Origin of the sequence: Kitasatospora purpeofusca, from assembly GCF_000718025.1 — a bacterium.
Lineage (GTDB): Bacteria > Actinomycetota > Actinomycetes > Streptomycetales > Streptomycetaceae > Kitasatospora > Kitasatospora purpeofusca.
On the sequence record NZ_JODS01000011.1, the window covers coordinates 227,565 to 281,622 of the forward strand.

Below are 54,058 nucleotides of genomic sequence, written 5' to 3' on the forward strand. Positions count from 1 at the left end.
CGGCGCCCGTCCCGTCACGGGCGCGGCGCTCGGCGAGCGTCCGGCTGCTGGTACCCGAGGTCGAGGCCCCGGCAGTGTCCCTCTCAGGGGCGATGAGGCTGGTCCCTTAGGGGGACGCACTGTTCGACGCTACCTGGGTTGGATCATGAAGCCATCCCGCAGCGGGACAGGTCGCGGGCAGGACGGATCCGAGACTGGAGGTGATCCCAGAGACCGAGTTCCTTTCAGGAGGCGGCATGACGCTGCGAGTTGTACGAACGACTTCCGTGATGACGGCGATGACGGCGGGTGCGACCGCGCTGGCGGTGCTCACACCGGCGACGGCGCTCGCGGCGGAAGAACCGCTCCAGGGGTACGGGCAGCAGCGCCTGCGCTGGGAGCGGTGTGCCGCGGACCGGCCGGCTTCGTTGGAATGCACGACGGTGAAGGTGCCGCTGGACTACGGCGACCCGGGCGGCCGGGCCATCGGGATCGCGGTCTCCCGGATCAAGGCGGGCAGCGCGGCGAAGCGGCACGGCGTGCTGCTGCTCAACCCCGGTGGCCCGGGCGCGCCGGGGCTGACCATGCCGGCCGAGATGGAACCCCTGCTGCCGGCCGAGGTGCGCGAGCGCTTCGACCTGGTCGGCTTCGACCCGCGCGGGGGCGGGCGGAGCTCACCCGTCAACTGTGGCCTGACGGCGGACGAGCAGGTCCTCCAGCACCCCTACTCGGCGGAGACGTTCGGGCAGGACGTGGCCCGGGCCAGGAACGTGGCGGACAAGTGCTGGTCCAAGGCCGGGGACCTGCTGCCGCACATCACCACCCGGAACACGGCACGCGACATGGACGCCGTCCGGGCCGCACTGGGCGAACGGACGATCTCCTACCTGGGCCACTCGTTCGGCACTTACCTGGGCGCGGTCTACACCCAGATGTTCCCCCGGCGCGCGGACCGCTTCGTGCTCGACAGCGCGCTCGACCCGGCCCTGGTCTGGCGCGGCGTACTCCGCGGCACGACCGAGGCCGCCGAACTCGCCTTCACCCGTTGGACGCGGTGGGCCGCCGCACGCGACGCGACCTACCGGCTGGGCGCCACGCCCGAAGCCGTCCGCACCACGTTCTGGGACCTGATCGCCCGCGCCGACCGCACGCCGATCCCCCTGGAGGGCCAGCTGTTCGACGGCAACGCCGTCCGGGCTCAGTACCAGGCATTCGTGCAGGTCGAGGCCGTCACCGCCTTCGTCGTCGCGTTGAAGGCCGCAGCGGCCGGAACACCGGCCGGGCCGAGTCCCGAGGTCTCCGCCGCAGCCGACGCACCGGCCGACGCACCGGACTTGGACAACGTCGTCTCCGCCGCCTGGGCCGTCCTCTGCGGTGACGCCGGCTGGCCGCGCGACCCCGAGCAGTACCGCCAGGAGGCGATCCGGGACCGGGCCGCCCGCCCGCTGGCCGGCGACCTGGGGGCGAACATCCAGCCCTGCGCCTTCTGGAAGTCCGGCCCGCGCGAGCCCGCCACCACGGTGGACAACAACGTCAATGCCCTGATCGTGCAGAACGAATGGGACCCGCAGACACCGCTGGCCATGGCCAAGGGCATGCGGCGCGCCCTGCACGGTTCCCGCATCGTCACCGTGACCGGCGGAGAGGGCCACGGCGTGCTGGTGACCGGCCGACCGTCCTGCGCGGACGGGTACACCGCCCGCTACCTGACGACGGGCCGCCTCCCCGCGACGGACCGCACCTGCGGCTGACAGCGCGGGCGGGGCCGACCTGCGGCTCCGCAGCGTCGGCACGTGCCTCCCGGTGGCTCGTACCGGCGGCACGAGCCACCGTCCCTGGTTACTGGAGGCTCCAGCGGAGCGGATGGTCGGGATCGGTCGGGCAGACGAAGACGTTGAGTTCGCCGCACCGCCCCACGGTGACCTCGGTGGGGGTCGCGTACAGGTGGGTGGGCAGGTCCCGCTCCTCCAGTGGCTTCCAGCTTCCGCTGCCGCCGTCCCACTCCGAGCTGTCGACGGTCAGCAGGAGGCGCATCGGCGCCCTGCAGGTGTAACAGTCCATGGGGTAGGGATCGGTGGCGTGCCAGGAGGCGAAGCCGCCGGCGCGCCAGCCGGGCGGGATGGAGAGGTCGTACTGGTAGCCGATCGGCCCGGCGGCGTTCTCGTCCCCCGATCGCCCGGCCTCTTCCGCCCGGGCGGCGTCCCAGGCGTCGATGCGGGCGCACAGGTCCTCGGGCAGGAGGCCGGCGAACGGGTAGGTGGCCACCTGCTCCGGGTGCAGGACGCAGGGCTCGGGAACCAACGCGTCCGATCCGACGACCGAGGGTCGGGGCTGGGGGGCGAGCACCTCGCCGACCTCCGACGACCGCCGCCAGCGCAGGTGCAGCTCCAGGTCGTACCGGCCCGGACCGTGGGCTTCGAAGGGGCACCAGAACACCTGGAGCAGGTCGCAGCCGCCCGGCTCGGCCGGGAGGTCGGGAACGTCCCGCCGGTACAGCTGGACCAGGCCGATCATCGGCAGCGGATCGGTCTCCGACGCCCCGGGGATCCGGTGCTCCCGCTGCAGCTCCGTCAGCAGCTCCCGTTCCTCGTCCGTAGGGCCGGGGGCCTCGCTCCGGGCCCACGCGGTGGCCAGCACCTGCCGGTAGCGGTGGATGTCGACGGGGCGTCGGCCCAGCCCGCGGCCGTGCGCCTCACCGCACACCGGCCACGGTTCGTCCGCCGGCCACAGCATCGGACCGCCCATCGAGCTGTCCGAGGCCCGCGGTGTGCCGGGCCTCGGGTGGAGCCGCGTCGTCGTGCCCCGGTGGGCGGCCAGTTCGGGGAAGAGCGCTTCGACATCGATCGGGCGGGCGGGCGTGGTCCTCGTCATGGAAGGCACGTTAGCCCCGGGCACTGACTGTCAGGGTGGGCGAGGGCGCGGTCAGGAGCTGCTGACGCGCCGGCCGGCATCAGGGGCGGGTACCGGAGTGCGGGGTGGACGGGGCCGCCGGGTGTCGGCGGGGTGGGAGCGGGAAGAAGCCGCTGGTGCGGGCGACGTACTCGGCCCAGCCGGGCCGTTGCGTGCCGAGGTGGCGTTCGAGCATCGGTTTTCCGCTGCCGAAGGCGAGCAGGTAGGTCATCAGGAGCGGGCTGAGGACGAAGGCCCAGCCGATGGGGCTGTCCGCGGCGAGCAGGAACAGACCCCACCAGACGCAGGCGTCGCCGAAGTAGTTGGGGTGGCGGGTCCAGCGCCACAGTCCGCGGTCCATGATCCGGCCGCGGTTGGCGGGGTCGGCCTTGAAACGGGCGAGCTGTCGGTCCCCCACCGCCTCGAAGAACAGGCCGACCGCCCACAGTGCGGTGCCCGCCCACGCGAGCAAGCCGGGCGGGTGGGGAAGGTACTGGGCGGCCTGGACGGGCAGGGAGACGAACCAGACGAGGGCGGCCTGGAGCAGGTAGACGATCCGCAGGGCGTAGCGGGTTCGGGCCGGGCCCTCGGGGGCGCGGGAGAGCATCCGGGCGTAGCGCGGGTCCTCGGGGGCACCGCGGGAGCGCCACCACAGGTGGGCGGACAGCCTCAGGCCCCAGACGGTGACGAGCAGGGTGGCCAGCAGGCGGCGCCCCGGGTCCCCGTGGTGGTCCGAGAGCGCGAAGCCGGTCAGCGCGACGGCGGTGAACGCCAGCCCCCAGGCCGTGTCGACGCCCCGGTGGCGGCCGGAGCGCACTCCGACGGCGAAGGCGACGAGGAGGACGGCGAGGGCGACGGCGGCGGTGACGGCGAGGTTGAGCCCGAAGGCGGCGGCGTTCACGACCGGTCCTCGTCGCGGGTGAGGAGGAGTTGGTGGAGGTCGAGGTAGCCGGTGCGGAAGCCGGCCTCGGAGTGGGCGAGGTAGAGCTCCCACATGCGCCGGAAGACTTCGTCGAAGCCGAGGGCCGCGACCTGCGGCGAGCGTTCGGTGAAGCGTTCGCGCCACAGGCGCAGGGTCTCGGCGTAGTGCGGTCCGTACGCGTCGGCGCGGGTGAGGCGCAGCCGGGTGTGACGGGCGGCGGTCTCCTCGATCGCCCGCACGGACGGGACGAGGCCGCCGGGGAAGATGTACTTCAGGATCCAGGTGTAGGTGCGGCTGCTGGCGAGCATCCGCTCGTGGGGCATGGTGATCGCCTGCAGGGCGACCCGGCCGCCGGGGGCCAGGACCCGGTCGAGGGTGGCGAAGTAGTCCGGCCAGAACGGCCGGCCGACGGCTTCGATCATCTCGACGCTGACGACGGCGTCGTACTGGCCTTCGGCGGCGCGGTAGTCGCAGAGCCGGACCTCCGCCCGGTCCGCCTGCCCGGCGGCGGCGATCCGCTGCCGGGCGAGGGCGAGTTGTTGCTCGGAGAGGGTCAGGCTGACGACGCGGGCGCCGCGGGCGGCGGCGCGCAGGGCCAGTTCGCCCCAGCCGGTGCCGATCTCCAGCAGCCGGGTGCCGGGGCCGACGCGGGCCAGGTCGAGCAGCCGGTCGATCTTGCGGTGCTGGGCGGCGGGCAGGCCGTCGTGGGTGGCGAGCAGCGTTCGGCCGCCGAGCGGCGCGTGGGCGAGGTGCGGTGCGTGGGCGAGGTGCGGAGCGTGGCCGGGGTGCGGAGCGTTGCCGGGGTGCGGTGCGTGGCCGGCAAGGGACGCCTGGCCGGGGAGCGGTGCATCGGCGGACCCGGTCGAGAAAAGGGCCGAGGAGTAGCTCATCGTCGGGTCGAGGAACAGGGCGAACAGGTCGTTCGACAGGTCGTAGTGCCGGCGGACGTTGCGCCGCGCGTTCGCCGCAGTGGACAGTTCCTCCTCCGGCGGCCGTTGCACGTAGAACCGCCGCAGCCACCGTGCACCGGCGGGCACGAGGGTCTCGGGGGCGGTGGCGAGCGCGGTGAGCAGCGCGACCAGGTCGGGGCTGTCCCAGTCGCCGGCCTGGTAGGACTCCCCGAAGCCGATCAGGCCGCTCGCACCGACCCGGTGCAGGAAGTCCCGGGGGTGGTTCAGCCGCAGGACCGGTGCCCCGGGCGGGGCCGGTCGCAGGAGGCGGCCGCCGGGCAGTTCGACGCGCAGGCCGCGCTGCGAGGCCGCCCGGCGCAGCAGGCGTGCGGCGGCGGCCGCTCGCAGCGGCACGTCGGGTACTCGGGCGACGTCCGGCCAGCGCGCGGGGTCGACGAAGGGTGTCGGCGTCGCGGTCGGGGAGGCCGTGGTCGTCATGGAGCGGGCACCTCTTCGGTGGGAACGGGCCGGTCGTCGGACCGGGACGGGCCGGCCGGGCTGGCCGGGCAGGTAGCGGCGGCGGCCGCGGGGCGGGTGGCGGCGGCGGCCGGGCGGGGGTGGACCGGCAGACCGCCGAGCCACAGGCGGATGCCCCGGTAGCGGATGTGCAGGCTGACGGCCCAGGTGGCGAACGGGTGGGCGAGCGCGGCGCGCAGGAGAGCGGCCGGACCGGCCGGGCGGGCGGTGCCGCGGACGGTGGCGGTGAAGGCGGGCTCGCCCCGCCGTTCCAGGTGGACCGTCAGCCGCAGCCGCTCCCCCGGTTCCGGCAGCACCATGCGGTAGCGTCCGTCGACGGGGAAGAACGGCGAGACGTAGAAGTCCTTGAGGCACTCGCCGCGGCCCTCGGGATCGGGTGGCAGCAGGTAGCGGTGCCGCCCGCCGTAGGTGTTGTGGACCTCGGCGACCGTGCACAGCGGGCGGCCCTCCCCGTCCCGGCACCAGTACACGGTCAGCGGGTTGAACACGTGCCCGAGCGAGCGGGCCTGGGTCAGCATCAGGACCCTTCCCCGGCCGAGCCGAATGCCGTGGCCGAGGAGGTAGCGCTCCAGGTCGTGACGGATCGTCGGCGGGTCGTCCGGCGGGTCGCCAGCGGCGGCGAGGGCGTGGTCGCGCGGCAGGAACCGGGCCAGTGGCCGCAGCGGTCGCGGGAGCACCGGCAGCTCGTCGAGGTCCACCAGCCACAGGTAGCCGCGGTGGCGGAACGGCGGTCTCCGGGGTGCGGTGCGCACGTGCGTGGTGACGGTCTCGTAGAGGACCGCTCCCCACGGTCCGGGCAGCGCGGTCACGGCACACTCACCCCCAGCAGGGCGTGCGCGGCCTCGATGCCGGAACGGCAGCCGTCCTCGTGGAAGCCCCAGCCGTGGTAGGCGCCCGCGAACACGGTTCGGGCGGTGGCGAGTTGCGGCAGCCGGCGCTGGGCCGCGACCGAGCGCGCGGTGTACACCGGGTGTTCGTAGACGGTGCGGGAGAGCACCAGGTGCTCGGGGATCGGCCGCTGCCGGTCCTCGTTGAGGGTGACCAGGTAGTCGGTCTCGGTGTCCAGGCGCAGCAGCCGGTTGAGGTGGTAGCTGACCCGCACCCGGTCGGAGGGCGCGGTGCAGTTGGGCATCCGGTAGTTCCACGATCCGCGGGCCGACCGCGCGGTGGGAAGGACGGTCGGGTCGCGGTGCAGGACGGTCGGGTTGCGGGAGTAGGAGAAGGCGCCGAGGACCTCGCGCTCGTCGTCGCTCGGGTCGGCGAGCAGCCGCAGCGCCTGGTCGGCGTGGGTGGCGACCACCACCGCGTCGGCTTCGGTGCTGCGGCCGTCCGCGCGGACCACGGTGACCCCGTCGGGATGCCGGCGCACCGCACGCACGGGCGCCGACCTGTGCACGGTGGTGAGCCGCTCCGCGATCCGGTCGACGTAGGTGCGCGAGCCGCCGACGACGGTGCGCCACGTCGGCGAGCCGCCCACGCCGAGCAGGCCGTGGTTGCGGAGGAAGGCGAACAGGTAGCGGGCCGGGTAGTCGCCCGCCAGGTCGGGGGCGCAGGACCACACCGAGGAGACCAGCGGGGTCATGAAGTGGCTCACGAAGTACGGCCCGAACCGCCCCGAGGCGAGGAACTCCCGCAGGCTCGGCTCCCCGGCCCCCGGGTCGGCCAGCAGCCGGCGGGCGAGCCGGTGGAACCGGGGTACCTCGGCCAGCAGGCGCAGGTACCGGCCGCGGACCAGGACGTCGGGGCGGGCGAACAGCCCCACCGGCCCCCGCGCGCCCGCGTACTCGAGGCCGCAGCCGTCGCAGCGCACGGACATGCTCATCTCGCTGTCCCGGGTGCGGACGCCGAGTTCCGCGAACAGGCTCACCAGGTGCGGGTAGGTGCGCTCGTTGTGCACCAGGAATCCGGTGTCCAGCGGCACCGCCCGCCCGTCCCGGTCGAGGGCCTCCTGGGTGTGGGCGTGGCCGCCGAGACGGTCGTCGGCCTCGAAAAGCTCGACCTCCACCCCGGCCCGGGAGAGCCGGTACGCCGCGGTGAGCCCGGCGACGCCGGATCCCACCACCGCCACGGTGCGCGGACGCGCGCCGGGGCGTGGGGCGGCGGGCGCCGTGCCGAGGCGCGGCGCGGCCGGGGCCGCGCCTGCCTGCGGGTCCGGCGGGACCGGCGGATCCGGCGCTGCGGAGACGGTGTCGAACGTGGTCACGGGTTCCCCTCCCGACCGGGCCGCGGCGCGGCCCGCGATGTCGTCGCACCCGTTCTTCGGAACCGCGCCCGAATCGGATTGGCCCACGGCGACGGCCTCTGCGGTGCCGCATCGCTTGTGCGGCGGCGACCGCCCTCGGCGGGCGCTGCCGTGGGCGCTGTCGTGGGCGCTGTCCTGAGCGCTGTCGTGGGCCGGCGGGACGGCCTGTCCAAGGGCGATCCGGGCCGTGGCCACGATGTACAAGTCACGATGTACAAGTAGGGCCGACGGGCGGGACCGGAACGGCGTCCGAGGGCACCGGCGACGCCGTCGTCCTGCGGGGCGGGCCCCCGGTGTCGCACGGCCTCGGGTCCGCGGCCGTCACCCTCGACCGGGTGCCCGCCGACGGATCGGTACTGTGGCCGGACACCCCGTTGAGAGGCGCCCTCCCCCATGGCCAAGAACGCCGCCGAACCACGTCCCGCAGCCCGCAGGCCCCTGCTGCAGCTGACCGGCGTCAGCCGCTCGTACGGCGAGCGCGAGGTGCTGCACCCCGTGAACCTGTCGCTGGCCGCCGGGGAGTGCGTGGCGCTGCTCGGACACAACGGGTCGGGCAAGTCGACCCTGCTCAGGGTCGCGGCCGGACGCGACGCCCCCAGCAAGGGCACCGTGGTCTTCGACGGCATCCCGATGGACGAGAACGACCCCCGGGTCCGGGCCCGGGTCGCGGTGGTCGGCGACACCGTCGCCTGTTACCCCGACCTGACCGTCCGCGAGCACCTGCTGCTGGTCGCGGTCGCGCACGGGGTCGCCGACGCGGCCGACTGGGTCGCCCAGGTGCTGGACGGCCGGATGCTCACGGAACGGGCCGACGCCCTGCCCTCGGCACTCTCGTCCGGACAGATGCAGGCCCTCCTGCTGGCGTGCGCGCTGGTGCGCCCGCGCGACCTCCTGCTGCTGGACGAGCCCGAGCAGCGGCTCGACCCGGACGCCCGGCGGCACCTCGCCGACCTGCTGAAGGCCGAGCTGGCCGACGGCGTCGCGGTGCTGCTGGTCACCCACCACACCGACCTGGCCATGGACGTGGCCGACCGGGTGGTGGTGCTGGAGGACGGCAAGATCCTCAAGCAAGGCGCCACCCGCAAGGTGCTGGCGGCGGATTTCGCGGCCCGCGCCGCCGCAGGCTCGGCGGGTGCCCGGTGAGCGCCGCTCCCTCCCCGAAAGCCGATCCCGCCGCCGAGGCCCGGGCGGACGACGACTGGTCGGACGACCGCACGGACGACGACTCGAACGGCGACGGCGGCTGGGCGGACGACGGCTCGAACGGCGACGGCTCGGGCGACGGCTCGACAGGCGACGGCTGGACGGACACCGACTGGTCCGAGGACTGGACCGACGAGACCCTCGCCCTGCTCCGCACCCTGCGCGCCCCGCACCGGCGCAACCGCGCCAAGTCGGTCGGCTTCGCCGTCTACTGTGTGATCCTCATCCTGATCATCTGGGGCGGCGTGCCCAGCCTCGGCCTGTTCCTGCAGGCATCCATGGGCGCCGACTACACCGGCCACGGCAGCGATCTGCTCGCCGCGATGCCCGCCGGCATCACCGCGATCGGGCTGGTGACCTTCCTCCTGCTGGTCCGGGACGGCCTGTGGCGCGGCCCGGTGGTGCCGCCCCGGGCGGCGGCCGACTGGCTGCTGATCCACCCCGTCCGGCCCCGCCCGGTGCTCCGGCCGTGGTTCTGGCTGTCCTGCGCCGTGGCCGCGTTCCCCGGTCTGGTGGCGGCGGTCGGCGGCATGGTCGCGCTCGGGCTCACCGTCCGGACCGGCCTGCCGGCCGCGCTCGGCTGGTGCCTGCTCGGGGGCCTCTGCGTGCCGCTCCTGGCCACCTGCGCCGCGCTGGTGGTGGAGCGCAGCGACCGCGCCGCCCGCTGGGTGCGCCGACTCACCCCGGGTCTGACACTGCTGATCATCGCGCTGGCGGGGCAGAGCGCTTTGGCCGTCGCCGGTCACCCGGTGCGCTGGCTGGAGCTGGTCGAGATGTGGTCGGGGCCGTGGGGCTGGGCCGCGATCGCCGCCCTTGCGCCGACCTCGGCCGCCGTGGCGGGCGGCTGGGTCGCCGCCGCACTGCTGCTGGTGTCGACCGGTGCCGCCCTGGTGCTCGCCGACCGGGCCGCCGCGACGGTCCCGCTGGCCCGGCTGCGGGAGCGGGCCAGGACCGCTGCCGGGGTGCTGGCCGCGCTCCGGACGGTCGAGCTGCGCAGCGCCCGGCTGGCGGTGAACAGCGCCAACGGCAGCGCCCGGCAACGCCGGCTCCGGCTGCCCGCGCCCCGGCGGGCATGGCTGGTGGTGCCGTGGCGGGACACCCTCGCCCTGCTCCGCTCACCCGCCCGGCTGGGCCGCGCGACGGTGCTCACGGTGCCCGCGCTGCTCTGCGCCGTCCTCGCGCACGGGGCCGCGGGCGCACTGTCCTGGCTGGCCGCCGCCGTCGCGCTGACCTTCGGCTACCTGGCCGTCGCGCAGCTGCTGGAGCCGGCCCGGATCGAGACGGACGATGTCCGGCGGGCCTCCTGGTCGCCGTACCCGTTCGCCGGGCTCATGCTGCGCCATGCCATCGTTCCGACGCTGGCCGGGGTCCTGCTGGGGCTGGCCTGCACCGGGGCGCTGCTGGCGGCGGGCACGGGCCCGACGGCCTGGCTCGCACCGGCCGCCGCGCCGGCGCTGGTCGCGGCGGGGCTGGTCAACGCCTGCCGCGGGGTGCTGCGCAAGGACCTGATGTTCTCCCCCGCCCAGGGCGCCGGCGGTGGGACGGGCCCGATGCTGTTCGCCGCCTGGTACGCGGCCGGGCCTGCCGTGGGCGTGGCCGCGCTGACGCCGATGTTCTCCTCGGCACTGCGCGCCGGGGCGGTCGTGCCGGTCGGCAAGGCTGCGCTGATGGCGGTGGTGGTCGCGGTCCTGCTGCTGCGCTGGGCGCAGGCCAGGGCGGCGAAGATGAGCAGGGCCCGTGCCGGGGAGAGCACTCCCTAGATCCGTACCGCGCGTCCGCGTCCGCCTCCGTTGATCCGGACGCTCCGGCGCACACCGCCGCCCGGGCCCGGTCCGCAACCACGCGGGCCGGGCCCGCGGTCCACCCGGTCGCTACCGCCGCCCTGCGGTGCCCGTCGGCCCCGGTGGGCCCGGTGGCGCCGGCGGGCCCTTTGGACCCCCTGGTCAGCGCCCGGCGCCGTGCTCGGCGAGGAAGGCCAGAACCCTGCGCCAGGAGTCCGCGCACGCCTCGGCGGTCTCCGCCGAGCCCTGCTCGAAGAAGCCGTGCGGAGCTCCGGGGTAGGTGACCGACCGGTACCGGCACCCGGCAGCGTCGAGTGCCTGCTCGAACCCCGCCACCGCGGCCGGCGGAATGGCCTCGTCGGCGCTGCCCCAGAGGGCCAGCAACGGCGCCGTGAAGTCGCCGGCGAGCTGGGTGGGGCCGGGCGAGCCGTTGATCACGTCCGGGAATCCGTAGAAGCCGATCACGCCGGCGAGTCCGAACCGCTCGGCAGCGGCCCGAAAAGCCTGACGACCACCGAAGCAGAAGCCGAGGGCGATCACCGGCCGGCGGCTCGCCCCTCCGTCGGCGCGCAGTTCCGCGGTCGCGGCGGCGATGTCGGCATCCAGGCCGGCCGGGGTGAGCTTCATCAGGTGGGCCAGCAGGTTGCCCGGCTCGGTGAACCCCGCTCCCCGGTCACGGAGGTCGGACCCGGCGGTGCGGCCGAACCAGTCCAGCGCGAGTGCGGGATGCCCTTGCTCCGCCAGCCGTACGGCGAGTGCCTCGTAGAACGGGGACAGGCCGTTGTTGTCGGGCAGCACCAGAACGGCGGCACCGGACAAGCGCTCGGGCCGCGCCACGAAGGCGGCGAACCGGGTCCCGTCACCTGCCGTCAGGACGAGCGGCCCCGTCTCCGCGACGGGGGTGACGGCGGCGCGGTGGACGGGCGGAACAGCGTCGGATTCGTAGCACACAGGGCATTCCTCGTCAGTGCTTCCACGGGGCGACGCCGGAAGGCCGGCGTCGGCGGACGCGGGAACTCTATGCGAGAAATACTTATGTGAAGATCCATCATATCATGAATATGAATTCTTTTCAAGGCATTTTCGTCGGAGATCGGCCGCAATTCGGTCACCCTGGGCCTTCACCGCCCGGAATCGCGCGCCGACGGAAATATCGAGTACCCCGACCCCGGAGCGGTCGCCCCGCTCCGTTCATACCCGTGTCAGTTAGAAGCCCCCGGTATTGCCGGAGGCATCAGGCAGGGCGTGTTGACCCGGAAGAGCAGCAGCCCTCCGGTCGTGGTCTCCACGGTGATCAGGTACCGGCTCGCCGGCTGGGAGGCGTCGAGGACGGTGTCGACCTTGCCGTCCGTGGTCTCCCGGTAACCGTCGATCTTGAAGCCCTGTTGTTCGAGCATCGCCCGGACCTTCCGGACCGCCTCGGGGTGCTGCCCGACCGGCGCGGAGCCGTAGACCGCGTACGACATCTTGTAACGGCCGTCCTGCGCGACCTCGTCGTTCTTGCCGACACAGCCGTTGAAGAACGGCTCGGCGCTTCCGGTGTCGAGGTTGACGCCGGCGCTCTGCGCCATGTCCTCGGCCATGTGCTGGGCCCAGTCCTGAGCGTCCTGGCGGGCCTTGACGGGCAGCGGCTCGGTGGGGCCGGGCGCGGACATGCATCCTCCGAGGATCAGAGGCAGGCAGAGCACCACCGCGGCGATGCCGAGGCGCCGCACTCCGACCGAGTGCGCAGCGCGGGCAGCGGTTCGTGGCAGGGGGAAGGGCACGGTGGACTTCCTTGCGCTTGGAACAGGGTGGGGGGCCGGCCGTCCGGGCCGCGGCCGGCCCAGCAGTCGCAGGGGACGGGGGCTGACGGTCAGCCTCGGAAGCGCTGTCGGTGCCTTCCCGACGAGATGCGGCCCCGATGGTCAGCCTGTGAGCTGACCCGCTCCCGTCCGACTGCCGGCAACGGCCGGCCGGCAGGGCTTCCGGAGACCTTCACCTATGGACGGCGCCACCTCCCCGCGGACATGTCGATCTCCCTTGGATTGACCTTGAGATGACCCACTGCGTTCCCCTCCCGACAGCTCATCAGTCGGCAAGGAGCCTATTGCGGTGACCGGCCGATGCCCATCCGTGCAAGTACTCATCCGATATGAATCGAAATAGGCAAGTAGCTACCCGTCCTTCGGGGAGTGGTCGACGCTCGAGAACGGACCGTTCCGCCGTAGCCGTGTGCCGTCCGCCGGAGCGCCGCCCTCGGGCGCGGCCTCGCACCCCTCCACTCGGCCGACGAGGGCGACCCGGTCGACGCCGAACCGGCGCGCCGAAACCTGGAGGAGCCGGCCCCGGCCGACCGCCCGGCTGCGCCAGCCGGCGGAAGGGTCCCGCGCTTCGACGTGGGCGAGACCGAAGTGCGTGACCTGGCGATCCAGGAACGGCGACTGGGCATCGAGCAGGGAACGCGGACGCCTTGCCACGTCGTTGGTCCACCCGGAGAGGAGCGTCTGTGAAGACACGTCAGAGGGATCGGGGCACCCCCGAACCACAGGCGCCGTGGAACGAAGTCAGTCCGCGACTGTGGATGGGCGGGCACTTCTGGGCCGGCCCGGAAGGCGATGTACAAGCCGCCGTCGTCGGTGCAGAATTCGATCTGGTCATCAGCCTGTTCACCCGACCGGGCCACGGTCCGACTCCCGGAGTCGATCATCTGATCAGTGAGATCCCCGACAGTCCGCTCACGGCCGAACACCTCCACTCGGTCCGACAGTTGGCCGTCACGGCCACCGAGGCCGTACGCAATGAGCGGACCGTGCTCGTGCGCTGCCACTCCGGCTACAACCGCTCCGGCCTCGTTGTCGCACAGACCCTGATCGAGCTGGGCCAGGACCCCGCCACCGCCATCGCCCTCGTCCGACAGAGACGATCGCCCTGGGCTCTGAACAACCGGACCTTCGAGCAGTACCTCACTACCGGACTCGATGTCGCCCACCTCCTGGCCGGGCTCGAAACCGGCACCTGACTGCGCCTCGCAATGGACCGCGACGTTCCGGGTTTGGTACTCCTACTACGAGTACGGGCAGGGGCAGACGGCGGAGGTCTTCGATCCCCCGGAGTCGGTCGCCCACAGGCTCCGCCGCGTGGCCGGACGATGTTGTGGCGGCTCGGTGGACATCGACCGGACGCCGGTGCGGGTAAGTGGCGAACCTGGGGTGCCGACCAGGAGACGTCCCGAAATACAGGGGAGACGATGACAGCCGATCTATCGATGAGCGTCCTGGGACCGGGTGGAGTCGAGGAGACCTGGGAACTGTTCCTGAAGGACGGCGAGGTCCCCGGTATCACCCTCAGGAGCTCCGACGGTACGGCCTGGAGCGCTGACGGCGATGACCTGTTCGATGCGCTGTCAGACATCCGGCTGCAGATCGAGCCCCTGGGCTACCTGCTGCTCTGCAACGGCGCCAGGACCGACGCCTATCCGTCGGGCAGGTGCCGCGACATGGGCCGCGGAAGCATCGTGTACATCCTGAAGCCGGGTCGGGCCGCCCGCCAGCAGGTGTCCGTCTTCGACCGTGCAGCGCCGGCCTCGGTCGGCACCGTCGCCGCCCAACGGGAGTTCTACGAGGCCTGGATCGCCGGCCCCATGCACCGGCCACTGACCGACCGGACGAGGGACGCGCTGGCCGATCTCTGGTTCCGGCTGAGCGGCCGCTCGTACGCCGGCACCCTGAAACGTCGAAGGCCGGAGTGATCGTGGACTCCGGGGATCCTGATCGCCCGGCATCGGATCAAGGTGCTCGCGTCGGGCCGCCCTCGTACCTTCTCGGCTCAGCCCGGCGCGTCCATCAGGGAGGTGAGGTAGGCGTCCAGCCGCTCCTCCACGGCTCGTGTCGTCAGCTCGTACCGTCCTGCCTCCCACCACGGCTGCGCCACCCACTGCACTTCCTCCGAGAATGCCAGGGGCGACCGCACCTGCCAGTACAGCCGCTCGTCCGCCGCTGCGGCCAGCGTCCCGCCGGCGGCCTGGTACGCCTCGGTGAAGCGCAGGCCCCAGGCCGGGCCGTGCAGCAGCGCGAGATTGGTGGCGCAATGCGCCACGTCGAGGTCGGCGGGGCCCCAGGAGGCGGCTGCCCAGTCGACGACGCCGGTGATCCGGGCGACGGCGGCACCGGCACCGGCCGGGTCCTCGGGCGGCAGGTCGAACAGTACGTTGCCGGGCTGGAAGTCCCCGTGAAGGAAGCGTCCTTCGTAGCGGGGCGCGGGCCTGCGGATCACGTCGGTCGCGGCGGCCCAGGTCGCGGCGTCGGCGCCCTCGGGGACCACGACCGTGTCGGCGGTCGACAGCGCCACGTACTCCCGGGGCCGTGCCGCCGGCCGCACCGTGTGGATCGCCGCGAGTTGACGGGCCAGCAATGGCAGGCGCGTCTCCAGCCCCCCGTCGTGGAGGGTTGTCCGGCCCGGGAGGTGGCTCATGAGGAGCGAGGGGTACTCGCAGTGCGCGGCGACCGGATCGAAGGCGACGAGTCCGGGAGCCCGCACGCCGGTGCCGGTGAGCGTGGTCAGGGCGTCGGCCTCCCGGTGCAGGAGGTCCTCGGCCGGCCCCTGCCGGGTCGGGTCGACGAAGGAGCGCAGCACCAGGTGCCGGGTGCCGCCGTCCCGCGTGCCGACGGTCAGCCGCCGCATGTCGGCGGTGGCGCCGCCGTGCAGCGCCTCGGCTCCGACGATCCGCTCGCCGGGCTCCAGGTGCCGGCGGACCCAGGCCAGGGTCAACGGTCGGACGGTCGCCGCCTCGTCATGATTGGTCACCGCGCCACCTCATCATCCGGGCGGCGGCATGCGCGACCCCTTTAGGTCCTGTCCGCGAGTCGGTGTGCGACTCCCCGGCACCCCCGCCTGAATCGGCAAAGCCGTCGGTAGGTGCAGTTCGGTGGTGCGCTCGGCCGGGCGGTCAGAAGCTCCAGCTGTACAGGCGGCCGCCTGTGCTTACCGCAGAGGCCGCGAGCCGGGCGACTTCCCGTAGCACCGTCGGCAGATCGTCGTCGGTCATGTCGTCACCGTCCTCGTCCCTGAGCCTGGTGGTCCAGCGACCGGCGAGCTCCTCCAGTTCCGTGGAGTCGGCGTCGGCCAGCGCCCGGGTCAACCGCCCTGGCAGAGCGAACACCTCGACGCCGTCGTTCACGGGGGCAGTGACCCACCGCGGCCACCGTTTGCCGAGCTGCTCGGGTGTCGGTACCTCGGTCGAGGGCTCCTCGAAGTACATGTCCCAGACGGCGATGGCACTGTCCGGCTCGATGAATTCCGGACCGGGTCGCCGCCCGCGCATCGCACAGACAGCATCGTCGTCGGGCGCGAGGAAGAACACTATGTCGTGAGCCACCACAGCATGATGGCAAACCGCGCAGACGCGAGAACGGTACAGGTCGCGAAAGGTCCTCCCCGCGCAGGCGGGGACGCCGGCGTGCGGCCGAGGTCCCCGCCCGGCGGCCGGAGGTCAGGGGTGGAAGGCCACCTCCGGGTCGGCCGCGTTCGGTCCGTCCAGCAGCGGCTGCGCGATGCCCTTCAGCTGCAGGTCGAAGAAGGCACCGACGTACCGGCGGGTGAGGTCGGCGGCGCGGGCGCTCGCGATGGTGCTGCCGGGCGGGCGGGGCACGCCCAGGCCGTCGATGAGCACCGGGAAGTCGGTGAAGCTGTGGTGGTCGGTGCCTTCGACGGTCAGCCAGCGCTTCCAGCCGTCGAGGTGGAGCCAGCTCGTCTGCCAGCTCTCGTCCTCGGCTCCGCCGCCCAATGGGTGGCCGATCATCAGGAACGGCTTGCCGCCGATCCCGGTGGCGGGCACCAGGACGTCCATGGTTCCGTCCAGGTTCACCCCGGCCCGGATCCGGTCGTCGGTGAGCAGGGCCGGGACGGTGGCCGCGCCACCGGCGGAGTGACCGGCCATGCCGATCCGGTCGCGGTCGATCATCCGGGCGTAGCGCCACGCCGGGTGGGGACGGCTGGTCAGCCGGTCGATGACGAACGACACGTCCTTCGCCCGGCTCTCGTCCACCTGCGACCAGTCCTTGGGAACGCCGCACATCACACAGGGCAGCGTCCGCCCGTCCGGGAAGGTGGTGCCGGTGTTCTCGTAGGTGTGGTCGACCAGCGCGACGACGTAGCCGCGGCTGGCCAGGTCCTCGGCGAGGCCGGTGACGGCGGTCCGCGCGTCGACGAAGCCGGGCGACAGCACCACCAGCGGGTAGTGGCCGCCCTGCGGACGGGCACCGGTCGCCGACCAGGTCCGGACTCCGGTGAGGACCTCGGTCGGGACGGTGTTGCCCGGCAGCCGGTAGTCCAGCATCGCGCGGGCCGCCCCGGCGGTCATGTACGGGGCCGGGCCGCCCGTGCCGGCGTGGGCGGGGTAGTACATCGAGACCATCAGCTGGCGCGGACCCGCGGAGGGCACCCACGGGTCCGGACGGTCCTGGTCGACCAGGTGCAGGATCTCCCGTCCGACCGCGTACTTGCCGGTCGGGCGCGGGAGTTCGATGCGGACGGCGGCCGGGTCGCCCGTCGCGGCGGTGCCGGGTGCGGGTGCGGCGGAAGCCGCCGGGGAGGGCGCGGCCAGGGCCGGAACGGTGGCGGCGACGGACAGGGGCAGCGCGAGCAGCAGGGCTGCCGCGCCGACGGTGGCGCGAAGTCGTCTCATACCGACGACGGTAGGCCGCGGGCAGGGGAACTGACGTCCACTCAGCAGCGTACTCGCCCCCTCCGGGAAGGGCCCTTCGCGTCCCCTAGGGGTGGACCTTCGGACAGCACCGACCGCGCCTGACGGAACGGCAACTTCCGCTGTCCACAGCAGATCCCGGCCTCGGCCGGGCGCCGTGGGCCGCGGTTCGTCAATGCGCCGTTGTGCCAGAAGGCGGGCGCGAAGTGCGCCGGTTCGGCGGGGGCGGGGGTGTGGTTGATCTCTGTTGACTGTCTCCACGCCGCGAGTTGCACACGGACGATCGCGGCCAGGAAACCGTTATTTCCAGGGGGAATTGGCAAGTATGTGCAAGATCGCGAAACGGTCGCGGGGGTAGCGACTGTCATGAACGGAACAACAAAGGACGTCCGCACGGCCGGGCCCGACCTCGTCGGGATCGGCATCGGGCCCGCCAATCTCGGACTGTCCGCCCTCCTAGACCCCCAACCCGCTCTCACCGCACGGTTCTTCGAACGCCGGAGCCGGTTCGCCTGGCACGACGGGGCGATGCTCCCGGCGGCCGCCCTCCAGGTGCCGCCGCTGAAGGACCTGGTCACCCTCGTCGACCCGACGTCCCGCTTCTCCTTCCTCAACTTCCTCGCCGAACAGGGCCGTCTCTACCGGCACTTGATCGCCTCACGCAGCGGAACCCCGCGTGAGGAGTTCGAGCAGTACTACCGCTGGGCCGCCGACCTGATGCCGCAGCTCACGTTCGGCACCGAGATCACCGAAGTCCGCACCGACGGCGACGAGTTGACCGTCCACGACGCCACCGGCGGCGTCACCAGGACCCGCAGCCTCGTGCTCGGCAGCGGCCGCCGGCCGCACGTCCCGGGCTGTGTCACCGCCCGCGGGGCGCGGGTGCTGCACGCCGCGGAGATCATGCACCGGTGCCCCGAGACCCGCGGCAAGCGCGTGGCCGTCATCGGCGGGGGCCAGTCCGGCGCCGAGATCGTGCACTGGCTCCTCGGCGACAAGGACATGCTGCCCTCCTTCCTCGTGTGGTCGACCCGGCGGGACGGCTTCCTGCCCCTGGACGACTCCGCGTTCAGCAACGAGTGGTACTTCCCCGGGTACGTACGGCACTTCGCACGCCTGCCCGCGAAGCGGCGCGCCGCCCTGCTGCGCACACAGCGCATGACGAGCGACGGCGTGTCGGCCGAGCTGCTCGACGCGATCCACGCGCAGCTCTACCGCCTGGACGCCCTGCGCCCCGGACAGTGCGCCCACCGCCTGAGCCCGGGCCAGGAACTGCTCGCCGTCGACGGCGGGGCCGAGGACGCACCGATCGACGTCGTCACCCGGGACGTCGACACCGACAGCGTCCACCGCGAACAGGTGGACGTCGTCGTCCTGGCGACCGGCTACCGCAACACCACCCCCGCCTACCTGGACCCGCTGCGCGAGCTGATCCCGCTCGACGAGGACGGCGCGTTCCGCGTCCGGGAGGACTACTCGGTCGAGTTCGACGGACCGCCCGGCTGCCGGATCTTCGTCCAGGGCGCCGCCGGCCACACCCACGGCGTGGCCGACGCCAACCTCAGCCTGATGGCCTGGCGCAACGCCGTGATCGCCAACGCCGTCGCCGGGCGCGCCCTCTACCGCACGGACCGGGACAGCAGCACCGTCGCCTGGTCCCCCGCCGCGGCCCCGCACACCACCGCCCCCCAGGAGAGGACCGCCCGTGTCTGACGTACCCGCCCACCCCGGCGGCCCCGTGGGCTGCCTGGCGCCGGTTCCCGGGCCGGACGGGATCGTGCTGCGCGAGCACGACCTCGCCGGCATCCCGGCGCCCTTCTCCTCCTCGGTGTTCGTGCTGCCGCCCGGTACCGTGACCGACCCCGACGTGCACGACGTGGTGGAGACCTGGTTCGTCGCGGCCGGCGAGGGACAGGTGGAGTACGACGGAGCCGCCCATCCGGTGGCCACCGGCGACTGCTTCCACTTCGCCGGCCGGCGCCCGCACCGCGTGCGCAACACGGGGACCGCCGAACTGACCGTCTTCTCCGTGTGGTGGTCGGCGTGAGCACCGTCCTGGTCCTGGGCGGAGCCGCCCCCGCCGACGCCGGACACGGCCGCGACCTGAGCCTGCGCGCGCTGACGCAGTTCAAGGCCCGCGGCAGCCGCGTCGTCGTCACCGACACCGCCGCCGCCCTCGCCGCCGCCCCCGAGTACGCCGCGCTCGCGGACGAGACGCACGTCCTCGACTACACCGACCCCGCCGCCTGCGTACGGTGGGCGCTCGCCTACCGGGCGCACCACCCCGTGGACGCGGTGACGGGCTTTCGCGAGTACTCCGTCCTCGCCGTCGCGGAGGTGGCCGCCGCACTCCGGCTGCCCGGCAACCGGCCCGAACTCGTCCGCACCGTGCGCACCAAGGACCTCTGCCGGCGCGCGCTGTCCGACCTCGGATTCCGCCAGCCCGCCACCGCCCTGTGCTCGATCCCGCAGGACGTCGCGGATTTCCTGGCCCGCCACGGCGGCCCCGCCGTGGTCAAGCCGCGCGACGCGGCGGGCAGCGAGGGCGTCGTACGGGTGGACACGCCGGACGGGGCGGCCCGGGCCTTCGCCCGGGCGCGGGCCGGCGCGGGCCCCGGCCCGGTGCTCGTCGAGGAGTTCGTCACCGGCCCCGAGTACAGCGTGGAGGGCCTCTTCACCGAAGGCATCCCGCACGCGCTGGCCGTCACCCGCAAGATCCTCGCCCCCGGCACCTTCGTCGAGGCCGGGCACGTCACGCCCGTCGAGCTCCCCGACGGGCGCCACCGGGACATCGCCCGCGAGGCCGTCCGGGCCCTGGAGGCGCTCGGACTGAGGTACGGGATCTTCCACGTCGAGTGCTGGCTCACCGCCGAGGGCCCCGTCCTCGGCGAGCTGCACGTGCGGCCGGGAGGGGACTGGCTGCACGCGATGGTCGAGTGGGCCCACCCCGGGCTGGAACTCCTCGGCTGCCTCCACGACGACCTGCTCGGACTCCCGGTGGCGCTGCCCACCCGCCCGGCACGCGGCGCGGCCGTGCGTTTCGTCCTGCCCGAGCCGGGCCTCGTCACCGCCGTGGACGGCTGGGACGCGCTCGCGGCCGACGAGCGGCTCATCCACGCCGAGCTGTCGGTGGCACCCGGGGACGTCGTGGCTCCCGCGCACTCCTCCCGCGACCGGGCCGGGACCCTCTGCCTGGGGGCCGACAGCGCCCGGGCCGCGGCCGACGGCGTCGAGGCGCTGCTCGCGGGCCTGAAGGTGCACACCACCCGCCGGCCGGCGGACACCGACGGAGCCGGCCCGAACGGAGCCGGCCCGAACGAAACCGATCCGGACGAAACCGATCCGGCCAGGGACGACATCAACGACAAGGACACCCGATGACCAGCGGAGCAGCCGCGTCCACCCCCGTGGCGCAGATCGCCGAGGAGTGGGACTCCTACCAGGAGATCCCCGCCATCGACGAGGCCTACGCCGAAGCCCTCGGCGACCAGTTCGCGGGCCAGTTCAGCGGCGCCACCCCGGACTACCTGGAGCAACTGGCGGCCCGCCTCGGCTGGAGCGCCCACGCGCGGGTCCTGGACGCCGGCTGCGGCACCGGCGGCCTCACCGCCGCGCTCGCCGCCCGCACCGGCTGCACGGCCGTCGGTCTGGACGCCAGCCCGGCCGCGGTCCGCGTCGCGCGCACCCGCCTGGCGGGCCGCCCCGAGGCCGACCGCGTGAGTTACACCGTCGGCGACATGGGGGACCCGGACCTCCCGCCCGCCTCCTTCGACGCCGTGCTCGCGATCGGCTCCGGATACTGGTCCGACCCCGCCAGCACCGTCGGGCACTGGCGGTCCCTGCTGCGCGGCGACCGGCCCGCGGTGGTCGTCGTGATCAGCCGCATCCTGCGCCCGCAGACCGCCCGCGACATCGAACTGACGCTGCAGGAAGGGCTGTTCGCACCGCACCCGGACTGGGAGGCGGCCCTGCGCACGGCCGGCTTCGACATCGAGGTGCGGGACCTGACCGAACCGGACGCCGAGTGCGTGGAGCGCCTGTACGCGGCGCTCGCCCGCCGGCTGCCCGCGCTGCGCAGCCAGCTGGGCGACGTGCCCGGCGAACGGTACCTGGCCGAGGTGGAGGTCCTGCGGGACGAGCACCGGGCGGGCCGGATGCGGCGCACCGAGATCGTGGCCAGGCTCGGCGGACAGCCATGACACCCCCTGACCCCGCGACACCCAGCCGCGCGGGCGGCGCAGCGGCGGACCTGGCGGTCATCGGAGCGGGGATCGTCGGCGCGGCCGTCGCCTTCGGCGCACTCACCGACCGCCCCGCCAGCCGGATCCTCGTGCTCGACCAGGGGGCGGGGAACACCGCGACCCACTGGTCGCTGGGCGTCCTCGCCCCCTGGGCCGCCACGCCCGGTCAGCGGGACCTGCTCGTACGCGGGACGGCCAGGTTCCGGGACCCCCGCCTCCTCGCGCTCCTGCGCCCGCACCTGCGCCGGGTGCCCGTCCTCGTCGCCGCCGGCGCCCCCACCCTGGAACGGCTCGCCCGCTCCACGGTGGGGGCCGGCATGGAGCCCGCCTCGCCCGGGACGGTGCGGGCCGCCCGGGACGCCGTCGGTGAGCTGCTGCTCCACCCCGGCGACGGCTTCGCGACCGTCCACGGCGGCATCGCGGTCCTCGACACCGCCGCGGCGGCCACCGCCCTGATCGACGCGGTCGTCGACGCCGGCGGCCACCTGCTCACCGGTGTCCGTGTGACCCGGATCGACACCGCGCGACCCGGCGGGCAACGACTGCTGCTGTCGGACGGCTCGGCCGTCACCGCGCGCCGGACCGCGCTGGCGACCGGCCCGTGGCCGGCCCCGGTCATCGGGTCCGGGGCGGCGTACCGGAGCGGGGCGAGCGGGGCGGCGTACCGGAGCGGGGCGGGTGGGGAGGCGCCGTGGCGCACCAAACGGATGGCGGCGCTGCGCATCGACCGGGAACTGCCCGCCGACGCGCCGATGATCTGCTTCCCCGAGGACGACCTGTTCCTCCTGCCCGCCCCCGGCGGCAGCAGCAGCAGCGGCGGCGCCTCGCCGGGCGGGGCGTGGGCGAGCTTCCGCAGCGAGCAGTGGGACGTCGCGCCCGACGGCGGCCCGGACACCTTCGGCCCGCACACCCTCGACGAGGGGCGCCGCGTCCTGGGCCGCCGACTGCCCGAACTGGTGGCGGCGGCGCGCGAGGGTCGGGCGGGCGTCGACGGCTACACGCCCGACCGCACGCCGCTCACCGACCGACCGGCCCCGGGGGTCGCCCGGGCCGCGGCCGCGTCCGGCGCCGGCGCCCGCCTGTGCTGGGGCATGGCGGACCGGGTGCTCGAACTCCTCGCGCCCTGAACGACGCCGGGCCCGGCCGGGCGAACGCCCGCGTGCCTCACTCCCTCCCACCTACCTCACTCCCTCCCGCCTCCGCCCGCCCGCCCGCCCGCCCGACGTACGGAAATCGCATGACCGATCATCTGATCCTTGCCGCCCTGCCCACCCCCAACGGTGAACTGCACCTCGGACACCTCGGCGGCCCCTTCCTGGCCGCCGACGCGCTCGCCCGCCACCTGCGCGCGGAGGGCCACCGCGTCACCACCGTCTCCGCCACCGACGGCCGGGAGTCGTACGTCCTGGACGCCGCCCGCCGCGAGGGCCGCGCCCCCGAGGCCACCGCCCGCGACTACCACGCCCGCATCGAGGCGGCACTGACCGCGACCGACTGCCGCCCCGACGTCTTCCTCGACGTCCACGACGCGACGGCGGAGGCCGACCACCTCGGCTGGCACCACGCCCTGGCCGAACGGCTCTCCGAACGCGGCCGGATCGAGATCCGCCGCGAACGCCTGCTGGCCGACGCCGGCACGGGCGAGGAACTCGTCGCCTGCTGGCTCGCCGGACGCTGCCCCGCGTGCGGGGAGGAGGCGGCCGGATACACCTGCGAGGCGTGCGGCATGTGGTTCCAGCCCACCGACGTGCGCGAACCCCGCCCCCGCCACTCGCGCGAGCGCGTCACCGCGACCGACACCGCCTCGGCGTTCCTGCGCCTGGACGCGCAGGCCCTGCTCGACATGGCGCGCGAACGGCGGGTGCCCGGCGACTACATCGACCTCGTCCGCCGCTACCTCGAACTCGACGGACCGCTCTGGCGACTGACACATCCGCTCGGCTGGGGCGTCCCGTGGAGCACCCCCGCTCCCCTGGCCCCGCTGGCTCCCCGGCAGGTCCACTCGACCTACGCCCTCGGCACCACCGCGATGTTCCTGCTGGCCGGCCGGGAACACGCCCGGGCACACGGCCTGCCCCACAACCCCCTGCTGTCGATCGGGCCGCACCGGCCGCACTTCACCCTGTGCTTCGGCATGGACGGAGCGCTCCCCCTCCTGATGCAACTCGCCGTCCAGGAAGCCACCGGGATGCCGTGCGCCCCGGACGAGTACCGCTTCAACCGGTTCATGACCCTCGACGGGCAGAAGTTCTCCACCAGCCGCGACCACGTCATTCGGGTGCTGGACTACGTGGCGGCCGGGCTGGACACCGACGCGCTCCGCTTCCACCTCGCCCGGCTCAGCCCCGGGGAGAAACCCACCGACTTCTCCCCGGAGGCCTTCGCCGACGACATCACGCGGACCCTGGCCGGCCGGCTCTCGCGGCTGCTGGACGTCTGTGAGGCCACCGGCTCGGCTCCGGACACCGACGCCGCGGCCGCCACGACGGCCGTCCGCCATCGCTTCGAGGAGATCGCGGCGCGGCACCGCGAGGCGCTGCGCACCGGGGACCTCGCCCAGGCGGCCGCCGCCGTGGACGACTGGCTGGCCCTGGCCCCCGGCGCCGTCGAAGCGGCCGGCGCCACCCGCGTGCTCGCCGTCCTCGCGGCTCTCGCCGCCCCTCTGATGCCCCGCTGGGCCGGCCGGCTCTGGGAGCGACTGCGACTGCCCGCCACCCCGGCCCTCGGCACGGCCGCCCGGCTGCTCTCCTCGGACACCTCCCACCTCCCCCCGCCGGCCCCCGGCACCCTGCCGCGCTTCGCCCCCGTGGACGCGGCCGAGGTCCGGGCACTCGTCCGCCGGCCCGGCTGACCGCGGGACGCACCACCTCTTCGCCCCTGTCCCTGTCCCTGTCCATCAGACCCTTCCGGAGTACGCATGCCGTCCGTCCTGTTCGTCAACACCCGCAGGTCCCCGCTGGAGGTCAACGCCACCGCCCTCGCGGCCCACCGACTCGGCTACGAGGTCGTCGTCCTGGCGGACCGTGAACCGCCCTACGCCCGCGAACTCGTCGCCGAGACCCGCATCGTGAACACCTTCGACCTCTCCGCCGCGCGCGAGGCGGCGCTCGACCTCGCCCGGCGCCACGACATCCGGGGCGTGCTCACCTGGGGCGACCGCGACGTCGAATTCGTCGCCGACCTCACCACGGAACTCGGCCTGCCCGGACTGCCGCCGGCGGCCGCCCGGACCGTACGGAACAAGTTCCTGACCCGTGAGGCCCTGACCGCCGCCGGCCGACCGGACCTCATGCCGCGTTACGCCCTCGTCCACGACGAGGACTCGCTGAGCCGTGCCGCGGCCCACGTCGGCTATCCCGCCGTCCTCAAGCCCACCGGAGCCTCCGGCAGTCGCGGCATCCACCGCGTCCACGGGCCGGACGACCTCACCACCGAGTACGGGCTGCTGCGGGCCTTCACCCGCCCGGAGCGCGACCCGATCTTCCGGGCCAGGCCGGGCGAGCTCATCTACGAGGAGCTCCTCGGCGGAACCGAGCACAGCGTCGAAGGGCTCGTCGTCGGCGACGAGATCCGCATCGTCGGCATCACCGACAAGTGGGTCGCGGCCCCCTACTCGATCGAGTACCTGCAGATCCATCCGACCGAGCTCGACCGGGAACAGCAGCAGGCCGTCGAGGACCTGACCACGCGGACCGTGCGCGCCACCGGTATGCGCGACTGCGCCTTCCACCTGGAATGCCGGCTGCTGCCCGACGGCACCGTCCGGCTGCTGGAGATCGCGGGCCGGATCGGCGGCGGCTACATCACCTCCCACCTGATCCCCCTCGCCACCGGAATCGACTTCTACGCCGCCGCGATCGCCGTCGCCACCGGAAACCCGCCCGACCTGGAGCGGCGCAGCAACCTCCACGCGGGCTCCCGGCAGCTCATCAGCCCGCGCGCCGGCACCTTCACCGGCTTCACCGGGCTCAACGCCGTCCTCGAACTGCCCGGGGTCGAGCACGTGGCCCTCGACCAGGCCGTCGGCACCCGGGTGGCGCTGCCGCCCGAGGACTACATGAGCTGCGTCCTCGGTTCCGTCATCGCGCGTCGCGCCGGCCACGGCGCCGTGCACGAGGTCCTCCAGCAGGCGGCGCAGGCCGCCGCCCCTGCCTTCGCCTTCGCCGAGCCGGGCGAGGGGCAGACGGTGCTCGCCGCCCATGCGCGCTGACGACGCAGCCGACGTGGCCGCCGTGGCCGCGTCCCCGCCCCGGGCCGGGGACGCGGCGGCCAGGGCGGCCCTGCTCGCCCAGTGGACGCTGGCCTGCTGCGCCGTCTGGGCCCTGCTCACCGTGCTGCCGCTGCACCTGACCCAGCGGCACCACAGCGCCGGCACGGTGGCGGCCCTGGTGACGGAGGCGGTGGTCAGCCTGCGCCTCATGCGGATCGTGGCGGGGCCCGCCCTGAGCAGGCTCCGCCCGCGCACCGCGATCACCGCCGCGCTGGGCCTCGGCGCCCTCGCGTTCGGCGCGCTCGCCGCGACCGGCGGCCACGCGGTCGTCCTGGCGGCCGTGCTGCCGGTGCTAGGACTGGGGTTCGGCATGAACGCCATGGCGCTGAAACTCGTCGCCGCCGCCGCGCCGGACCGGCGCCGGGCGAGGGGCTTCGCCTCCCAGGCCGTGGCCGTCAACCTCGGCATGGCGCTGGGTCCGCTGGGCGGCGTCGCCCTCCAACAGCGTTTCGGCACCGCCGCCTTCTGCGCCGCCGCGGCCTGCGTGCACGCGGTGGCGCTCGGCCTCGTCCTGCTGGCACGCCCACCCGGGGAATCCGGCGCGACGGCCGCCGATACCCCGCGGGTGCGGTGGCGAGCCGTCCTGCGGGAGCCGGGGCTGCGGATCCCGCTCGCCCTCACCGCCCTCGGCTTCGTCCTGTACACCCAGCTCTTCGCGACACTCCCGCTGTACGCGAAGGAGGTACTCGGCGCGGGGGGTTCCCTCGGGACGGTGTTCCTCGTCAACGGAGTCCTGATCATCGCCCTGCAACTGCCGGTGACGCTGCTCGCCGACCGCCTGGAGGTGCGGCCGAGGACCCTGTGCGCCGTCGGATTCGGCTGCTTCGCCGCGGCGTTCGCCTGCCTCGGCACGGGACGGTCAGTCGCATGGCTGTTCGCCGGCGTCGTCCTGGTCACCTTCGCCGAGATGCTGCTGATGCCCGCCCTCGACGTCCTCGTCGGCTCCGCCGGCCCCGCCCAGCACCATGCCGCCCACTTCTCCCTCGCCGCCCTCGCGACCGGGCTCGGCGAGGCGGTCGGCAGCTTCAGCGGCGTACGCGTGGCCACGGCGGACGGGCTCGGCGCGGCACGCCTGTACGCCGCGCTCGCCGTGGTCACCGCGGTCGTGCTCGTGGTGACCACGGCCGTCCGCCTGCTGCGGGCCGCCCGCCCCTGACCGAGGAAGAGGGTAAGGCGGCCACGATGCCGTCGTTCCCGGTGACGGGTGGGCAGAGGTCTGCACCAGTCATTGACGCCCGCACCGGAAAGCGCTTACCGTCGCAACGCCCGGAGCGTGCGGCGCCGCCCGGGTGTCGCCGCGCCGACCCCCCACGGCGCTCCGGCGGCCGTGCGCCGCACAGTCGCACGGTCGCACCCGGCAAGGAGCCCCCCTTGATCCCCGAGCCGCACTCCCCCGCACACCTCCCGCTCTCCCGTCGCCGACTGCTCCAGGCGTCCGCCGTCGGCCTGGCCGCCGCGGGCACCTGGTCCGCCCTCGGCGTGCAGGCGGCCCACGCCGCCGACGCGTTCGACACGCTCCGCCTCCGCTGGCAGGCGCTGCTCACCGGCACCGGCTTCGACCCGGCCGCCCAGCCGTTCGCCACCGCCCTCACCGCCCTCGGCGACCGCGCCCGGACCCAGCAGGCGGCGATGGCACCGACCGCCGGCTCCCTCTGGCCGGACCTGCCGCTCGGCACCGTGTCCGCCAACATCACCTCCAGCTACCTGCGGCTGCGCACCATGGCGCTGGCCTGGGCCCAGCCGGGCACCGGTTCGACCGCGGACGCGGCGCTCGCCACCGCCGTCACCACCGGCCTCGACCACCTGCACGCGATCGCCTACACCCCCACCGCCAGCAACTACAACAACTGGTGGGACTGGCAGATCGGCACCCCGCAGGCGCTGCTCGACACCTGCGTCCTCGTCCAGCCGCTGCTCGGCGCCACCCGGATCGCCAACTACTGCGCGGCCGTGGACCGTTCGGTCCCCGACTCGAAGGTCGCCGCCTACACCGGCACCTCCACCGGCGCGAACCGGGTCGACCTCTGCCGCGTCCTGGCGCTGCGCGGGGTGCTCGGCCGGAGCTCCGCCAAGCTGGCCCTGGCCTCCTCCGCGCTCTCCCCCGTCTTCCCGTACGTGCTGACCGGCGACGGCCTCTACCCGGACGGCTCGTTCGTGCAGCACACCTGGGTGCCGTACACCGGCTCGTACGGCGAGGTGCTGCTCGGCGGGCTGAGCAAGCTGTTCGGACTGCTCGCCGGCTCGGCCTGGGCGGTGACCGACCCGCAGCGGCAGACCGTGTTCGACGCGGTGGACTCCGCGTACGCGCCGTTCCTCTACAACGGCCTGGTGATGGACTCGGTGAGCGGCAGGGCGACCAGCCGGGGCCTGCAGAGCGCCGACCCGCTGCGCCTGCAGCAGGACGGCCACGGCCGGGGGCACACGATCATCGGGCACATCCTGCGGCTCGCCGACTCGGGTGCGGCGCCGGCCGCGCAGTCGGCAGCCTGGCGGGCGTCGGTCAAGGGCTGGATCGCCCGCGACCAGTACCGCCCGTACCTCACCGACGCCGCCGTGGACATCCCCGAACTCGCCCGCGCCCAGGCGCTGGTGAACGACTCCGCCACCGCCCCGGCCGCCGAGCCGGCCGGCGCCCGGGTCTTCGCGATGGACCGGGCGGTCGTCCGCCGCGCCGGCTGGGCGGCCTCGCTGGCCATGTGCTCGGCCCGCACCACCTTCTACGAGACCGGCAACGGCGAGAACCCGCGCGGCTGGCACACCAACAACGGCCTGCTCTCCTGGTGGGGTTCGACCTTCGGGAACGGCCAGTACTCGGACGCCTTCTGGCCGACCGTGAACCCCTACCGGCTGCCGGGAACCACCGTCTCCACCAAGCCGCTCGCCGACGCGGCGGGCGGCGCCTGGGGAGCGGCCCGCCCGGACAACACCTGGGCGGGCGGCGCCTGCGACGGCACGTACGCGGCCGTCGGGCAGGCCGTGCGCGGCCTCTCCTCGACCCTGAGCGGCGTCAAATCCTGGTTCCTGCTGGACGATTCGATCGTCTGCCTGGGTGCGGGGATCGGCTGCGCGGACGGCGTACCGGTGGAGACCGTGGTCGACAACCGCAACCTCGGCGCGACCGGCCAGCACGCCCTCACCGTGGACGGCACCGCGCAGCCGACCACCCTCGGCTGGTCGCGGCGCTTCACCGGGGCCCGCTGGGCGGCGATCTCCGGATTCGGCGCGTACCTCTTCCCCGGCGGCGCGACGGTCGACGCGTTGCGCGAGGCCCGCACCGGCAGCTGGCACGACATCAACGGCGGCGGCACCACCGAGGCTCTGACCCGCCGCTACCTGACGCTCTGGTTCGACCACGGCACCGACCCCACCGCCGCCGGCTACTCCTATCTGCTGATGCCGGGCGCGGACGCCGCGGCGGCGGAGGCCCGCTCGGCCGCGCCGACCGTCACCGTGCTGGCCAACTCCGCCACCGTGCAAGCGGTTTCCGACAGTGCCTCGGGCGTCACGGCCGCCAACTTCTTCGCCGCCGGCACCGCCGGTCCGATCACCGTGTCGGCGCCGGCCTCGGTACTGGTCCGCGAGTCGGGCGGCACCATGACCGTCGCGGTGGCGGACCCGGGGCGGACCGCCTCCACCGTCCAGGTCACCATCGCCCGGCCGGGCTACCGGACGGCCGATCCGGCCCCGGGCGTCACCGTCCTCGCCACCGGCAGCTCGGTGACCCTGCTGGTCGAGCTGGGCGGCACCCAGGGCGCCAGCCGCACCGTGACCCTGCGCGCCACCGGCACCGCGCCCGCACCGGCCACCGCGACCCGGCTGGCGCCCACCCAGGACGCCTACGTCCGGGACGGCACGTACGGCGACACCAACTACGGGACGGCGACCACGCTGACCGTGAAGAACACCGACTCGACCGGCAGCGGCTTCAGCCGGCGGGCACTGCTGGCCTTCGACACCTCGGGGGTGAGCGGCACGGTCCGCCGGGCGGTGCTCTGGGTGCGGGGCGCCGTGGCCGACTCCGGCGGCAGCGAGACCTCGCTCCAGGCCTTCGCCACCACCGCGGACAGCTGGACGGAGACCGCGGTGACCTGGAACCGCTCCCCCGCGCCGACCACGGCGCTCGGCACGGGCCGGATCTCCACCGCCGCGGACTGGGTCGGCCTGGACGTCACCGCCGCCGTCACCACCGGCGGCACGGTGACCCTCACGGTCTCGCAGCCGCTCGGCGCGGTCGGGCTGGCGGTCAACCTGAACAGCCGGGAGAACGCCGCCTTCCGGCCCCACCTGGAGCTGGTCACCTCCTGAGCGCCCCGGGGGCCAGCGGCTGCGTCGGCGGCGTACGGCGGCCCCGGCCGGGTGAGGCGCAGCAGTGCACCTCGCCCGGCCGAGCGGCCGACCGACTGTCCGTCATTTCCCTGTCGATGAGCAACTCCCGCCCCTACACTGCGAGTCCGACCGGTCGCCGACGATGACGGCCGACCGGTGGAGACGATCGAGGGGCGGTCCGGATGAGCGACGGGCAACTGAGAGTTCCGCACGAGTACCGGGTGGCGACGTCGCGGGTCGGGGGGCTCGCGTTCACCATCCTGCTGCTGTCCTTCGGGGCGATGCTGCCGATCTGGAAGGACAAGGAGTTCGCGCCGTCCACCAAGGCGATCGGCTCGCTGCTGGTGATCGGCTTCTGCCTGCTGGTGGTCGTCGGCGTCTTCCGGGCCGGCACGCTGATCACCGCCGAGGGGATCACCGTCCGCGGGATCGTGCGCCGCCGCCGGCTGCGCTGGGCCGAGATCGCGCGGTTCGGCAAGGCCCCCAACCCGAACGCGCACGCCAAGGGCGCACCCAAGTTCCTCACCTACGCGTTCCGTGCCGACGGCCGCAAGGTCCACCTTCCCTACGTCGACGACAAGCACGTCCTGCTGGACCGTGAGGTGGAGCGGCTGAACGCGCTGCTGGCCGAGCACCGCGGCGAGGCCGGCTGAGCGGGGCGGGCCGCCCGGGGCGCGGCCCGATCAGGCGCTGCGCCCGGAGGTCGGTCGGAAGCGGCGGGGAACCAGGCAACCGCGAAGATACGACCCAAGGAGTACGGCTGGGTCACCCTCTCCAGGGCCCCGTCGAACTGCCGCATCCGCAGTCCTGTGAACGCCTCCACCCACACCGGATCGACCCGGAGCACCCCACCCATACCGGAGAAATGCCCAGCCCCGGACCTTGCGGAACAAGCTTTAGCCCTTTACTGCTCGGCTCATCGATTCGCACACCGGCACACCGCCGCACGGGCCCGGTCCGCACCCACGCGGACCGGGCCCGTGATCGTTCCTGGTTCTGCCGGTGCTCGGTCCCCGGACGGCGCCTTCGAGCGTCGGCATCAGGTGCCGAGCACGTCCAGGGAGAGGCGTCTGGCGCGGTCCAGATCGGTATCGTCGCCGAAGAGTTGGTAGCGGGTGTTGGCAGCGCGCAGGTAGGCGTCGATGCGGAAGGCGTCGTCGGCCGGGAAGCGGCTGCCGGCGGCGGACAGTTCGGACTCCAGCAGGTGCAGCCACTCGCGGACGAGGTCGCGGACCGCGCCGGCGACGGGGCCTTCGCGGCGGCCGTACTCGACCGAGGTCGCGGTGATGAAGCACCCGCCGGGGAAGACCTCGTCGCGCAGGTAGGCGACCCAGTTGTCGAGCAGGGCGCGGAGCCGGGGCCGCCCCGGGGCGGCGGGCCACGACGGCTCGACGACGTGCCGCAGGTACAGGAGGCGGGCCTCGGCGACGGCTGCGATCTGGATGGCTTCCCGGTTGGCGAACACCGTGAGAATGCCGCTCTTGCTGTGCCCGGTCCGAGCGGCGAGCGCGCCGACGGTGATGGCGTCCAGTCCGTGCACGGTCGCGGACATGGCTGCTTCCCGGGCGACTTCGTGCCGTGTCCGGTCGCCGCGGGCGCGGCGGCCGTCGGCGCGCGGCGCGGGGGAATCAGCGGCGGAGTCGGGGGTGTCCGGGGGCATGCGCCGATTCTATGCGATCGATCGGTCGTGTAGTGTGCCGCAATAATTACGACCGATCGATCGCATAGTGGAGGTGCGGATCATGGGTGCAGACGGCGGCGCCGAGCTGGACGGCTTCGCGAAGCGCGTGCTCTCGCTGTCCGGGAGCGAGAAGACCGTCCACGTGGCCGGGAACGGGCCCGCGGTGGTCGTGATGCCTGAAATGCCGGGCATCAGCCCCGACGTGGTGCGCTTCGCCGGGTGGGTGCGCGATGCGGGGTTCACCGTCTACGTGCCCTCGCTCTTCGGTGTCGACGGGGCGTATCCCACCGTCGAGCTCGCCGAGCCGATCCTCAAACGGGCCTGCGTCAGTGCGGAGTTCAGGGCGTTCGCGGGCGGTGGCACGAGTCCGGTGGCGGTGTGGCTGCGCGCGCTGGCCAGGACCGCCCACGACGAGTGCGGCGGACCGGGCGTCGGCGCGGTGGGGATGTGCTTCACCGGCAACTTCGCACTGAGCATGACGCTGGAACCGGCCGTCATCGCCCCGGTCCTCGGCCAGCCCTCGTTGCCACTGGACGACCCAGCCGCCCTGGAGCTGTCTCCCGAGGACGGGGCCACCATCCGCGAGCGGTTCGAGCGCGACGGACTCACCGCACTCGGCCTGCGCTTCGACACCGACAAGTGGTGCACCGGCCAACGCTTCGCCGCCTACGCCCAACTGCTCGGCGACCGCTTCGACGGCCGCGTCCTCCCCGGCGAGTACGCGAACCCCGAACCACCGCCGTTCTTCCGGGACGTCGTCCAGACCCCCCACAGCGTGCTCACCGCGCACCTCGTCGACGAGGAAGGCCACCCCACGGTGCAAGCCCGCGACGAAGTCCTCGCATTCCTGCGCGCCCGCCTGCTTCCCGACCGCACCACGGCCTGACGGCCGGAAGCAGCTTTTGATGTGCGTCCGGCCGAGTACTTCGGGATCACCGGCGACCGACCGCACAGGCGACCGAGGTCTCCGCCGACATGAACGATGCGAAGCGGACCCCGGCACGCGCGGATCTCCTCGGCCGGTAAGTCCTTTGACCAGGTGTTCTTCATTCGTCACCATGCTCTGGTGACAGTTGAGACCACCATCGTCAAGGTTGACGCGGACCTTCGCGCCGGTCGAATACCCGTCGCTCGTCAGCGCCTGCGCGGCCTGGTGGCCTCGTACCCGACGGACCTCACGGCCAGGCAGCGGCTGGCCGAGGTCTACCGGTTGTACGGCGAGCCGGCCGAGGCAGGCCGTTGGGCCTACCTCGACGCGGACCGGGATCCCGGCGAGACGGCGGCTTTCGAGGCCCGTCACTCCGATCCGCTCGACCGGATGACGGCCGTCGCCTGGCGTGGCCCCGAGGAGTCGGCGCCGACGGACATCGCCCGTGCCCGGCTGGCCGAGCTCCGGAAGGCGGCCTCCGTGCAGGCGGGCCGCCCGATCCACTGGAACCACGTGCGTGACCGCGCCGAGCAGACCGACCAGGACGACTCGGCCGGGAACCTGTTCTGTGCCGGACTTGCTCTCTCGGGTCTGGCGTTCCTCGGCTTCGCAGTCCTTGGCGTCGTCACCTTCGTTCGCTGGTGGCTCTGACCCTTCGCCGCCGCCACGGACATGGAGCATGATCGAGTGGACAGGGGTCTCGGAACCGGGGTTGACCGCGATGGACCAGGACGGGCCGGCGAGGTGCCCCCAGGTCGGATCGGCGAGGTCGGCGCCGGGTGACTACCCCGGCAGCGCCGAACACCATTGCCGTCCTGCAGAAGGTGACAACTCTCAGGACGACACTCCGTAGCAGGTGGCGATCGCGGCCGCGCGGTCGCGCAGGGAGTCGCGCAACCACTGCGGAGCCAGGGCCTCCGCGTTCGTGCCGAGCTGCCACACCGCCCATTCGGCGTGTCTCGGATCCTGGAAGGTGACCTCCAGGCGCAGCCGGCCGTCCACGTCGGCTTCCTCGGCAAGGACCGCCAGCGCGGTGCCCACCAGGTCCTCCCGCCGCGCCGGGTCCACCCGCACCAGCACGGTGACTTGGTCGCCGCCGGTCCGGAACTGCCTACCCAGTGCTCGGCGCGTGTGGTGACCTACCGTCCGGTGCGACCACGGAGCCCGAGGGCGGGCCACCTTCCCACCCGCGGGCGGCGCAGCCCGAGTGAGGCCCACGCCGTCCGGCCCGGTCACCACCACGGTGGCCGGGACCGGTCCGCGTCCCGGTCCCGGCCCGGCGGGGTGGCGCGGTCAGAAGCCGTCGGGGTACCTGCTCGGCTCTCCCGTGGCCGGGTTGAGGCCGACCTTCCAGCGGTCGTCCTGCACTTGCCAGTGGACGAAGGACGGTACCGGCTTCATCAGCAGCGGACGTCCGATGCTGAGCGGCCAGCGCTCCCAGCCGGTCGAGTCCTCGCACAGGAGCCGGCGGAGGAACTCGGTCATGCCGAACGGGTGCACCGTGAACATCGGTCGGGTGTGGCGGCCGACGACCAGCACCGGCCAGCGGTCGGGATCCTCGTCCTCGGTCAACCAGCACAGCAGGTCGGGACCGGACGTCGCACCCCAGGCCAGGATGTGGTTCGGGTCCACGTCGAGGGCGGCCGGTCCGCCCTCCGCCTGCCAGAGCCGGCGGGCGTCCGCCGTCTCTTCCGCCATCGACGCGACCAGAGTGGTTCCGACGGGCGCGGGGGCGAGGATGTCCGCCTCGTCGCTGATCGAGCCGCTGCCGTAGACCGCCATGAAGGCCCGATAGTCCTCGGGGAAGGCGACACCCCACCTCGCCCGGGCGGCAACCCAGTCCACCTGCTCGTCGGCGCCGTGCTCCGGCGACATGACCTTGCTGAGTCTCTCGATGCCAGGGTGCACGACCTCGCCCTTCGTCCCGTTCCGCCGACAACCTGGCGGAGACGAAGGACAGCGATCCGCTCGGGGAGTCGGCGGACCCTGCGCCCCTGGTCGGATCTCCCTCCGTCACTCGCCCGGATGCGGTGCGGTTGCGCCGACGATAGTTTGTATACGGGTGATCTACTCAGAGTGCCGGCGAATCGCGGATCGCTCGACCCTTCAGGAAATGAAAGGTGTCGCACATGGCCGAGAAACTGTCGCGGGCCTGGACCGCGGACGAGGCCGCCGAACACCGGCGGTCGCGCGGGCCGGACCGGGTGGGTGAGGCGGTCCCGGTGGATCGGACCGCGGGGGTCTCCAGTGGTGAGGACCATCGTCCCGGTGTGGAGAGCGATCACGCGGGCGACGACGGCCGCGGTGACGACCCCGTGCCGCAGGAGGGATGACCGTGGGACTCTACTTCCAGAACAGCACGTCGAAAACCGTCTGGTTCGCCTATGCCTACGCCGACAGCGGCTGCGCGTCGAAAGGCGACCAGTGGTCGAAGACCGGATGGTTCATGGTCACTCCGCACACCGATCTGAAGGTGCGTTCCGGGCCGGTCAACGGGGCGAAGTACTTCTTCTTCGCGGAGAACCAGGACAGAAGCCTGAGCTGGGGCGGGGAATTCCTCACCCAGATGCCGGACCGGGCGTTCGACTGGTGCTGGACCACGGGGAGCAGCGACTCGCGGCTGCTCGGCATGAAGAAGGTGCTGGTGCCGGTTTCCTCGATCAACCATACGATCAACGTCATCGGGCCCTGACGGCGGATGCCGGTCACCGGTCGCCGCCGGATGCCCGTCACCGCCGGGTGGATCCCGCCGGGTGTTCCGGGAGTGTGCCGCGCGGGCGGGCCGCTCCTATGGTGGAAGAACCCCCGTACGGGCAGGTGGATCGTGAACGGACCCGTCATCGACTACCAGGACGTCTTCCGCGCTCTGCCGGGCGCGGTCGCGCTGCTGACCCGCGACCTGGTGTACGCGGATGCCAACGAGGCGTTCCTGGCCGTGTCCGGACGCACCCGGGAGCAGCTCATCGGCCGCTATCTGTTCGACGTCTTCCCCGACAATCCGAACGATCCCTCGGCGAACGGCGTGCGCAACCTGCACGCCTCGCTGGAGCGCGTGATGGCCACCGGCGAGCGCGACACCATGGCGCTGCAGCGCTACGACGTCGAGGACCCCGAGTGCCCCGGTGTGTGGCACGAGCGGTACTGGAGCCCGGTGAACGCCCCCGTGCTCGCCCCGGACGGCACGGTGGCGCTGCTGCTGCACCGGGTCGAGGAGGTCACGGACTTCATGACGGCCCGCGGCTCCGGCGACGGCGGCCGCGGCCGGGTCCTGGAGGCCGAGCTGTACACCCGTGCCCGGGAGCTGCAGGAGATCAACGAACGCCTGCGTGACGCCCACGCCCGCGAACGCGAGGTCGCGCTGCATCTTCAGGAGGCGATGCTCCCCGCGCCGCGCCCGCTCGGCCACCACCGTGCGGCCGTGCGGTACCGGCCGGCCGCCGGGGCGCTGAACGTCTGCGGCGACTGGTACGACCTCGCCGACCTGCCCGGCACGGACCACACGGCCGTCGCCCTGGCGGTCGGCGACGTCGTCGGCCACGGGCTGCGGGCCGCCGGTGTCATGGGGCAGCTGCGCAGCGCCCTGTCGGCCGCCTCCCGGGTCGCCGACGGGCCCGCCGCGGCCCTGGACGTCCTGGGCCTGTACGCCCGCTTCGTGGACGGTGCGGAGAGCGCCACCGCGGTGTCGGTGTTCGTCGACTGGACCAACCACACCCTCGCCTACAGCAGCGCGGGCCACCCGCCGCCGGCCCTGTGCGGGCCCGACGGCACCGTGGTGCTGCTCGACCGGGCCACCGATCCGCCGCTCGGCGCCCGCCCGGAGCACGTGCCCCGCCCGCAGGCCCGGACCGGCTTCACCGAGGGCTCGGTGCTCGTCCTCTACACCGACGGGCTGGTCGAACGGCGACGCGAGGACATCGACACCGGCCTCGACCGGCTCGCCCGCTCCCTCGCCCGCCACCGCCGTGCCGACCCCGAGACCCTCGCCGACGCGCTCCTGACCGACCTGGTCCCGCCGACCGGCCTGACCGACGACACCGCGCTGATCGTCCTGCGTCTGTGACGGCCGGAGCCCGCGGCCCGAGGGGCCGTGCGACGCCGGAAGGGGGAGGCCGTGACGGGCCTCCCCCTCCCCCGAGCGTCACATCACACGGTCACCGGGTGAGATTGCCGGTGAACTCGTTGGCCGGGTCGTCGCAGTGGACGACCTTGTTCGGCCGGTTGCCCGGCCCGTCGCCGATGATCGGCGCCGGGGCGTCGACCGACCACGGGTTGCCGCCGCTGCCGCGGGTGGCGGCCGAGCAGGTGCTGTAGGCGTTGCCGTTGGGGGCGGTGGCGGGGAAGTTGGAGAAGTTCCGCCAGTCCCCGCCGTTGATCCGCTGGTTCGACGGGCGGCCGAGGTTGTCGGTCAGCCGGTCATCGATGTACAGGTACAGGTCGGGCATGTAGGACTGGAAGACGATGCCGTTGGTCGGGGTGGCGTCGCCGTTGCGCTGGTAGTGCGTCGGCTTCACGGACCCGTCGGCGCAGAAGGCCGCGGCGATGTCCTGCCAGATCGGGGGCGCGTTGCCGATCACGGAGCCGCCCATGTTGTTCCAGGAGCCGGTGTTCTTGAAGAACATCGAGTAGACGTCGCCGGCGAACCGCTTCACCGCGTGGTTGGTCTGCAGGCTCGCGTTGACCTTGTCCACCCACGCCTTGACGTTGTCGTTGATCGACTTGTGGCCGATCATGGCGCGGTAGCCGTGCACTCCGCCGCCGACGGCGCGGAAGTCGACGCACTGCTTGGCGTCGTCGATGCGTGCCCCGCGGAAGTGCGGGAAGTACGCCTGGCCCGGGGTGTCCCCGTCCGTGTAGGGGTGGGAGGTCCGGACGTTGCCGTACTCCAGCGCGTCCTGCGTGGTGTAGTCGATGTCCGGTGCCGGAATCCCGTAGTCGGCCTCGATCGTCTTCATGATCCCGGTGACGAAGTGGGGCAGGTGGGCGTTGCCGACCCGGGCCCGGTAGTTCGACCCGGCGCTGCCGTCGACGATCTTCCCGTCCTCACCGACCACGAAGGTCACGTTCACATCGGACCTGATCTTGTAGCTGTTCGGGTCGCTGTACGCCTGGGAGGCGGGCTTGGACACGTCGGGGCGCAGGTTGGACATGGCCATCCAGACCGGGATCGACATCGCGGGGGCGGAGCCGTCCGCGCGCGGGGCCGAGCCGCCGGCCCTGATGTCCTTGGCCCACCGGTCGGCCGCGTCCCAGGTCTGCTGCCCCGTGCACTCGCCGACGGCCTGCGCCGTCGGGCAGCGCGCCTCGGAGGACAGACCGCGGGCGTCGGCCCCGTCCGGGTTGTTCCACAGCGGCCCCTGGTCGGCCAGGCCCAGCCCCCAGTCGTAGAGGGACTTCATGGACCGCACGGGCGTGTTGAGCTCCGTCACCGCCCAGTTGGAGTTCAGCTCCTGGTTCGGGTCGAAGATCGCGGCCGCGGTCAGGGAGCGCTGGACGAAGGTGCCCCGGATCGGCTTGAAGGCCACGGAGTTCCAGGCGATGTCGCGGTCGGCGGTGCCGGCCTTCGAGTAGTTCGACAGGGTCACCTTCGGCGTGGAGGTGAACCTGTACGCGCCCAGCGAGACCCACTGGCCGTTGTTGGCGTCCTGGTCGACGTACCGCTCGTACGGGCCGCCGACGGCGCCGTCGATGACGTACTTCGCGTCCTTGGTCTGCGCTCCGGTGTCGGGGATGTAGGCGTAGACGGCGGCGAGGTCGTACGACTTGCCCGCCGTCCACTCGCCCACGATCGTCATCCGGTTGCCGTCGCCGCCGTAGTGGTCCTCGTCCCGGGTGTGGGTGTACCAGAAGTGGCCGCCGTGACCGCCGCCGATCGAGTGCAGATCGGCCTTGGCCTCGTAGTGCTGGTCCCAGTCGGCGTGGAAGGTGAACTGGAACGCGCCCGTCGACGCCGCCGCCCCGCAGGCCGACCACGTCGGTGTTCCGGAGGGGATCGAGGTGACGACGTCGGAGCCCGCCGGGGCGCCGGCGCACACCGGAGTGCCGTTCTTCAGCCGGTAGCCGCGGCCGGGCTCGGCCCGCAGGGTCTGGTACTTGATGTTCTCGTGCCCGCAGGTCTGCGCGCAGTCGGACTTCCAGGTCGCGTTCTCCTGGTTCCACCAGAACTGGCGGTAGCAGGCCTCGTCCGGGCAGTCCACCGGGCTGGAGGGGTTGCAGTTGTTCTTCGTGTTGCAGAAGGTGCTGATCGGCGGGCTGACCCGGGAGCGGTCGGCGACGGTGGTCCACCAGGCGGGGTTGAAGCCGGCGGAGTTGAACCCCGACTCGCCCTTCCAGTCCTGGCGTCCGTCCGTGCCGTAGGAGAAGCCGGTGTCGATGGACCAGGCGGACCAGCCCATCACCTTCATCTGGTACGGCCAGTACTGCGGGGTCGCCGCGTCCCGGATGTTGTTCGTGTTGAGGCTCACATCCATGAACGGGTGGTCCCAGGCACCCTTCTTGTACATGGGGTTGGCGGGGTTGTTGTACCAGCCCAGGCCCCAGGCACCGCCGTTCTGGCCGGCCGCCGACTTCGGGTTGAAGCCGAGGTTGTAGTTCCAGGCCGCCGTGAACCAGTTCTCCACCCGGGACGGGTCGTCGTTGTTGACCGTGATCTTCTGCCCGTCGGCGTGCACCTCGTTCCACTTGTCGGAGAGGATCTTCATGGAGGCGGCGATGTTGGTGGCGTAGTCGACGGCGATCGCCTTCTGCAGCGCCGGGTCGAGGCTCGTCTCGCCGGTCTTCTCGTGGCCCTTCAGCCGCATGCCGTCGGTGACCTGGCCGACGCCGTAACCGCAGTCGGACTTGTCCCAGTTGATGCGCCAGTAGCCGAGCAGGGTGTCCTTCGTGCTGTGGCCGTAGTAGCCGTCCACGGCCGCCAGCGGGCTGCCCATCTGGCCGGGCACAGCGCCGGACTCGGCCTGCCACAGGTTGGACTCCTGCGCCAGGATGCCGAGCAGCACATTGGCGGGGATCCGTCCGCCGCCCTTCAGCTCCGGGCGGGGGAACATCCCCTGCGGGTCGATCGTGAGCAGCCCGGCCTGGCCGCGGTAGTCGCCCTGGCGGAGCCAGTTGCTGCGCAGCTCGCCGCGGACGGCCATGTCCACCGCCCACTCGACCTGGTTGGCCGTCGGCTGCAGCGCCTGCACGCTCATGTCGTTGCGGGAGACGGAGCACCAGCGGTCGGTGTCACGGGGGTCGTGGGAGTCGGGCGCGGCCGCGGCCGCACGGGCCGTGGTCCGCGGCTCGGTGTCGCCGGTCAGGGCGGGGGACGGATCGTCGGCGGGGCTCGGCTGTGCCGGGGCGACCGGCTGCCGGACCTCCTTGCCCGTCGCCGTGACGGTCGAGGTGACCGTCGTGGTGCCCGTTGTCGCGGTGCCCGTCGTCGTGGTGCCGTCGGCCGGCGTCCCGGGGGCCGTTCCGACGGGGGCGTTCGCGCCCGAGTCGGGCCCGGCAGCCCCGTCGGAGCCCTTCCCGGCAGCCTTGATCCGGGCCAGTCCGGCGCGGACGCCGGGGGTGAGGACGGGGGCGACGGCGAGGTGCCCCTGGGAGGAGACGTCGGTGCCGGCCGGCGCGTCGAGCCGGGTGACTCCGCTCCCCTCCACCTTGACGTCCCGGGGACGGCCGGTGAGGAAGACCCGGCCCTGCGCGCCGGAGACCAGCTCCAGTTCGCCGGGGTTCCCGGTGGCGACCGTGACCGGCTCACCGCCGCCGGCGCCGTACACCTTCGCCTGCGCCTGCGCCGTCCCGGTGTCCTTGCGGTCCACGAAGCCGACGCGATCGTCCGCCATGGGGCGGATGTCGAAGGGGATGCTGTCGCCCCCGGCGAGCCGGCTGATCGTGCCCTTGCCGTCGATCCGGACGAGATCGCGGCCCAGACCGGCGACCACGCCGTCCTTCACCGGTACCGCCGACGACACCTGCCCCCGCAGCTCCCCCGTCTTCGTGACCGTGGTGCCGGCCGTGTCGACGGTGACCACCTGGGTCTTCACCTGCGCCGCGTCGTTCATGTCGCGGTACTGGGTGAAGGCGGCCGTGTGCGTGGTGGTGTTGCAGGCCGGGTCGAAGTAGGCGAGCGTGGCGGTGAACGGAAGCTTCGTCACCTCGCCCGTCCTGGTGTTCACGATCGCCGTGAACGCGCCGCCCTGCATCAGGTCGGGCTTGTTGGTGAACGCGCGCGGGGCGTAGACGGCGGCCACGTGCGAGTCGTCCATGACGCACTGGTTGCCGATCCAGGAGTCGGCCGGTATTCCGGGCTCCGCCAGCGCGGCGACCGTCTTCCACTCGTACGCCGCCGCTTCGTCGGCGACGAGGATCTTGAAGGCCTCGGCGTCGGCCGCACCGGTCACCGCACGGTCCTCGGAGGCCTTCCAGTCCTTCCCGAGCGTCTGGTCAGGACTGTCCACACGTAAGGAAGCCGCGGGTGGCGGCACGGCCCCGGCGGAGGGGGCCGGTGCGGCGGCCGCGGGAGGGGCCTGGAGCAGGCCCGCGGTCAGGGCCGCGCAGGCAGCCACCGCGGCTGCCGGCATGCATGCCCGTCGAAGGGATCGCAATCGCAAGAGAGAACTCCCCCGAGTCTCGTCGTTCAGTGGGCCGCGCCCGAGCGGGCACGGCCCGGGTCCACCCGCCCCGGCGGGGCCTGGAGTTGCCCGGGTGGGGCGGGTGTCCGCTCAGCCGGTCCGCACATCCGGTGCGGCCGGCAGGTCTCCGATGAACGGACCGTCGGGCCGGCGGCCGGACCGGGTCCCGTCCACCGGGGCGGCGCCGGTCAGTACCGCATCTGCCAGTGCTGCTCCGGCGGGAAGTCCGAGGCACAGGTCCACAGCGTCAGGTAGGTGCCGTTGCCGGACGAACCGCCCTTGTTGGTCAGGCACTTGTCGGAGAACTTGGCGTGCATGAACCAGTCGGAGGACCAGAACTGCTGGCTGCGGTTGTTGCCGCCCTCCTCGCACGGCCACAGGGTGAGCACCGCACCGTTGACGTCGTAACCGTCGCCCTGCGGGGTCAGACACTTCCCGCTCGCCTTGTGGACGATCTGGTAACCGTCGTGGTCCCACTTCTGGAGTTCGTCACCGGTGCAGTTCCACAGGGTGATGATGGTCCCGTTCGCCGTGCTGTTGCCCTTGGGCGTGGCGCACTTCGCGGGGTACCAGGTGCCGGGGCCGACCGGGGTGTAGAGCTCTCCCCAGAAGGGGCCGCCCGCAGCCGAGGCCTGCGGGGCCGCGGCCGCGTGGAAGCCGGCCGCCAGGAGAGCCGTCGCCAGGAACACTATTGGCTTGCGCATGACATGCCTTTCATCAGGAACTTCCGTCTTCTGCAACAGAGATCCGAATCTAGCCGCGCCCGGCCGGACGGACTGTGCGAGGCGTGCAGCGTTTCTGTACCGTCCGCGCAGCTCTCCTCGTGCCCGGGAACGGACTTGATGCCGTGTCACTCGGAAGGGCGGACCCTCCGCGGCCGGCGCCACCGGACGCGGCAGGGTCCGCAGGCGCTCCTACCGGCCCGGCCCCGGGAGCCCCGGACGCTCCATGCCGCTCCATGCCGCTCCCCGGCCGCGTTGCCCCGTTCCGGTGAAGTCCGGCCGTTCCAGGGAGAGTTTGCCCACGTCGCTCCTAGGCTCTGGGCCGGTTTCACCATCCTTCTACCGAACGGGAGAACAGCATGGCCGAACAGGCCGACCTCATCCTCCACGGCGGCGACATCGTCACGCTCGCGGAGCACCGCGACGAGCGGGAACACGGCAACGAGCGGAGGCACGGCGACGAGCGGGGCGAAGCGGTGGCCGTGAAGGACGGCACCGTCGTCTTCGTCGGCCCCGAGCAGGAGGCGCTGGAACGCTGGCGCGGCCCGCACACCGTCGTGCGGGACCTCGGCGGCCGGGCCCTGCTGCCCGGGTTCATCGACGCGCACGGCCACCTCGGAGGCATCGGTCTGCAGGCCGTCATCGCCAACCTGCTCGCCGACCCGGACGGCGATGTCACCGACCTCGCCTCCCTGAAGGACAAGCTGCGCTCCTGGGCCGCGGGCCCGGTGGGTGCGGACTCGGAGTGGATCATCGGCTTCGGCTACGACGACGCGACGCTCACCGAGGGCCGCCACCCCACCCGCGACGACCTCGACGAGGTGTCCACGGAGCGCCCGGTGCTCGCCATCCACCAGTCCTTCCACCTCGGCGCGGTGAACAGCCTCGGCCTGAAGCGGCTCCGTTACTCGGCCGCCACACCCGACCCCGAGGGTGGGGTGATCCGGCGGCGCGAACTCGCCGTCCCGCCCTCGTACGGCGAGCCCGACGGCGTGCTGGAGGAGAAGGCGTTCACCCCGGCCTCGGACCTGGCGCTCGCGGGGCTGCCGGAGCGGGAGCTGCTGATGCTGTTCGCGACGGGCGCGGCCACGGCGGCGAGCTTCGGCTTCACCACCGTCCAGGAGGGCGGGACCACCCTCGCCAACCTCAAGGCGCTCCGGGACACCGCCGCCGCCGTGCCGTTCCCGATCGACGTGGTCGCGTACGTGAAGGCCGACGAGGCGATGTCGTCCGCGCTGGACGACCCGATCGGGGTGAGCGACACGTACAAGAACGGCGTCCGCGCGGCCGGTGTGAAGCTGGTCCTGGACGGCTCGCCGCAGGGCCGCACCGCGTGGCTCAGCAAGCCGTACCTGAAGCCGCCGGCCGGACAGCCCGAGGGCTACTGCGGGTACCCGGCGGTGCCGGACGACGCGGTGGTGGCCAAGCAGGTCGGTACGGCGGTCGAGCGGGGCTGGCAGGTCCTGGCGCACGTCAACGGTGACGCGGCGATCGACCAGTTCGTCAACGCGGTCGCGGCCGCCGGGCCGGGCCGCCGGCCGACCGTGGCGATCCACGCGCAGACCGCCCGCGAGGACCAGATCGACGAGTTCGCCCGGCTGGGGATCCTGCCGTCCTTCTTCTCGATGCACACCTACTACTGGGGCGACTGGTACCGCGGGACCGTCCTCGGCGAGGAGCGGGCGCAGGACATCTCCCCGGCCCGCTGGGCACTCGACCGGGGCCTGCGCTACACCTCGCACCACGATGCCCCGGTGGCGCTGCCGAACTCGATTGCCGTGCTGTCCAGCCAGGTGACCCGCCGCACCCGCAGCGGCCACCTGCTCGGCCCCCACCAGCGGGTCTCCGCGCTGGAGGCGGTTCGCGCGATCACCATCAACGCCGCCCACCAGTACGGCGAGCAGGACCGCAAAGGCAGTATCGAGGTCGGCAAGCTCGCGGACCTGGTCGTCCTGAGTGAGAACCCGCTGACGGCCGACCCCGAGCGGATCCGCGACATCGAGGTGATCGAGACCATCAAGGCCGGCACCACCGTCCACCCGCCCGCACCCGCCGGCCGGACCGGCGCAGCCCCGTCGACCGCACCCACCCCGCACTGGGGCTGCTCCTGCTGAACCGGCGCGGCCCTGTGCCACCACGCCCGGCGGCCCCGGCTGCCGGGCGTCGCCGATCAGTCAGGAGGTCAGCGGCTCAGGAGGCCAGCGGCCCGATCTCCCCCGCGAAGACGATGACCTGGTCGATGAGGTTCCGCCGCAGGTGGACGACGTCCGTACCCGCCAGGCGGGGGCCTCCGTCCGGCGTCGTGAAGACCCACCGGTACCGGGCCCACTCGTCCGGCATGTCCACCGCCGAGCAGCGCGTCATCGTGCCGGCCCCCGCGGGGTGGCGCCGGAGGTCCAGCACGAACCGCTCGACCGCCTCGATCCCCTCACTGCGGCCCAACGGCCCCCAGAAGACCACGTCCGAGGTCAGGGCCCGGGAGAGCAGCGCGGTCACATAGCTGTCGTCCGAGGCGTTGAACGCGGAGATGAACGTGTCGATGGCGGATTGCGCGGTCTCTTCCTGCATGCACCAGTAATACCAGCACGGTGAAGCGTCCGTCCCGGTCGCGGCGCTAGCCGGCGGCGGCCTCGCCGGGAAGGGACTCCCCCGTGCTCAGGTGCTCCCGGAGCCACTGTTCGGTGCTGCTGACGTGGAGCAGCGCGGCCGCCTGGCTGAGGGGGGCGTCGCGGGCGGACAGGGCGTTGAAGATCGCCTCGTGCTCGGCGAGGGTCCGGCCGGCGGCGCGGGCGTCGGTGAGGCCGCGCCGGACGCGGGCGCGCAGGGTGCGGCCGGAGATGCCTTCCAGCAGGGTGAGGAGGGTGACGACGGCCGTGCGGAGCCCGAAGCAGCGGCGCAGGCCGCGGACGACGTTGTACTCGCCGCCGCCCTCCCAGGTCTGGAACGAGCGGGCGGTGCGGATCCGCCCCTCGCCCGGGTCGAGGCGCAGCATCACCTCGCCGAGGGCGACGACCTCGGGGGCGTTCGTTCCGTGCTCCGCTCCGGGGCCGCTCATCGGCCGAGCCAGCCGCCGTCGACGGGCAGAACGGTGCCGTGGACGTAGGCGGCGGCGTCCGAGGCCAGGAACACGACGGCGCCCGCGAGGTCGTCGGCGCTGCCCCAGCGGCCGGCGGGGATGCGCTCCAGGACAGCCCTGCTGCGCACCGGGTCGTCCTGGAGCGCCCGGGTGTTGTCGGTGGCGATGTAGCCGGGCGCGACGGCGTTGACGTTGACGCCGCGCGGGGCCCATTCGTTGGCCAGCGCCTTGGTCAGGCCGGCGATGCCGTGCTTGGCGGCGGTGTAGCCGGGGACGGTGATGCCGCCCTGGAAGCTGAGCATCGACGCCGTGAAGACGGTCCTCCCCCGACCTCGTGCCGCCATCCCCGCACCCACGACCCGGGTCAGCACGAACCGGGCGCTCAGGTTGACCTGGAGCACCAGGTCCCAGTCCTCGTCGGTGTGCTCGGCGGCGGGGGCACGGCGGATCGTGCCCGCGTTGTTGACCAGGATGTCCACGGGCCGTTCGCGGCCGGCGAGGTCGGTGCCCAGGGCGCGGACGGCTTCGGGGTCGGCGAAGTCGGCGCGGATCGCCTCGAAGGTGCGGCCGGCGGCGGTCACGTCCTGTTCCACCGCGCTGCCGGACTTCTCCAGCGAGGCGCTGACGCCGATGTCGTCCGCCCCGGCTTCGGCGAGCGCGCGCCGCGGCCCGGCCGATGCCGGCGGGCTCCGGTGACGACGGCAAGCCTGCCGGTGAGGTCGAGCTCCTCGATCCAGTACGGCCGGTAGGGGGCGAGGGCTCCCATCCAGTCGATGGCGTCCTGGACGTCCCAGCGCTGGTTGGCGTCCACCGCGATGCGGATGTGGTCGCCGACCGCCTCCCGGGCGGTGCGCAGGCGCCGTACGTCGTCCTCCAGCGAGGCTCCGACCTTGAGCTTGATCTGGGTGAAGCCGTCGGCGACGGCCTCGCGGGCGAGGCGGGCGAGCTTCTCGTCGGAGTAGCCGAGCCAGCCCGGTGTGGTGGTGCAGGCGGGGTAGCCCCGGTCGAGCAGCCGGCCGATGCGCTCCTCGCGGCCGGGTTCGGCGCGGCGCAGGATCCCCAGGGCCTCGTCCGGAGTGAGCGCGTCGCTGAGCACGTCGGGCTGGAGCCACCCGGACCACGGGAGCCGACAGCGCCACGTGCGCACCCACTGGTCATCTGCGTCCAGGACGCCTCCTGGGCGTCGGCTGTCGAAGCGGTGCGCTTCAATCACTCTCGGGCCGCTCGGGCCCCTCGGCCGGTTCGGCCTGTTCGGTCTCCCAGCGCAGCAGGTCGCCCGGCTGGCAGTCGAGCACCTCGCAGAGCGCGGCGAGCGTGGAGAAGCGCACCGCCTTGGCACGGCCGTTCTTGAGCACCGCCAGGTTGGCGGGTGTGATCCCTATGCGGTCCGCGAGTTCACCCACGGACATCTTCCGCCGGGCCAGCATCACGTCGATGTCGACCGCGATCGGCATCAGATCACCTCGTTCAACTCGGCCTGCATCCGGGCGGCTTCGACGTCGCGGTCGACGGCCTGGGCGAGCAGCATCCGCAGCACCAGCACGATGAGCGCGACACCCAGGATCGCCACGCCGATCCCGCCCATGATGAGGGTGACACCGGGATCGTCCCGCTGGCCCGGCGCGTTCAGGGCGGTGACCGAGAACCACACCAGAGCGGCCGCGACGATCGCGCCGATGATGCCGTCCACGTAGCGGAAGGCGGCGTGGGAGAACACCGTGCCGCGCCGCACCATCGCCACCAGTCGCCAGACACAGACCAGGGCGACCTGCGCGGCTCCGATGCCCAGGATCGTCACCACGCGCAGCGCGGTCAGCGGGAGCGTCCCGTCCTCCGGGTCGTTCCCGCTCACCAGGGCCCACACCATCATGGCCTGTACGAACACGGTGCCGGTCAGCACCACTACGAGCACGGCGCGCAACGCGCGCACTGTCAGCTTGCCCATGATCCACCCATCCATCGAGTTGCGATGGGAATCTATCGAATTTCGATAGGCCGGGCAAGGGGCGGGGCCGACGCCGGCAACGATCGCGCCGACGGTGCCGGTGGTGGAGGACGGTCCCGCCTTCCGTACCCGGCCCCGCCGTCGACCGGTGAGCTGTCAGTTCCCGGTGAGGTGCTGCTGGACGCACTGCCGGTACTCCTGCAAGGAGTCGGGCTGGTAGCAGTCCTGCGTCCTGTCGGCGTACCAGACGAGGAGGACGGCGGCCAGGACGGACACCACGATCGCGAGGGCCGAGGTCACCACCCCGGCGACGGCCCTGCCCCGGCCGGCCCCGGTCCGCCCGGCTGTGACCAGGCCCGCGATGCCCAGGGCCAGGCCGACGACCCCGATCAGTCCGCCGACGAAGAGGATCGACGTGCTCAGAGCGATCACGCCCAGCACCACGGCGGCGCCGGCCGGACCGTTCCTCCGGGGCCGGTCGGCCGCCCCTGCGAATGCGGTGTGCCGGATCGGCGTCTCGGTGCCTCGGGTGTTCATCAGGTGTCCTCCGGTCAAGTGCTCGGAACGCGATCATGGCGTCCGGGGGCACCACCGCACATCGCGGGAAGGCGGGAGGCGACGCTCCCCCGATCGGGGGAGGTCACCGGATCGGGCCGCGCCCATACTGGGACGATCATGCTCAAGGGACTTCGGCCGCTGCTGCGCGGCTCCACTTATTCGGGAATGCTGTTCGCCTACTGCGGGGCGCTGGCGAGCCTTCCGCTGCTGCCTCTCGCGCTGCCGCCCATGCTGGTGCGGCCGTCCGCCCCCTACGGGGTGCGGGCCGCCCTGGTCCTCCTGGCCTGGGCGGCACTGACCGCCGCGGTGGGGCTGCTTCCCGTCACCCGGCGGGCGCTGATCGCGTTCGCCCGCCCCCTGCTGAGGGTGCCGCTTCCCGCCCCCACGGCCGCCCGGCGGACCGCGGGCTCCCGCGGCACCGACCGTTGGCGGACCTCGCTCTGGCTGCTGCTGCACGTGGCACTGGGGTGGGCGGGATCCCTGACGACCGGGGTGCTGGTCCTCCTGGGTCTGACCCTGCCGGGCAACTGGCTCGGCGCCGAGGCGGCCCTGAGCCTGTCCGGCCGATCGGTGCGGCTGGACGGCGGCTGGCAGAGCTGGGTGGTGGCACTCGCCTGCCTCCTGCTGGCGGCCGCCGTGTGCGCCGTGGTGACGGGCGCCCTGCGGTGGCTGGCGCCCCGGCTGCTGGGCCCTTCGCCGGCCGAGCGGCTCGCGCTGGCGGCCGAGCGGGAGCAGGCGCTGGCCGAACGCAACCGGCTGGCGCACGAGTTGCACGACTCCATCGGGCACACGCTGACCGCGACCACCATCCAGGCCGCCGTGGCGGGCGAGGTGTTCGGCGCCGATCCGGTGGCGGCGAGGGCCGCGCTGCGCAGCATCGAGGAGTCGTCGCGGGCCGCACTGGAGGACCTGGACTACGTCCTGGGCGTGCTGCGCGACCAGCGGGCGGAGACCGCTCCGACCCGGACCCTGGCCGACCTGCCCGAACTGCTCGACCGGCTGCGGCACACGGGCGCGGTGCTGGAGCCGGAGCTCTCGGGCGACCTGGCACAGGTGCGGGGGACGCTCTCCCGGGCGGCGTACCGGATCCTGCAGGAGGGGCTGACGAACGCGCTGCGGCACGGGGCGGGCGGCCCGGTCGAGGTCCGCGCGGCGGTGACGCCGGACGGCCTGGAGCTCAGCGTGGTCAACAGGACCGGGACTGCCACCGGCCCGCGTACCGGCAGCGGCGCCTTCCCGAGCTCGGGGCACGGTCTGCCGGGTCTCGCCGAACGCGTGCGGCTGCTGCACGGTGAGTTCGAGGCCGGCCCGGACGGGCCGCAGCACTGGCGGCTGGCGGTCCGGCTGCCGGTCGGGGTGTCGGCGTGACCGGCCCCGACACGGGCGCGGCCGGCACGGGCGCGGCCGACGCGGGCGGCACCCCGGTCACCGTCCTGATCGCGGACGACGACGCGGTGACCCGCAGTGGTCTGCGCACCCTGCTCTCGCTGCAGTCGGGCATCGCGGTGATCGGGGAGGCCGCCGACGGGGTCGAGGCGGTCGAGGAGGCGCGGCGGCTGCGGCCCGACGTTGTCCTGATGGACGTGCGGATGCCTCGCCGCAACGGGATCGAGGCCACCCGGCAGCTCCTTTCCGGCTCGGTCGGCTCCACAGACCCGGCGGACGCGGACGGGGCGGCCGGTCCGCCGAAGGTCGTGGTGATCACGACCTTCGAGAACGACGACTACGTCACCGCCGCGCTCGGCGCCGGGGCCAGCGGGTTCGTCCTCAAGCGGCTGCCGGTCCGGCAGATCGCCGAGGCGGTCCGCGTGGCGGCGGCAGGGGAGGCGATCCTCTTCCCCGCGGCACTGGGCCGGATGGTCACCGCCCGACCGCTGCGCGGCGCCGAGGCTCTGCCGAAGGCGGCGCTGACGGTCCGGGAGGAGGAGGTGCTGCGGCTGATGGCCACCGGGCTGTCCAACCCGGAGATCGCGCAGTCCCTCGCGGTGAGCCTGGAGACGGCGAAGACCCACGTCGGGAACGTGCTCACCAAGCTCGGCGCGCAGAACCGGACCCACGCGGTGGTGATCGCCTACGAATCGGGCCTGGTGGTGCCCGGGTTCACCGGCTGACGGCCCTGGCCGGCCCGGCCGGGCCCGCGCCGGCCACCACGACCTCCGCTGCTTCTCCCCGTGACATCTCAACCACCGCCTTCCCCGTCCGTGCCGGTCCGGTCCCGGCCCCGGCGCCCCGTCCGGCACGTGTTCCGGTAGGCCTCCGCCAAGGACGCGGCCATGGCGTCGATGCCGAAGCGCTCGCGGACCGTCGCCGACCCGGCCGCCGCCATCGCCGCGAGTTCGGGTGCGGGGGTGAGGACGAGAGAGCGCAGGCCGTCGGCGAGCTTCCCCACCGATCGGGTGTCCAGCAGCCGTCCGTTGACGCCGTCGCGCAGGTAGTGGGCGGCGCCGCCGCGCTGCGGGGCTGCCACCGGAAGGCCGGCCTCCATGGCCTCGAGTACGGCGAGCCCGAACTCCTCCTTCGCGCTGGGACACACGTACACCACGGATCCCGGTCCGCCCCGCGCCAGCACCCTCTCCAACAGTCGCACCTGCCGGTTGGACAGCGCGGACCACAGGGCCGCTCGCCGTCGTGCGACCGGGTCCGCGGCGAGGAGTTCGGCGACGCTGGTGCGGACCGCCGCCTCGACGCCGGTGGGGTCTGTGGGTGAACCTCCCACCAGCAGCAGGGTCGTACGGTGGTGCAGACCGGCCAGCAACCAGGCCCGCACGAGCTGTTCCTGCTGTTTGACGGGGTGGAGCCGTCCCACGCACAGCAGCAAGGGGAGTTCACGGTCGGTGGCGTCCAGGCCGTCGGCGTCGCCACCGCCGCCGAACAGGCGGGCCAGCAGCCTGCGGCCGGTCGCGGCGTCGTCGGGAGCGGGCCGGAACGGCGCGATGCCCTCGGGCTGGAGATGGACCGACCGCTTCTCCAACTGCGGGAAGTGCTCCGAGAGTTCCTGCGCACCGTACCGCCCCGGCATGGCGACCAGCAGGTCGGCGCGGGCCACGAGGCGGTCGGCGACGAAGATCCGGTGCATGTCCAGGCGCAGCGCGCGGCTTTCGTCGCCGGTCTGCTCCGCGGGCAGGCCGGCGTGCCGTTCGTCCATCGTCCGGTGCGGGTCGGGGGTGACCGTGAAGGCGAGTTTGGCGCCGGACCTGCGGGTGGCCTGGGCGACGGCGAGCGAGGCGTCGTCGGCGAACCTGACGTGCGTGATGTCCGGTCGGGCTCCGGGGAGTTCGAAGACGCGGGCCGTCCACCAGGCCAGGGCGGCCCGGTGTGCGGCCGCGTTCTGCGGATCGAGTGCTTCCGGTGGGTCCAGGGGCAGCCGCACCAGCAGGTGCGCCGAACTCAGTCGTGCCACCAGTTCTGCGCGTCGGGTGTCCGCGGGCCGGGCGGTGGTCAGGGTGAGGACCCGTGCGGCGCGGGCGCGGGTCGTCAGGGCTTCGCCCAGTGCGGTCAGGAGCACGCTCATGCCGCCGCTGAGCCCGGCGCCGGGCTCCTCCAGGCGACCCAGCAGCATCGACTGCGCGACCACCGGACATGCCTCGAACGGCTCGCTCAGCGGGTCGCAGGCCGTCCTGAAGAGTTCTCCCGCCGGCGCCCCGGGGTCGGCCCGCTCGTAGCACGCGGAGAGGAGCAGCAGCTCGTAGGCGTCCAGTGCCGTGTCCGGATCCGGCAGCACGAGGTCTCCGCCCGGTACTCCCGACAGGTAGCGCCAGAGCGCGTGCCTCTCGGGCCGCCCGGTGGGCCGCAGTCCGACGGCTTCCCCGGCGGAGAGCGGCCCGAGGCCGTTGGCGTCCGCCACATCCAGCAGGAAGGCGGTTTCGGCGGGGCCGGGAGTCGCGAGCAGCCGCCGGCGGATCTCGGCGGTGGCGCTCGGCCCGCCGTCGGGATCGGCGCTGCGTTCCCATGCCTCGGCGAGAGCGATCCGTTCCCACGGTTCCAGGTCGGCGGACGCGCCCGCGGCGGCCAGCACCCAGGTCGGCATCGCGCGTTCGCACCGGGCCAGCTGCCGAAGCCGCGCCGCGCGGCGGTCCTGGCGCGACAGGAGCGGATCCGGATGGACCCGGGCGCCGCCGTACTCGGCCTGCGCCAGGCGTCCGAGCAGATCACCCGCGGTGACGGCGCCCACGTCCTGGGTCCAGTGGATTCTCCGCCATGCGGCCAGAGCACCGGTGCCCGCGACACCGGTCCGCGGCGCTGCCGCGGCCGGGGCAGGCGTGACGTGGTGTGTCATCGGTCTTCCTCCCGTGCCGTCGAACGTTCACGGACATGTTCGGAGACAGGTGACGAAGTGGATTGGACCTGACGTGTCCGCTCCCGGTGCGGCCGTACCTGCGCGGCGCGGGCGCGGCAGCCCGCATCCGCCTGTGGCTGTCTCCGGGCACCTGGCATCATCGGAAGCCTCACGCGAACCGACCGCCCCGACGGAGAACACCATGGCCAGCGTCGTCGTGATCAGCCCGCCCTTCCAGTCCCACGCCCGGCCGCTCGCCACGCTCGGAGCCGCACTGGCCCGGCACGGCGCCCACGTCGACTTCGCCTGTACCGAGGGGTTCGCCGACCTCGCGACCCGACACGGCCTCCGCTTCGCCGAGCTCGCCGTCACCCGCAACGCCAACCACGGCATCGCCGAAACCACCCGCCAGGGCCGCGCCGAGGCGCAGCGCCTGCGCGAGTTCCTCGACGCCACCCGGCACGGCCCGGCCGAGACCCTGCTCACCCAGGCCCGCCACCGCGCCGACGACATGCTGGCCGACCCCGAACGCGTCCTGCACGACCTCGCCGTCCTCGACGCGCGGCTGCGCCCCGACTGGTACCTCGTCGACCAGCTCTCCTACGCCGCGACCCTGGCCCTGCACTGCCTCGGCCTGCCCTACGCAACGTTCTGCCCCGGCCACCCGAGCTATGTGCCGGTCTCCCCCGGCGCCTACTTCGGCCTGCCCTGCGCGTGGCCCGACAGCCTTCGGCCGTCCCCCGCCGAGCTCGACCGGCTGCGCGCGGCGGTCGCGGCCAACGACACCGCGTTCACCGCCGCCTTCAAGGCGGTCGCCCGCCGCCACGCTCCCGGGAGACCCGCGCCGGACCGGGCGTTCGCGCTGTGCTCACCGCACGCGGTCGTCTTCAACTATCCCCGTCTGCCCTGGCTTCCGCCCGCCCCGAGCGGCCCCGAGGCCCTGTACGCCGGCCACCTGCTGCCGCGCGGCGCCCCCGAGCCGCTGCCGGCGGCCTGGCAGGCGGTGCTCACCCGCCTGACGGCCGGCGGTCGCCCCGTGGCGCTCGTCGCCCTGGGCACGTTCCTGTCCGCCCGCCACGACGTCCTGACGACCGCCGCGGCCGGAATCCTCCGCCACACCCCGGCCTCGGTGATCGTGGCCGCCGGGAGTCGCGTCGCCGACGTCACGGGCCACCCGCTGCTGCGCGACGCGCCGCCCGAACGGCTGCACGTGGCACCGGCCGTCCCGCAGCGGGAACTGCTTCCGCACGCCGCCGTCATGGTCCACCACGGAGGCAACAACTCCTTCACCGAGTGCCTGCACGCCGGCGTGCCCGCACTCGTGCTGCCCTTCTCCAGCGACCAGTTCGCCATCGCCCACGACGCCGAGCGCGCCGCCGTCGGTCATTGCCTCGCCCCGAACACCCTCACTCCGGAATCCGCCGGCTCCGCGGTCGCGGGCCTGCTCGCCGGAGGCGCCGTCGGCCTCGCCGGACTCAGCGAGCGCATTCGCCCCCGCGGCCCCGAGTGGACCGCGGCCGCACTCCTGGCGGAGATGCCCGCCCGCCGCTGAACCGCCCCGTCTCGTCATGCGGTGGAGGAGCGGCATCGGCCGGCACGGCCGAAATGCCGGGGTCTGCATCGGTTCGGCATGTTCGGCGGTTCACTCGACGCGGTCGTGCCGGGCCGTGCCGGCCGTTCCGTTCCTGGAGCCGGTCTCAGCGCGGGCTCCCCACCTGCGCCGGCGTCGATACCTACCTCCCCGACCGACACCGGAAAATCTGTGCCCGCCGGAGTAGACATTGCCGCGCACCACGGTTAGTGTTTCTCTCGTAGACAGCAGTCCAGCGGTACCCGCCAGACATGAACTGGCGGGCAGCAGTACGGAAGTGCGCAGGTCGGCACGGTCGCAGGGTTCTGAAGCCAGGGTTGGTGCAGTAAGGCGACAGGACCGGGGGCCGGGCCGGGCGGCCCGCAGGAATCAGGGGCCGCCGACCAGAGGTACCGGCAGTCCCAGAGGTACCGGCAGTCGCAGTACGCGGTATCCCGGTGAAGGCGCCCAGACTGCGGGCGCGCGCATCGGAGGTCCGGCAGTGGGGTTCCAAGCCGAGCAGGACGAGCACGACGGGCGACGGGGCTGGCTGCCGGAGCCAGGTGGTTGGAAGTACCCGCAGTTCGCAGTAACCGGCCAGTACAGAGGATGAACGGAGGGACAGCGCGCCATCAGGATCGCCCGGCCCGTGAGGAACCAGCCGATCCCCGCACTCCCCCTCCCCCGGGGCCGTGCGGACAGAAGAAACCCGGCCACAGAGCCGGTAG

Annotated in this window: 42 protein-coding genes and 5 pseudogenes; 23 read left to right on the forward strand and 24 right to left on the reverse strand. The window is 73.2% G+C overall.

What is annotated here, in order from left to right; genetic code table 11:
- Positions 1–236: 236 nt before the first annotated feature.
- On the forward strand, positions 237–1,730 hold the full coding sequence (locus IF01_RS0118290; protein WP_208624326.1) for an alpha/beta hydrolase: 1,494 nt from the start codon (positions 237–239) through the stop codon (positions 1,728–1,730).
- An 88-nt stretch (positions 1,731–1,818) separates the two neighbouring features.
- Here IF01_RS0118290 and IF01_RS0118295 read toward each other — a convergent pair whose 3' ends face one another.
- From IF01_RS0118295 to IF01_RS0118320, 5 genes are all read right to left on the reverse strand, one after another.
- Positions 1,819–2,850 (reverse strand): hypothetical protein, encoded by a 1,032-nt coding sequence (locus tag IF01_RS0118295; RefSeq protein WP_030394504.1) that lies wholly within the window; start codon positions 2,848–2,850, stop codon positions 1,819–1,821.
- A 79-nt stretch (positions 2,851–2,929) separates the two neighbouring features.
- Positions 2,930–3,769: a DUF1295 domain-containing protein gene (locus tag IF01_RS0118300; RefSeq protein WP_030394505.1), complete on the reverse strand. Its 840-nt coding sequence runs from the start codon at positions 3,767–3,769 to the stop codon at positions 2,930–2,932.
- Positions 3,766–5,178: a class I SAM-dependent methyltransferase gene (locus tag IF01_RS50040; protein ID WP_037780127.1), complete on the reverse strand. Its 1,413-nt coding sequence runs from the start codon at positions 5,176–5,178 to the stop codon at positions 3,766–3,768. The genes IF01_RS0118300 and IF01_RS50040 overlap by 4 nt, the downstream gene beginning before the upstream one ends.
- Positions 5,175–6,017, reverse strand: a complete 843-nt coding sequence (locus IF01_RS41925; protein ID WP_030394506.1) for a DUF1365 domain-containing protein — start codon at positions 6,015–6,017, stop codon at positions 5,175–5,177. Before IF01_RS41925 ends, IF01_RS50040 begins: the two co-directional genes overlap by 4 nt.
- A gap of 5 nt (positions 6,018–6,022) precedes the next feature.
- Positions 6,023–7,285 carry an NAD(P)/FAD-dependent oxidoreductase gene (locus IF01_RS0118320; RefSeq protein ID WP_030394507.1) on the reverse strand — a complete coding sequence of 421 codons (1,263 nt, stop codon included), beginning with the start codon at positions 7,283–7,285 and terminating at the stop codon, positions 6,023–6,025.
- Between the two features lie 567 nt (positions 7,286–7,852).
- Here IF01_RS0118320 and IF01_RS0118325 point away from each other — a divergent pair.
- Positions 7,853–8,602 (forward strand): ABC transporter ATP-binding protein, encoded by a 750-nt coding sequence (locus IF01_RS0118325; protein WP_037780129.1) that lies wholly within the window; start codon positions 7,853–7,855, stop codon positions 8,600–8,602.
- Positions 8,599–10,422 carry a hypothetical protein gene (locus tag IF01_RS0118330; protein WP_106981217.1) on the forward strand — a complete coding sequence of 608 codons (1,824 nt, stop codon included), beginning with the start codon at positions 8,599–8,601 and terminating at the stop codon, positions 10,420–10,422. The genes IF01_RS0118325 and IF01_RS0118330 overlap by 4 nt, the downstream gene beginning before the upstream one ends.
- A 183-nt stretch (positions 10,423–10,605) precedes the next feature.
- Here IF01_RS0118330 and IF01_RS0118335 read toward each other — a convergent pair whose 3' ends face one another.
- The gene (locus IF01_RS0118335) at positions 10,606–11,394 is read right to left on the reverse strand and encodes a dienelactone hydrolase family protein (protein WP_030394510.1); all 789 of its coding nucleotides are present in this window, start codon (positions 11,392–11,394) and stop codon (positions 10,606–10,608) included.
- A 251-nt stretch (positions 11,395–11,645) separates the two neighbouring features.
- Positions 11,646–12,209 (reverse strand): hypothetical protein, encoded by a 564-nt coding sequence (locus IF01_RS0118340; protein ID WP_149030669.1) that lies wholly within the window; start codon positions 12,207–12,209, stop codon positions 11,646–11,648.
- A gap of 722 nt (positions 12,210–12,931) precedes the next feature.
- On the opposite strand from IF01_RS0118340, the gene IF01_RS0118350 reads away from it, so the two are divergent.
- Positions 12,932–13,444 carry a protein-tyrosine phosphatase family protein gene (locus IF01_RS0118350; RefSeq protein WP_030394513.1) on the forward strand — a complete coding sequence of 171 codons (513 nt, stop codon included), beginning with the start codon at positions 12,932–12,934 and terminating at the stop codon, positions 13,442–13,444.
- A 246-nt stretch (positions 13,445–13,690) separates the two neighbouring features.
- Positions 13,691–14,173, forward strand: coding sequence for a hypothetical protein (locus tag IF01_RS44010; RefSeq protein WP_051742991.1), 483 nt, complete (start codon positions 13,691–13,693; stop codon positions 14,171–14,173).
- Between the two features lie 77 nt (positions 14,174–14,250).
- Here IF01_RS44010 and IF01_RS0118360 read toward each other — a convergent pair whose 3' ends face one another.
- From IF01_RS0118360 to IF01_RS0118370, 3 genes are all read right to left on the reverse strand, one after another.
- Entirely contained in the window at positions 14,251–15,228 is a 978-nt protein-coding gene (locus IF01_RS0118360; RefSeq protein ID WP_030394515.1) for a phosphotransferase family protein, read from the reverse strand.
- A gap of 142 nt (positions 15,229–15,370) precedes the next feature.
- A complete protein-coding gene (locus IF01_RS0118365; RefSeq protein ID WP_157855269.1) occupies positions 15,371–15,799 on the reverse strand; it encodes a hypothetical protein in 429 nt (142 codons plus the stop codon).
- A gap of 114 nt (positions 15,800–15,913) precedes the next feature.
- Positions 15,914–17,107, reverse strand: a complete 1,194-nt coding sequence (locus IF01_RS0118370) for an alpha/beta hydrolase family protein (protein WP_030394517.1) — start codon at positions 17,105–17,107, stop codon at positions 15,914–15,916.
- A gap of 384 nt (positions 17,108–17,491) precedes the next feature.
- Between IF01_RS0118370 and IF01_RS0118375 the strand changes: the two genes are divergently transcribed.
- From IF01_RS0118375 to IF01_RS0118420, 10 genes are all read left to right on the forward strand, one after another.
- Positions 17,492–18,838, forward strand: a complete 1,347-nt coding sequence (locus tag IF01_RS0118375; protein WP_030394518.1) for a lysine N(6)-hydroxylase/L-ornithine N(5)-oxygenase family protein — start codon at positions 17,492–17,494, stop codon at positions 18,836–18,838.
- Entirely contained in the window at positions 18,831–19,172 is a 342-nt protein-coding gene (locus tag IF01_RS0118380) for a cupin domain-containing protein (RefSeq protein WP_051755609.1), read from the forward strand. Before IF01_RS0118375 ends, IF01_RS0118380 begins: the two co-directional genes overlap by 8 nt.
- Entirely contained in the window at positions 19,169–20,506 is a 1,338-nt protein-coding gene (locus IF01_RS0118385; RefSeq protein ID WP_157855270.1) for an ATP-grasp domain-containing protein, read from the forward strand. The genes IF01_RS0118380 and IF01_RS0118385 overlap by 4 nt, the downstream gene beginning before the upstream one ends.
- Positions 20,503–21,324, forward strand: coding sequence for a class I SAM-dependent methyltransferase (locus IF01_RS44015; protein ID WP_051755612.1), 822 nt, complete (start codon positions 20,503–20,505; stop codon positions 21,322–21,324). The genes IF01_RS0118385 and IF01_RS44015 overlap by 4 nt, the downstream gene beginning before the upstream one ends.
- The gene (locus IF01_RS0118395; protein WP_030394522.1) at positions 21,321–22,493 is read left to right on the forward strand and encodes an FAD-dependent oxidoreductase; all 1,173 of its coding nucleotides are present in this window, start codon (positions 21,321–21,323) and stop codon (positions 22,491–22,493) included. The genes IF01_RS44015 and IF01_RS0118395 overlap by 4 nt, the downstream gene beginning before the upstream one ends.
- A gap of 110 nt (positions 22,494–22,603) precedes the next feature.
- Complete coding sequence (locus IF01_RS0118400) at positions 22,604–24,217, forward strand: class I tRNA ligase family protein (RefSeq protein ID WP_030394523.1); 1,614 nt, start codon at positions 22,604–22,606, stop codon at positions 24,215–24,217.
- 66 nt (positions 24,218–24,283) lie between these two features.
- A complete protein-coding gene (locus IF01_RS0118405) occupies positions 24,284–25,576 on the forward strand; it encodes an ATP-grasp domain-containing protein (protein WP_051755613.1) in 1,293 nt (430 codons plus the stop codon).
- Positions 25,566–26,792, forward strand: coding sequence for an MFS transporter (locus IF01_RS0118410; protein ID WP_030394525.1), 1,227 nt, complete (start codon positions 25,566–25,568; stop codon positions 26,790–26,792). The genes IF01_RS0118405 and IF01_RS0118410 overlap by 11 nt, the downstream gene beginning before the upstream one ends.
- A gap of 218 nt (positions 26,793–27,010) precedes the next feature.
- A complete protein-coding gene (locus IF01_RS0118415; protein ID WP_445972085.1) occupies positions 27,011–29,941 on the forward strand; it encodes a polysaccharide lyase family 8 super-sandwich domain-containing protein in 2,931 nt (976 codons plus the stop codon).
- Between the two features lie 203 nt (positions 29,942–30,144).
- Positions 30,145–30,615 carry a PH domain-containing protein gene (locus IF01_RS0118420; protein WP_078880068.1) on the forward strand — a complete coding sequence of 157 codons (471 nt, stop codon included), beginning with the start codon at positions 30,145–30,147 and terminating at the stop codon, positions 30,613–30,615.
- A gap of 386 nt (positions 30,616–31,001) precedes the next feature.
- On the opposite strand, the gene IF01_RS0118425 is transcribed toward IF01_RS0118420, so the two are convergent.
- The gene (locus tag IF01_RS0118425) at positions 31,002–31,622 is read right to left on the reverse strand and encodes a TetR/AcrR family transcriptional regulator (RefSeq protein ID WP_051755616.1); all 621 of its coding nucleotides are present in this window, start codon (positions 31,620–31,622) and stop codon (positions 31,002–31,004) included.
- Between the two features lie 82 nt (positions 31,623–31,704).
- On the opposite strand from IF01_RS0118425, the gene IF01_RS0118430 reads away from it, so the two are divergent.
- Both IF01_RS0118430 and IF01_RS0118435 read left to right on the forward strand, forming a co-directional pair.
- Positions 31,705–32,529, forward strand: a complete 825-nt coding sequence (locus IF01_RS0118430) for a dienelactone hydrolase family protein (RefSeq protein WP_030394529.1) — start codon at positions 31,705–31,707, stop codon at positions 32,527–32,529.
- A 153-nt stretch (positions 32,530–32,682) separates the two neighbouring features.
- Positions 32,683–33,222 carry a DUF6584 family protein gene (locus IF01_RS0118435; protein WP_375340986.1) on the forward strand — a complete coding sequence of 180 codons (540 nt, stop codon included), beginning with the start codon at positions 32,683–32,685 and terminating at the stop codon, positions 33,220–33,222.
- Positions 33,223–33,405: 183 nt separating this feature from the next.
- Here the strand turns inward: IF01_RS0118435 and IF01_RS0118445 are convergent.
- Both IF01_RS0118445 and IF01_RS0118450 read right to left on the reverse strand, forming a co-directional pair.
- A pseudogene (locus tag IF01_RS0118445) lies at positions 33,406–33,681 on the reverse strand (WCX domain-containing protein); the annotation flags it as partial.
- A 183-nt stretch (positions 33,682–33,864) separates the two neighbouring features.
- A complete protein-coding gene (locus tag IF01_RS0118450; RefSeq protein WP_030394532.1) occupies positions 33,865–34,479 on the reverse strand; it encodes an SMI1/KNR4 family protein in 615 nt (204 codons plus the stop codon).
- A gap of 427 nt (positions 34,480–34,906) precedes the next feature.
- Here IF01_RS0118450 and IF01_RS0118460 point away from each other — a divergent pair, with 427 nt between their 5' ends.
- Both IF01_RS0118460 and IF01_RS0118465 read left to right on the forward strand, forming a co-directional pair.
- Positions 34,907–35,263, forward strand: a complete 357-nt coding sequence (locus IF01_RS0118460) for a DUF1036 domain-containing protein (RefSeq protein ID WP_030394534.1) — start codon at positions 34,907–34,909, stop codon at positions 35,261–35,263.
- Positions 35,264–35,395: 132 nt separating this feature from the next.
- On the forward strand, positions 35,396–36,631 hold the full coding sequence (locus IF01_RS0118465; protein WP_030394535.1) for a PP2C family protein-serine/threonine phosphatase: 1,236 nt from the start codon (positions 35,396–35,398) through the stop codon (positions 36,629–36,631).
- Between the two features lie 91 nt (positions 36,632–36,722).
- On the opposite strand, the gene IF01_RS0118470 is transcribed toward IF01_RS0118465, so the two are convergent.
- Both IF01_RS0118470 and IF01_RS41940 read right to left on the reverse strand, forming a co-directional pair.
- Positions 36,723–40,952: a golvesin C-terminal-like domain-containing protein gene (locus tag IF01_RS0118470; RefSeq protein ID WP_051755618.1), complete on the reverse strand. Its 4,230-nt coding sequence runs from the start codon at positions 40,950–40,952 to the stop codon at positions 36,723–36,725.
- 419 nt (positions 40,953–41,371) lie between these two features.
- Complete coding sequence (locus IF01_RS41940) at positions 41,372–41,887, reverse strand: RICIN domain-containing protein (protein ID WP_078880070.1); 516 nt, start codon at positions 41,885–41,887, stop codon at positions 41,372–41,374.
- A gap of 377 nt (positions 41,888–42,264) precedes the next feature.
- On the opposite strand from IF01_RS41940, the gene IF01_RS0118480 reads away from it, so the two are divergent.
- Positions 42,265–44,019: an amidohydrolase gene (locus IF01_RS0118480; protein WP_051755620.1), complete on the forward strand. Its 1,755-nt coding sequence runs from the start codon at positions 42,265–42,267 to the stop codon at positions 44,017–44,019.
- Between the two features lie 76 nt (positions 44,020–44,095).
- On the opposite strand, the gene IF01_RS0118485 is transcribed toward IF01_RS0118480, so the two are convergent.
- The 8 genes and pseudogenes from IF01_RS0118485 to IF01_RS0118510 form a co-directional block, all read right to left on the reverse strand.
- Complete coding sequence (locus tag IF01_RS0118485) at positions 44,096–44,473, reverse strand: nuclear transport factor 2 family protein (protein WP_030394539.1); 378 nt, start codon at positions 44,471–44,473, stop codon at positions 44,096–44,098.
- Positions 44,474–44,519: 46 nt separating this feature from the next.
- Positions 44,520–44,768, reverse strand: a pseudogene (locus IF01_RS49300) (FCD domain-containing protein); the annotation flags it as partial.
- A pseudogene (locus tag IF01_RS49305) lies at positions 44,759–44,960 on the reverse strand (hypothetical protein); the annotation flags it as partial. The pseudogenes IF01_RS49300 and IF01_RS49305, both read right to left, overlap by 10 nt.
- Positions 44,957–45,714, reverse strand: a pseudogene (locus IF01_RS41950) (SDR family oxidoreductase). The pseudogenes IF01_RS49305 and IF01_RS41950, both read right to left, overlap by 4 nt.
- 51 nt (positions 45,715–45,765) lie before the next feature.
- Positions 45,766–46,194 (reverse strand): annotated as a pseudogene (locus IF01_RS50045) (enolase C-terminal domain-like protein); the annotation flags it as partial.
- Positions 46,187–46,435 (reverse strand): helix-turn-helix domain-containing protein, encoded by a 249-nt coding sequence (locus IF01_RS0118500; RefSeq protein WP_030394541.1) that lies wholly within the window; start codon positions 46,433–46,435, stop codon positions 46,187–46,189. The pseudogene IF01_RS50045 and the gene IF01_RS0118500, both read right to left, overlap by 8 nt.
- Positions 46,435–46,926 carry a DUF2975 domain-containing protein gene (locus IF01_RS0118505; protein ID WP_030394542.1) on the reverse strand — a complete coding sequence of 164 codons (492 nt, stop codon included), beginning with the start codon at positions 46,924–46,926 and terminating at the stop codon, positions 46,435–46,437. Before IF01_RS0118505 ends, IF01_RS0118500 begins: the two co-directional genes overlap by 1 nt.
- A gap of 156 nt (positions 46,927–47,082) precedes the next feature.
- The gene (locus tag IF01_RS0118510; RefSeq protein ID WP_078880071.1) at positions 47,083–47,463 is read right to left on the reverse strand and encodes a DUF4190 domain-containing protein; all 381 of its coding nucleotides are present in this window, start codon (positions 47,461–47,463) and stop codon (positions 47,083–47,085) included.
- A 138-nt stretch (positions 47,464–47,601) separates the two neighbouring features.
- Between IF01_RS0118510 and IF01_RS0118515 the strand changes: the two genes are divergently transcribed.
- Entirely contained in the window at positions 47,602–48,852 is a 1,251-nt protein-coding gene (locus tag IF01_RS0118515) for a sensor histidine kinase (RefSeq protein WP_030394544.1), read from the forward strand.
- A complete protein-coding gene (locus IF01_RS0118520) occupies positions 48,849–49,595 on the forward strand; it encodes a response regulator transcription factor (protein ID WP_030394545.1) in 747 nt (248 codons plus the stop codon). Before IF01_RS0118515 ends, IF01_RS0118520 begins: the two co-directional genes overlap by 4 nt.
- A 68-nt stretch (positions 49,596–49,663) precedes the next feature.
- Here IF01_RS0118520 and IF01_RS0118525 read toward each other — a convergent pair whose 3' ends face one another.
- Positions 49,664–51,760: a glycosyltransferase gene (locus IF01_RS0118525; protein ID WP_094745585.1), complete on the reverse strand. Its 2,097-nt coding sequence runs from the start codon at positions 51,758–51,760 to the stop codon at positions 49,664–49,666.
- Between the two features lie 202 nt (positions 51,761–51,962).
- Between IF01_RS0118525 and IF01_RS0118530 the strand changes: the two genes are divergently transcribed.
- A complete protein-coding gene (locus IF01_RS0118530; protein ID WP_030394547.1) occupies positions 51,963–53,312 on the forward strand; it encodes a glycosyltransferase in 1,350 nt (449 codons plus the stop codon).
- Positions 53,313–54,058: the final 746 nt, after the last annotated feature.

Bases quoted from the DNA above. Each gene is read 5' to 3' on its own strand.
- IF01_RS0118290 (WP_208624326.1), top strand. From the start codon at position 237: ATGACGCTGCGAGTTGTACGAACGACTTCCGTGATGACGGCGATGACG.
- IF01_RS0118295 (WP_030394504.1), bottom strand. From the start codon at position 2,850: ATGACGAGGACCACGCCCGCCCGCCCGATCGATGTCGAAGCGCTCTTC.
- IF01_RS50040 (WP_037780127.1), bottom strand. From the start codon at position 5,178: ATGACGACCACGGCCTCCCCGACCGCGACGCCGACACCCTTCGTCGAC.
- IF01_RS0118325 (WP_037780129.1), top strand. From the start codon at position 7,853: ATGGCCAAGAACGCCGCCGAACCACGTCCCGCAGCCCGCAGGCCCCTG.
- IF01_RS44010 (WP_051742991.1), top strand. From the start codon at position 13,691: ATGAGCGTCCTGGGACCGGGTGGAGTCGAGGAGACCTGGGAACTGTTC.
- IF01_RS0118370 (WP_030394517.1), bottom strand. From the start codon at position 17,107: ATGAGACGACTTCGCGCCACCGTCGGCGCGGCAGCCCTGCTGCTCGCG.
- IF01_RS0118375 (WP_030394518.1), top strand. From the start codon at position 17,492: ATGAACGGAACAACAAAGGACGTCCGCACGGCCGGGCCCGACCTCGTC.
- IF01_RS44015 (WP_051755612.1), top strand. From the start codon at position 20,503: ATGACCAGCGGAGCAGCCGCGTCCACCCCCGTGGCGCAGATCGCCGAG.
- IF01_RS0118395 (WP_030394522.1), top strand. From the start codon at position 21,321: ATGACACCCCCTGACCCCGCGACACCCAGCCGCGCGGGCGGCGCAGCG.
- IF01_RS0118400 (WP_030394523.1), top strand. From the start codon at position 22,604: ATGACCGATCATCTGATCCTTGCCGCCCTGCCCACCCCCAACGGTGAA.
- IF01_RS0118405 (WP_051755613.1), top strand. From the start codon at position 24,284: ATGCCGTCCGTCCTGTTCGTCAACACCCGCAGGTCCCCGCTGGAGGTC.
- IF01_RS0118410 (WP_030394525.1), top strand. From the start codon at position 25,566: ATGCGCGCTGACGACGCAGCCGACGTGGCCGCCGTGGCCGCGTCCCCG.
- IF01_RS0118420 (WP_078880068.1), top strand. From the start codon at position 30,145: ATGAGCGACGGGCAACTGAGAGTTCCGCACGAGTACCGGGTGGCGACG.
- IF01_RS0118425 (WP_051755616.1), bottom strand. From the start codon at position 31,622: ATGCCCCCGGACACCCCCGACTCCGCCGCTGATTCCCCCGCGCCGCGC.
- IF01_RS0118430 (WP_030394529.1), top strand. From the start codon at position 31,705: ATGGGTGCAGACGGCGGCGCCGAGCTGGACGGCTTCGCGAAGCGCGTG.
- IF01_RS41940 (WP_078880070.1), bottom strand. From the start codon at position 41,887: ATGCGCAAGCCAATAGTGTTCCTGGCGACGGCTCTCCTGGCGGCCGGC.
- IF01_RS0118480 (WP_051755620.1), top strand. From the start codon at position 42,265: ATGGCCGAACAGGCCGACCTCATCCTCCACGGCGGCGACATCGTCACG.
- IF01_RS0118485 (WP_030394539.1), bottom strand. From the start codon at position 44,473: ATGCAGGAAGAGACCGCGCAATCCGCCATCGACACGTTCATCTCCGCG.
- IF01_RS0118500 (WP_030394541.1), bottom strand. From the start codon at position 46,435: ATGCCGATCGCGGTCGACATCGACGTGATGCTGGCCCGGCGGAAGATG.
- IF01_RS0118505 (WP_030394542.1), bottom strand. From the start codon at position 46,926: ATGGGCAAGCTGACAGTGCGCGCGTTGCGCGCCGTGCTCGTAGTGGTG.
- IF01_RS0118510 (WP_078880071.1), bottom strand. From the start codon at position 47,463: ATGAACACCCGAGGCACCGAGACGCCGATCCGGCACACCGCATTCGCA.
- IF01_RS0118515 (WP_030394544.1), top strand. From the start codon at position 47,602: ATGCTCAAGGGACTTCGGCCGCTGCTGCGCGGCTCCACTTATTCGGGA.
- IF01_RS0118525 (WP_094745585.1), bottom strand. From the start codon at position 51,760: ATGACACACCACGTCACGCCTGCCCCGGCCGCGGCAGCGCCGCGGACC.
- IF01_RS0118530 (WP_030394547.1), top strand. From the start codon at position 51,963: ATGGCCAGCGTCGTCGTGATCAGCCCGCCCTTCCAGTCCCACGCCCGG.